This window comes from Bifidobacterium adolescentis ATCC 15703, assembly GCF_000010425.1.
Taxonomy (GTDB): domain Bacteria; phylum Actinomycetota; class Actinomycetes; order Actinomycetales; family Bifidobacteriaceae; genus Bifidobacterium; species Bifidobacterium adolescentis.
The window spans coordinates 634,388-692,058 of the sequence record NC_008618.1 but is presented as its reverse complement, the minus strand read 5'-3'; the positions used below and the strand labels follow the sequence as shown (position 1 = coordinate 692,058).

Below are 57,671 nucleotides of genomic sequence, written 5' to 3'. Positions count from 1 at the left end.
ACCGTCAAAGGTCATACGCTCAAATCGTTCGCCTATACCACCGATGCGGTGATTATCCGCAACACGAACGCGAACGCCATCCTCGCGGTGTACCCTTTCACCGGCGAACCGGTGATCACGCAGGCGCTGCTCACCGTGGCGCAGATGCCGCTGTTCGTCGGCGTGGGTGGAGGCACCACCACCGGTCCGCGTGTGGCAGAGCTGGCCATGGTGGCGGAGATGCAGGGCGCGGCCGGCGTGGTCATCAACGCTCCGGCACCGGCGGAAACCATCGAAACGACCATGTCGATGGTGGACATCCCTGTCATCGCCACGGTCACGGAGGATGATGAAATCACCGAATGCAAGATTCTTGCCGGTGCGGCCATCATCAATGTGGCAGCCGGTGCAAGAACCGCGCAAGTCGTGGCAAGCATCCGCGCGCATCATCCGGAAATCCCGATTCTGGCTTCGGGCGGAGGTCGTGAAGACCGTATTCTCGCCACCATTGATGCGGGCGCCGACGCGATCACATGGACGCCGCCAAGCGCGCAACAACTGCAGTCGCAGATGATGGCCAAATACCGTGGAGAAGTCTGAGCGGCAGTTACAATCCGACCAACCAATATCAAAAGCCTGCGGTGGAGACGAGTCTTCCATCGCAGGCTTTTGGCTACTGCAAAGCCTCTAGTATCGTGAGGAACCGGTCGGACGGTTGTGCGTCGAACGGATCAAGCAACGTCACGTCCATCCTGTTCGGCGAGGTCAGCGATAGTCGCGTCCAATCACAGGAATATTGCGCGTTGTGCGATCGTGCCGACTGGATGAACCGTCCACGCAGTGCGGCGCGGGTATCGTGGGGAGGAACATCGATGGCCTCATGTGCTTGTGACTCGTTGACCAACGTGCGCATGGCTCCGCGACGGCACAGCGAGGCGTACAGCGCGCCGTTGGCCACGTCATGGTAGTCCATGTCCAACTGTTCCAACTTGCTGACGGAGAGTCGTCCCCCCGCACGGTTGCGGAGCATGTCGAACAGCCGTCGTTTGGCAAGCCAATCGACCTTGTCGGCGAACGTTTCGCTAACCCCCGAGCGGAACGCCTCTATGACACGCCTCCATCGGCGAATCACCTCATGCACGTCCGTGCGCGGCAACGAGGAGCACACTTCGGGATGTTGTCCAACGAATCGTTCGACGATTTCAAGATAACGTTCCTGAATCGCTACGGCACCGCCTTCCATGACAGTGCCGTCTGCCATGTCGAAGGACGCTTCGACGCCCGTCAGGTCACGGCTTACCTTATGGTTGGCCGCACTGGCGTCAGCGAAGGAGAATCGGGCGAACCCGGAATCCTTGCCTTCGCGCCCGGCCTGTTCGATGACGCACAACACCAGATGCGTGGTGGCGAGCTTCATCATCGTGGCCCACTGGGACCGGTTCGAATCGCCGATGATCACATGCAGCCGTCTGAACGCGTCAGGATCGGCATGCGGTTCGTCGCGCGTGTTGACCATCGGACGCGAGCGCGTGGTGGCCGATGAGACCGCCTCATCGAGGAAGTCGGCACGCTGCGTGATCTGGAAGCCCTGCTCCCCCATACGTCCTGCGCCGGTGAACAGCTGCCGGGTGATCAGGAACGGCAGCAGCTCCTGTTCGATCGTCTTCAACGGCACGAACCGTCGCACCAGGTAATTCTCATGGCAGCCGAAGGAATGCCCGGCGGAATCCACATTGTTTTTGAACACATGGACCGTGGAGCCGGCTCCCTGGATGGAGCGCAGACGACGTTGGGCGTCCAGGGCAAGATCCCTCATCACCAATTCGCCGGCCGCATCCAATGCCAGCGCGTCCATCGGATCCCGGGCTTCCGCCGTGGCGTACTCGGGGTGCGAGCCGACATCAAGGTAGAGTCTTGAACCGTTTTCAATATATGTGTTGGTGGATCTCGCTTCGGCCACAATCGGCTGGAACATCATCATCGCCGTCTGTCCGGCGTCGCATGGGCGGTCCGAACCGGTCACGCTCACACCGTATTCGGTTTCGATGCCGAAAATACGGGCGAAGGATTGGATTTCGTCCTTGGTATGGGCGTCAAGCGGCGCTGTGGAATGGTTGCCGCTGTCACGCAGCTGCGGCATCACTCGCCGCCTTTTTGGACGAAGCTGCCCACATATTCCTCAGCGTTGGATTCGAGGACCGATTCGATGTCGTCCAGCACCGCGTCAAGCGCATCGACCGTGTCATCGATCTGGGTGCCAGCCTGCGCAATGGTCTCATCCTCGTCATGTTTTTGTTCGGCGGATTGCATCTGCTCAAATTTCTGGGGCATGGCCCTTCCTTTCTCCGAAAGCGTCCTTGCGGGTTCTCCTGCGAATAGCATACTGCCCCACACCTTACCCAGGTGTGGGGCAGTCAATCAGTCTTATGCCAAATACTGGCGCAGATCATCGGCAATCAGACCGTTGGTGGCGAGTACGTCGTTTTCCTGACGCCAGTGGACAAGATCGCCGTTCCACCGGCTCAGATGCCCCTGCGCTTCCCAGACCACGACGGCTCCGGCGGAAACCGCGGGAACGTCCCACTTGTGCAGATGCGCTTCGAAATACGCGTCATATGTACCGTCCGCCACCTTGCACAAATCCAAGGAGGCGGGGCCGACGCGCTTGATGTCGGCCGGACGGCCGGCGATACGCGACACCACTTCAAGCGCACGCTTGGATTCCTCCGGCACATGGGACATGCCGAAGCTCACCACCGCATAGTCAAGGGACGGGGTGGTGGACGGCATAATCTTCTCGCGTTTGTCTCCAAGCGGCGTCTTGCGGATGCGGATGGCTCCGGATCCGCGCACCGCCAGGTAGGTCAGACCAAGCGCCGGAGCATGCACCACCGAAAGGATCGGCTGCGCGGAACATTGGTCGTTAAACTCGAACAGTGAGACGGTGATGGTCCATTCCGGCATGCTGCGCACGAAATTGATCGCGCCGTCGATGCCGCCAACGCACCAATACCGTTCCCCCGGATGGCATTCTTCCGGACGGAACTGCCAGAAACCATCGAACACATCCACATACGTGATGCGGTTGCTGATGAATTGCGCCAACCGCTTATCGATGTCGGAGGTGAAGCTCAGATGATTGTCCGTCATTTCAAAACTTTTCAGATCACGCGGATTCATTTGATCGTTCAACGCGTGCTTGCCTGCATCTTGCAGGATACGGGCCACTTCGAGGGCCACTTGCCTCAATTCCATGTAGTATGCCTTTTCGTTTCCTCATAACCGGCCTGGACGCACCCTCTCCCTCAAGCGTCCTGCCGTGTGGTTCATCGAATATGGGTATGGCCTCTGCCATCACCTACGGCAATGGTACCCGCACAACATGAGATTCAACGCAGGGATTCCACGATTCCGCTCGCAGTGTGGACACGCTCGAACGCTTCGGAACACAAGGATTCCGTGAATTTCAACGGATTGGACATGTCCAACGAGACCATCGAATTCTCCACGTTTTCATCACCGGACGACTCGCCGCGCACCGTAAGGTGGGACCACGACGCCGCAATGACCTGTTCGGGGAAACGTCGTACGATCTCCGCGCGCAGCCATGCGCGTGTGTCGGCCGGCGCTTGGCCGACCGCCTCGGCAAGCTGCTTATCCGTCACCAGTCGTTCGGTCTGTCCGGCAAGCCGGGTGAAAATCGAATCGGCCGGATCGAGCGCGGCCCATTTCAGATCGACCGCGGCCAGGCGCCGATCGGTCCAATCCGAACCGGTCTTGCGGCGTAGCTTCTCCAGCAACTGCCATTTGAGCAGCCATTCGAGACGTGACGCCTGTTCCCGCATCGTCAGTCGTCCGTCATCGTCGGCATGGCGTACTGTGGCGACGTCGGCGAGAGCCTGCCCCCACATCGCCATGATGTTGCGGGTGGAGCGGTCGGGCCATGCCGGCTCTCCGGATGTGTCGGTGCCGTATACCGTTGCCGCGGCCGCATATACCAGTCCACGCAAAGTGACCTGCATCTGCCATGCGGTGGTGGTTCCACCTGTTTCCAATGGTAGTGGGGCGGCCAGGGTCAGGTCGTGCGATACCGTGTGCATGGCTTCCACCGGGTCGGCGAGCGTAAGCGGTCCCAGCGCCTCGTTCAAGTCGATTTCGGCCATGTCGGCGTGTTCGAGCAGCCACAGCAGCATGCTGGTGGTGCCGAGTTTCAAGGCCTGTGGCACGTCCATGCGGTTGGCGTCGCCGACGATCACGTGCAGTCTGCGGTATTCGTCGGTGCTGTGCGATTCGTCTCTGGTGTTGATGATCGGCCGGTCGAATGTGGTCTGCAAACCGACTTTCATATGGAAGTAGTCGGCACGTTGGCTTAGCTGGTAGCCGGCGTTTTCGCTATGTTCGCCGATGCCGACGCGGCCGGAGCCGATGAAGATCTGTCGGGAGACGAAGTGCGTGGTCATGAGGCGTGTCACCAGGTCGAACGGTACCGACCGCAGCATCATGTAGTTTTCGTGCGTGCCCCAGCTGGCTCCTTTGCCGTCGACGTTGTTGCGGTGCAGCACGATTTTCCGTCCCGTCGTCTCGCTTGCCTTGGCTGCGGCGGCGCGCATGATGAGATCGCCGGCACGGTCGTATCGCACCGCTTCGAAGGGGTCGGTTGTTTCCGGCGCGGAGTATTCGGGATGCGCGTGGTCGACGTAGATACGACCCCCGTTAGGGGCGATCACGTTGGTGATGTTGAGCTGTGGGGCGTCGGTGAGCAGGTCCGGGTGGGCCGCCGCACGTTCCAGTCTGGTGCCGCGCGCGTCGTTGACGGGGTCTTCCTGCCGGTAGTCCCAGCGGATATGGCTGCGTGACGCATCCGAGGCGGCGCCGACCACGTCGAATGAGAGCTGCACCGGATTGTAGCGGCCTTGTCCTGGCGCGGAGACCGCGTATTCCGTTTCCGTGCCCATGACCCTGCGAACGCTCATCGCGCCGTTCCTTTCCGTATTTAGATTGCGTTCCATACCATACCGTCCAGCATTCATACGCCGGCCGGCATTCATGCCACCGGTCTGATGCCGGTCACCCGTCCGGGTTCAAGCCCGTTGATGCGGCTCCACTGTTCCGGATCCGCATCCAGCAGCGCGTCCCGGGTCTCACCGTATTCTTCGTCCACGGCTTTGGCCAGCAGATTGATGCCGATCGCCGCAGCCTGTCCGGTGGTGATGGACAGTTTCACCGCATAGGTTTTGGCACGGTCCACGATGTTCTTGAGCACCGCGCCGGACACCACGTCGGCGAGGTACACCGGACGCCACTGGCCATGGTCGTCGCAGATGTCGCAAAGGTGCCGATGCTCGTCCTGCGCGTAGATGTCGTTGACCAGCACGCCGATCAACGCCTTCGCATCCACGTTCGGAGACAACGGCAGCTTGTCTGTCAGATAGTGGCGGACGATCTGGGTCGCCTGCTGGATGCCCGGACGGTCCACGCGGATCTTCACGTCGAGGCGTCCGGGACGCAACACCGCCGGATCGATCATGTCGATGCGGTTGGAGGCTCCGATCACCATGACGTTGTCCAGCGATTCCACACCGTCCAGCTCGGTCAGGAACTGCGGCACGATGGTGGTCTCCACGTCGGACGAAACGCCCGTGCCGCGGGTGCGCAGCAGCGAATCCATCTCGTCGATGAACACGATGACCGGTTTGCCGTCGGCCGCTCGTTCGCGGGCGCGTTTGAAGATCATGCGAATCAGACGTTCCGATTCGCCCACGAATTTGTTAAGCAGCTCCGGTCCTTTGACCGACAGGAACACGCCACTTCCCGCGTCGGTGCCTTCGGCGAGCGCGTTCGCCACGGCTTTGGCGATCAGTGTCTTGCCGTTGCCTGGAGGACCGTACAGCAGCACGCCTTTCGGCGGTTTCAGGTCGTAGCGTTCGAACAGTTCGCGATGCTGGAACGGCATCTGCACGGCGTCACGGATACGTTCTATCTGCTCGTCCAGTCCGCCGATGTCGGCGAAGGTGACGTCCGGCACTTCTTCCAGAACCAAATCGTCGTCGTTTTCGGGGGGAACCAACGAAAGCGCGAACCGCAGAGATGCGTCGACGTTCACGCGATCGCCCGCGCTGATGGCCTGTTTGGCAAGCGTTCCCGAGCATCGGACCAACGTCACGTTGCCGCCGCCATCCGCGACCAGCAGGCGGCCGTCATCGCACACCTGCCGTACCGAGCGCACCGCGCCCAGCGTGTCGGTGTCGAGCTGTGAGACCACCACCATGTTCTCGTTGAGCAGCACGGTACGTCCCGGTTCGAGCCTGGAAGCTTGCAGATTCGCCGCGATCGGCACGATCATGCGTCTCGCGCCGGCAGCCACTTCGGCGCTGGCATGCTGCACGCCCTGCCCGTCCGTTTTGGCTGAATGCACGCGGACCATGGTGGCGAAAGTCATGGGAGGCCCCGCCAGCTGGTTCAATTGGGCCTTGGTTTTCGTCATTTCCTGCGTGGCGCGGCTCAACGCCTTGACCAGCGCATGGTTCTTGGCCATGAGCTGGTCGTTGGCCTGCTGCAGCGACGCGAGCGTCTCTTCGTCATGATCGTTCATGTCGACCTCGCTTTCCAACACGTTCAACCCTCAAGAATACCCATTGTCCTAATGATTTCCGACAATCGGAACCATGCTTGAACAAGAAACGCCGAACATCGCATCCATGGCATCCCTGCCCACGCTGTCCACTCCCGGACTGCTGGTGATGGATGTGGATTCCACGTTGATCGACGAAGAGGTCATCGACGAGCTTGGCGTGGCCGCGGGAGTCGGCGAGCAGATAGCGTCCGTCACCGCTCGAGCCATGAACGGCGAGCTTGATTTCCGCGAGGCGCTGCGCGCACGCGTGGCGTTATTGAAGGGTCTGCCGACCACGATTTTCGATGAGGTCTACCATCGAGTGCATTTCACGCATGGCGCGCTTGAACTGATTGACACGCTTCACGCGCATGATTGGAAGGTCGGCGTGGTCTCCGGTGGTTTTCACGAGGTTGTGGACCGTCTCGCGGCCGATGCGCATCTCGATTATTGGATTGCGAACCGTTTGGAGGCTGCCGATGGCAGGCTGACGGGACACGTGCTGGGCGATATCGTCACGAAGGATACGAAGCTGGAATCGTTGCGCGCGTGGGCCGCGCGGATGGGCATCGATATGGCGCAGACCGTTGCGGTTGGCGACGGCGCGAACGATCTGCCGATGATTCATGCGGCCGGTCTTGGCGTGGCGTTCTGCGCCAAACCGAAAGTGCAGGAGGATGCTCCGCACCGGCTCAATGAACGTGATCTGGCGAAAATCCTCGATTATCTCAAATAACTTTTCCGCACCTACGAGCGACCGGTGGGCGGCATGCGTTGTAAGACCGTAAAGACTTGGCCTGAGCGGCCCGGAGCGTGTCGTCAATGCATGCCGCCCGCCGGTCGCGGACGCCGCAGCCACTCACATACTTACAGTAGAAACAAAAATCTTACTCACAGAAGGCGTTATCGAGGTGGGCGCCACGGGCCCAGTCGGCGGCGCGCATGGCTTTCTTGCCTTGCGCTTTAACTTCCAGCAGCTCGAGCGGCTCGGTGGAGGTGCCGACCCACACGTTCTTCTTGCCGGCCACGATATGGCCGGGTTCAAGCGATGCCGGTGCGTTCGGATTGGACATGTCGGCCGGCTGCGCGCGCAATACGTGCAGGGTCGCCGGTTCGGCGTCCGCATGGGCATGCAGTTCGCACCAGGCTCCCGGATTCGGCGTGCATGCGCGAATCTGGCGGTCGGCGGCGAATACCGGCACGTCGAAGCGGATATGCGCGTCCTCCACGGTGATCTTCTGCGCGACCTCATACGCTCCGGCAGGCTGTTCCACCGGTGCGATCTGATCATCGGCCAGCGCCTGCAACGAGGCTGCGAGCAGATGCGAGCCGTCTTCGGCCAAACGTCCCAGCAATTCTCCGGCGGTCTCGTGCGCGCCGATTTCCACGGTGGATTGCGCCAGAATCGGGCCGGCGTCCATGGCACGGACGATACGGAACACGGTGGCGCCCGTCACCTTCTCCCCCGCCCAGATGGAACGTTGCACCGGAGCGGCGCCACGCCATTGGGGCAGCAGGGAGAAATGCAGGTTGTACCAGCCCATCGGCAGCGCGTCGAGCACGTCCTGCTTCAGGATCTTGCCGTACGCCACCACAGCGGCGGCCTGTGCGCCGGTGGCCGCAAGCTCGGACACGAACGTTTCCTCGCTCGGATCGGATTCGATGACCGGCAGACCGAGTTCGAGCGCGGCCTGCTTGACTGGATTCGCCACCAGTTTGCGACCTCGTCCGGTTGGCGCGTCCGGCCTGGTGAGCACGGCCACCACTTCGAAATGCTCGGTATCCTGGGCCAATAGTTTCAACGACGGCACCGCCACATCCGGCGTACCTGCGAACAGCACTTTCAACATGAGACGAATCTCCTCACCTTTCATATCCATCAATGCATGCGACCGTATGCGTCGATCCCGCATAGCGACCGCAAGCACAACCGTCTGTCTAATCTGCGTATGTCGTTATTTTTCATGTACCGCGGGAATCGCCACGCCCGCGTCGATCAGCAGGGTGCGCAACGCGCGGGCATCCTTGAACCGTACGCCGCGAATGCCGGCTTCGTTCGCGCCGACGATGTTCATCGCCTTGTCATCCACGAACAGCGCGCCGGAAGCGTCGATGCCGAACTGTTTTAGAGCGTAATCGTAAATATCGCGGTGCGGTTTGCGCAGTCCCACGTAACCGGACACCACGCGGTCCTCAAGACTGCACAGAATGTCGTAATGGTCGAGCGCCACCGGGAACAGGTCCTTCTGCCAGTTGCTCAAGCCCCATACGTGGACGCCGGCTGCTTTCAGATCGTTGATGAGCACGCGCGCGCCTGGCACCACGCCGGTCAGCGAATCGACGAAATTGTCCAGATAGTACCGCATCATATCGGCCCACTGGTCTCCGTGGCGTTCACGCATCAGAGCCACGCCATCGTCATTGGACATGCCGGCGTCCAGTTCGTTGTTGATGTCGTAGAAGCCGGAGACGTCATTGTCGAGGAACTGTTCCACCAGTCCGTCCGAGTACCGTGGGGTCATCACCGCCGCCGGATCCCAATAGATAAGCACGTTGCCGAAATCGAAGATCACGTCGGTGATCTGCCGGCCGGCGTTCGCAGCGGCGTTGCCGTCGGCCATAAGCACGTCATATTCCATTTGCGGCTCTCCCGGCCAGCCTTTCATGCGTTTCTCCATTCCTAACGTCAACGTCATCAGTCGTTCCAGTGTTTCACGTTGAGGGGACGTCCGTCAGATGCGTTCCTTCGGATCCATCTGGAATCGCAGTTCCCCAGGTTCGCGTGAAGCCACGTGGCGGGCGCTTGCCGAACGCAGCCGCAACGCCAATTCGGCACGTCTGCCCTGTGGGACGCGCACGACTGCTTTGACCCTGTCCGCGGTGCCTTCCAATTCACGTGAATCGATGGTGCGTGGCTGCGGAATCGGCACCGGACCCAAGACGGACGGCATCGTACCGGCGATCGTGTCGATGGTGGCCATGTCGCCACCGGCCAACGCGCCGATTCGTTTCAACATCGTCCCAACCGCATCTCGTCGGCCCCACACGCAGGCCGCGGCGAATACCGGCGGCAGCGCGGTCTGGGCGCGGTCCTCCACTTCGACTTGGGCAAGCATCGGCGAATTCCACAGCATCAACGATCGTGCGAGCACGGGATCTGTTTCCCCGATCAGCAGCGCCTGTCCTCCACGGGTCCGCGGCGCGCACAGCGACACCGCGCGCATCCATCCGGTCAACGTGTCCACATCGGCGTCGATGCCGGACGCATACAAACTGGTCCACGCGTCGAGGATGGCCACGGCACGGTATTCGCATTGTGCCGGACTCTCCCCGCGCACACGCGGCTCCGCGCCGGGCGTGGCGATGACCAGTTGCGGAGCGAATCCGATATCGGACACGACGCCTCTTGGCTGGCTTGGCGTGGACAGCACCATCGGCACGCCACGGAACAGTCTGGCCAGTTCCATCGCGGTTCCGGCGGCGCCGACCCTGACCACGCGCATGCGCTCGTTATGGCATGTCGGGCATGACCATTGCACGGTGGCGGCGCCGCACCAGCGGCATCGAATCGTTCCGTCCGCCAACCGTTCCAATGGTCCCGTGCAACGCGCGCATCGCACTTGGCGGTGGCATTTCGAGCAGCTTAACGCTTCGGTGATGCCGTCCTGCGGTATGGACAGCAGCACCGGACCGGTTTCCAAAGCTTTGGACAGTATCCGGACCGCGGTGTGTGGCACGCGTGCGCCGATGGTCGGATCGGCGAGTCGTGCCAGCTCGTCGCGATTGAGCCAGCGAATCCATGGAGACGCTTCCTTGGTCACGGCCGGCAACGCGTGTATGGGCGTGCTGAAGCCGCTCACCTGCGTATCTCCGACGTGCGCCGCGTCGGTTTCCCATTGGCTTTGCGCGCTGCGCGCATTGGCCATCGCGACGAACACGCCGTTATGCGATTTCGCGCGGAGCCGAAGCACACCGCGCGCGTTGGCGTACGGCATCATGCCGTCGGCGTCCTGGTAGCACACGTCATCAAGGATGAGGAACAGCGCGTTGCCTTCCACCGGCGCGTACATGGCGGCGCGCGTGCCCAGCACGCAACGCACTTGTCCGCAGCTGATCGCGAGATATGCCCGGTAACGGTCGGCTGGCGCCATCTGCGCGTTGAGCACCGCGAAATCGCCGTCATAGACGCCGTTCGCGGCTCCGGTCGGAGCGAACGGTTTCAAGCCGACCGACCGTAGGGTCTCAGTCATGTCGGCGATCTCCCGCATGGTCGGCAGCACCAGCACCGCCGGCTTGTTCTGAGCGAGCGCCGCGGCCACCATCCATGCCGCGCAGCGCCGCCAATGGTCGGCACCGGGTAGCAGGTCGAAGACGAACGATTGGAAACGTCTGCCTTGCAGCGCGTCATGCAGCAGATTGATGTTGCCGTATTGACGTTGCAACTGGCCGTATATCTCCTGGTCGACGGCGGTGAGCCGTTGTTTGCCCGCCGCGGTTCCTGCGGCATCGCGATTGCCGACGCGCAGCTGGCTTTCGACTTTTGCCACGCGCGGCGGCACTGCCAGGCGGAGGATATTGGCGCGCGTGCCGCCGAACGCGTCCGCGATGCGCGTCATATCGTCGCGCATGGATTCGGGAACGAGCACACGGTCGGTGACCACACGTTCGATGTAACGTATCGATGATTCGGGTGTGGCGCTGGTATCGGCGCGTTTCCATATGATGCCGTTGACCCGCTGCCCGCCGAAGCGGACGCGCACCATCACGCCGGGTTGGGCGGCCGCAGAGTATTTTTCCTCGACGAAATAGTCGAAGGTCTGTCCCAGATGCGTGGCCTGGATGTCCAGCACCACTTGGGCTATGGGATGTTCGGCGGCTGGCGTTTTGACGGCGGGCGCGCGTTTGCGCCGCTTGCGCGGGGCAAGCCCGTCAAGCGCCAGCTGCTCGGCATCCTCATTGGTCATAATGCAAGGGTAACGCATGCGCCGACGCCTGTTTCATCGTAGGACGTCGGCCGCGTTTTCAAGCCTTGATGGCCTCCTTGAGTTCGTCGACCTTGTTGGTGGCTTCCCAAGTGAAGTCGGCATCCTCGCGACCGAAATGGCCGTAGGCCGCGGTCTTGGAGTAGATCGGACGCTTCAGGTCAAGCTCGTCGATGATGGCGGCGGGACGCAGGTCGAACACCTTGCGCACCGCCTGCTGGATCTGCTCGCGGGTCACACCGATCTCGGTGCCGTAGGTCTCCACGTTGATGGACACCGGATCGGCCACGCCGATGGCGTAGGCGACCTGCACCTCGACCTTGTGGGCAAGGCCGGCGGCCACGATGTTCTTGGCCACCCAGCGTGCCGCATAGGCCGCGGAACGATCCACCTTGCTCGGATCCTTGCCGGAGAACGCGCCGCCGCCATGGTGGGCAGCGCCGCCGTAGGTGTCGACGATGATCTTGCGGCCGGTCAGACCGGCGTCGGCTGCCGGACCGCCAAGGATGAACGAGCCGGTCGGATTCACCAGCACGCGGTATTCGTCGTGGGCCACACGGTCGGCGAGCACGTCATCCAGCACCGGACGGATCACATGTTCGGTGAGCTGTTCCTTAAGCCATGCCTGGTCCACTTCCGGGTCGTGCTGGGTGGAGACCAGCACGGTGTCGAGACGCACGGGATGGTCATCGTCGTCGTATTCGATGGTCACCTGCGTCTTGCCATCCGGACGAAGATGCGGCACCTCACCGCTCTTGCGCACTTCGGCGAGACGATACGCCAGACGGTGCGCCAGATGAATCGGCAACGGCATAAGCACGTCGGTCTCGTCGCACGCATAGCCGAACATCACGCCTTGGTCGCCCGCGCCTTGCGCCTCATACCGCTGTTCACGGGACGCCTTCGACTCCTCCTCGCCACTCAACCGGGCAACGCCCTGGTTGATTTCCGGACTTTGCTCGGTAAGCGACACCGTCACACCGCAGGAATCGGCGTCAAGTCCCACGCGGGAGCTGGTGTAGCCGATATTGCGCACCACGGAGCGCACGATGTTCTGGATGTCGGAATAGCCTTCGCTGGTCACCTCACCGAACACGAAGAACTGTCCGACCGTGGCGCAGGTCTCCACGGCGACATGGGAATGCGGATCCTGCGCGAGCATATCGTCGAGAATCGCATCGGAAATCTGGTCGCAGACCTTATCCGGATGGCCCTCCGTCACCGACTCGGCGGAAATCAACTTCAATTCAGCCATACGGCTGCTCCTTTCGCGAACACCCAACCGTTCGCATCCTGTGATCGCCCACGAAAAACGCCCCGTCCTTCACAGACGCAATCAATAGTTAATTGTTGACTATTCAAAGCGCACCGCTCAGGTATCGGGGCGAATGAAAAATGATGCCAGTCCCTCTATGGGAACCGTGTAGATCAGTTGCCTTCGGTCAGATCGTCCTCACCAAGGGTTTCCTCAAGCAGACCACTGTTGATCTCGCGGAACGCGATGGACAGCGGCTTCTCCTGATTCTGGTATTCCACCAGCGGGCCGACGTTCTGCAGCAGACCCTCATTGAGCTGGGTGAAATAGGAATTGATCTGGCGGGCACGCTTGGCCGCGAAAATGGCCAGAGCGTACTTGGAGTCCGCATGCTCCATCAAATCGTCGATCGGCGGATCCGCAAGACCGGTCGGGGTTGGCTCAGTGCCGAATGCCATAGTGATTATCTCCAAATCATCAGATAAGCCAAAAGCTTCTTTTCCAAAATCATTAGTATAGGCAATCCACTGGACCTCAACCTTGCCTCTCCCACAGGCCTTCTCCACCAGCGTAGTTATCCAACCTGTAAGGGAATCACACGGTTTTCCGAAAATTTCCACATAGTGACTCTTGACAAAACACGTGTCCCGTTTAGCCAGCACAATAGGAGGCATGGAAATGCGATCTGCAAAACTAATGAATGGACGAGTATTCGCGGGCGCTCGCGCCCTCTACCGCGCCGCCGGTGTGGATGGCAAGGATTTCGGCAAGCCGATCATCGCCATCGCCAATTCCTTCGACGAGTTCCTGCCGGGACATGTGCACCTGAACAAAGTGGGCCGTCTGATTTCCGATGCCATCAAGGAAGCCGGCGGCATTCCGCGCGAGTTCAACACGATGGCCGTTGATGACGGCATCGCCATGGGCCACACCGGCATGCTGTACTCCCTGCCGAGCCGCGACATCATCGCCGATACCGTGGAATATCAGGTGAACGCGCACTGCGCCGACGCGCTGATCTGCATCCCGAACTGCGACAAGGTCGTGCCGGGCATGCTGATGGCCGCGCTGCGACTCAACATTCCGACCGTGTTCGTTTCCGGCGGTCCGATGGAGGCCGGCACCACCGTGCTGCCCGACGGCACCGTGAAGAAGAACACCGATCTGATCGACGTGATGTACGCCTCCGCCGATGACAATCTGAACGAAGAGGATCTGCTCGCCTACGAGAAGACCGTCTGCCCGACCTGCGGTTCCTGCGCCGGCATGTTCACCGCCAACTCCATGAACTGCCTGACCGAGGCCATCGGTCTGGCTCTGCCGGGCAACGGCACCATTCTGGCCTCCCATTCCTACCGCAAGGACCTGTTCAAGCGCGCCGCCGAGCAGGTGGTGAAGATCGCCAAGCAGTATTACGACGATGACGACGATTCCGTGCTGCCGCGTTCCATTGCCACCAAGAAGGCTTTCGAGAACGCCATGACCATGGATGTGGCCATGGGCGGTTCCACCAACACCGTGCTGCATATCCTCGCCATGGCGCAGTCCGCCGACGTGGACTTCACACTGGATGACATCGAGCGTATCTCCCACACCGTGCCGTGCATCTGCAAGGCGTCGCCGTCCGGCGAATGGGAGATTTCCGACGTGCACCGCGCCGGCGGCATCACCGGCATCCTCGGCGAGCTTGACCGTGCCGGCAAGCTGCACCGCGACGTGCATTCCATTGATTACAAGTCGTTGGAAGACAAGCTTAACGACTGGGACATCATGCGCGACACCTGCACCGAGGAAGCCAAGCAGATGTATCTGGCCGCTCCGGGCCACATCGTCTCCCCTGAACCGTGGACGCACACCACGCTGTTCGATTCGCTCGATCGTGACCGTGTCAACGGCGCCATCCACGATATCGACCATCCGGCGGTCACCGAAGGCGGTCTGGCCGTGCTGCGCGGCAACCTCGCGCCTGACGGCTGCGTGGTGAAGACCGCAGGCGTGCCGAAGGAGATCTGGACGTTCCGCGGACCGGCGCTGGTCGTCGAATCCCAGGAGCAGGCCATCGAGGTCATCCTCAACGACACGTTGAAGCCGGGCATGGCTCTGGTCATCCGTTACGAAGGCCCGAAGGGCGGTCCGGGCATGCAGGAGATGCTGTACCCGACCTCCTTCGTGAAGGGCAAGGGCATCGGCAAGCAGGTGGCCATGCTCACCGACGGCCGCTATTCCGGAGGTTCTTCCGGTCTGGCGATCGGACACATCGCGCCTGAGGCCGCGAACAAGGGCCCGATCGCTCTGATCAAGAACGGCGACATCATCAACATCGACATTCCGAACCGTACGGTGAACGTCGAGCTTTCCGACGAGGAGCTGGCTCAGCGCCGCGCCGAGCTGGAGGCCGGCGATGGCTATGTCGCCCATCGTGATCGCAAGGTTTCTCAGGCTCTGAAGGCTTACGCCGCCTTCGCCCGCTCCGCTGACAAGGGAGCGACCCGTGATCCGGAGCTGATTGACAAGCTGTCCGGTCTCGCCTGATTCAAACATACGAAAAGGGCCTGCGCGAAATCGTGCAGGCCCTTTTCGTATGCCGGTTTTTATTGGCTGGATAGTCGGATTGACGGATTACAGGCCGAACTCTTCGGCGATGATATGCCAAAGCTCGTCTGCGGCCTCGTCGACCACGTTATTGACGATGCGTTTGTCGAATTCCGGCGCAGCGGCCAACTCGACCTTGGCGGTCTCAAGCCTTTTGGCCTGCTGCTGAGGGGTTTCGGTGCCACGGCCGATCAGACGACGTTTCAGTTCTTCGAAGGACGGCGGCTCAATGAACACGGTAAGCACTTCGAGGCCGAGTTCCTTCGCGCGCCGTTTGACCGTCCGGGCTCCCTGTAGGTCGATTTCCAAGACCACGGGGATATTGCGTTCCAGATGTTCCACGACTGGTTTCACGGGTGTGCCGTAGTGGGCGAGGCCGAACACGTCGGCGGTTTCGAGAAACTCCCCCGCCTTTTCTTTGGCCAGGAATTCAGGTTCGGTCATGAAGAAATAGTTCACGCCGTTCACTTCGCCCGGACGAGGCTGGCGTGTCGTGGCGGACACCGACAGCCAGATTTCGGGGTGCTGTTCGCGTACGCGCCCCAGAACAGTGCCTTTGCCCACTCCGGCGGGTCCGCAGAGCACAATCAAACGTCCATGTTGAGAATCAGCCATTCCATCCCCACTCTTGGTTATGTCTTGTTTTCCAAAAAGGAAGCTATTCAGAAAAAGAATTTATTCGACGTCTCCATCAGCCGCATCATCGGCGCTTTCGTTTTGAGCCTCGGTCAATGCCTGCCGAATATCCCTGGCGACCGACGCGGTGGCTTCGGTCAATTTTGCGATGTCGGGACCGTGCGTGGCGATGGAACGAGATACCGTGACCAGCACATTGCCCTTGGTGCCTTTGAACACGGTCTTCAGATCGCGTGTCTCCGCTCCCTGCCATCCGTAGCCTGGGGAAAGAATCGGTCCGGTGAACTTGGCCGGGTCGACGCCCGAATCGTTGATCCACTGCCCGATGGTGGCGCCGATGATAAGGCCGACGGAACCCATTCCATCATTGCCCTTATTGAATTTCTGAGCAGTGCTGGCGATGCCGTACGCCACTGTTTTGCCCTTGTATTCGCCTGCCTGACGAATCGCCGTCTGCAGGCTGGCGCCTTCCTGGTTGGACGTCAACGATGCGATGAACACGCCCCTGCCGTTGTTGAGCGCGTCATTGATGACGCCTCCCAATGACCGTGCGCCGTAATACGGCAGCAGGGTGATGGCGTCTGCCAGCAATGGCGCGCCCGGCTTGAAATAGGCGTCCGCGAACGCGGAAATCGTGGTCGGCAGGCCGCCATGCAGGCAGTCGACGATGGTGATGACACCCATCTGCCGTGCCGCATAGAGCACGCGTTCAAGCGCGGCGATGCCTTTGGAACCGTACCGCTCGAACATGGAGGACTGGAATTTGACAGCTGCGGCACGGCCATTGGCCGCCTGCAGCATGCGCATGGAATACAGCTCCGCCCCCAACGCGTCGACGTTATAGCCCCAGTCAGTGAGGAGCTGCCGATGCGGGTCGATGCCGACGCACAACGGGCCGTATTTGGCCATTGAATTGCTCAGTCGCAGACCGAAATCCGAACGCTGGGCATTCACTTCCTCACTGCTGGGGCTACTCATCATTAGTCACGGCTTTCCAATTCGAACAGCTGCGTGGAATGATCCTGAATACTCATGATCTGATAATCATTATTGCGCACCGCCTCGATAGCCATCAACACGGCGGAGAATTCCGTCATGGTGGTGAACTGCGGCAGGTCGGCTGCGATAGCCGCCGAACGGATGGCGTAGCCGTCGGAACGGGAACCGCGGGAGTTCGGCGTGTTGAGAATCAGGTCGATCGCGCCTTCCTCGATCAGCTGGACGACGTTCTTGCCGACGCTGCCCTCCGCATGGTAGGTGGTGATCGGGTCGTCTGGATCGGAGTCCATACGCACGCTGATCTTGTCGACGATCTTGGAATCGATGCCGTAGCGGCGCAGCACGGATGCCGTGCCTTCGGTGGCCCAGATGTTGAAGCCGAGCTCGACCAGTCGCGCGGCGAACAGCGGCAGCTGGCGCTTGTCGGTGTCGTTCACGGAGATGAACACGTTGCCGCTGGTCGGCAGGCCGCCTTCGTATGCGGCGAGCTGGCTCTTGGCGAACGCGTGCGGGAAGTCGCGGTCGAAGCCCATGACCTCGCCGGTGGAACGCATTTCCGGTCCGAGCAGCACGTCGACGGTCTTGCCGAGCGGAGTGCGGAATCGCTTGAACGGAAGCACGGATTCCTTGACGGCCACCTGCTGGCCGCGATGGATGTCGCCACCGTCGCCGTGGGGCAGGAGCAGGCCGTTGTCACGCTGCTGCTGGATGGTTTCGCCGACCATGATGCGGGCGGCGGCCTTGGCCAGTGCCACACCGGTGGCCTTGGAAGCGAACGGCACGGTACGGGAGGCACGCGGATTGGCCTCGATGACGTACAGAGTGTTGGCCATGAAGGCATACTGCACGTTGATCAGGCCCTGCACGCCACAGCCCTTGGCAATGGCGTAGGTGCCTTCACGCAGACGACGGATCTGGTCATCGGACAGCGTGCTCGGAGGCAGGGTGCAGGCGGCGTCACCGGAATGGACGCCAGCTTCCTCGACGTGCTCCATGATGCCGCCGATATACAGCTCCTCGCCGTCGAACAGCGCGTCGACGTCGATTTCCACGGCATCCTGCAGGAACTTGTCGATGAGCAGCGGCGAAGGCAGACGGCCGGACACGACGGTGTCGGCCTGGGCTTCCTTCAATGCGCGATCGACGTACTTGCGCAATTGGGCGTCGTCGTAGACGATTTCCATGCCACGGCCGCCGAGCACGTAGCTCGGACGGACCAGCACCGGGTATCCGATGGCGTGCGCGGCCTCGCGGGCCTCGTCCAGGCTCAGCGCGGTGCCGTAGCGCGGCGCGTTCATGTCGGCCTTCTTCAGCACCTCGCCGAAGAGCTCACGGTTTTCGGCCAGATCAATGGATTCAGGCGTGGTGCCGAGAATCGGAACGCCTGCGGCCTTCAGTCGGGCGGCCAGGGACAGCGGGGTCTGGCCGCCGAGCTGGACGATGACGCCCTTGATCGGACCCATCTTCTTTTCGGCCTCGTAGATCTCGAGCACGTCTTCGAAGGTGAGCGGCTCGAAATACAGGCGGTCGGACATGTCGTAATCGGTCGACACGGTCTCCGGGTTGCAGTTAACCATGATCGTGTCATAGTTCTTGCCCAGTTCCTGCACGGCGTGCACACAGGTGTAGTCGAACTCGATGCCCTGGCCGATGCGGTTCGGACCGGAGCCGAGGATGATCACGGCCTCGCGGTCGCGAGGACGCAGCTCGGTCTCATCCGCGTAGCAGGAGTAGTAGTACGGGGTTGCCGCGTCGAATTCGGCGGCGCAAGTGTCGACGGTCTTGAACACCGGGCGGAGGTCGTACGACCAACGCAGCTCACGGATGGTGTTCTCGCCCTCGTCTCCCAGACGGCGTAGGTGCGCGATCTGCAGGTCGGACAGGCCGGCGAGCTTCGCCTTCTTCAGCAGCTTCCTGGTGAGCTTCTCCGCGTTCTTGACTTCCAGCGCAGTCTCGTTGATGAGCGCGAACTGGCGGATGAACCACGGGTCGATCTTGGTGGCCGCGAAGATCTGCTCTTCGGTGGCGCCTCCCCACAGGGCACGCTGAATCTGCAGATAACGGTGCTCGGTCGGCACCTTGATGGCGTCGAGCAGCTGGGAAACCTCGTCCTCGGACGGCTTGTCACCATCCCAGTTGAAGCCCATGTGACGCTTGTCGATGGAGCGCATAGCCTTACCAAGCGACTCCTGGAAGTTGCCCGCGAGAGCCATGGCCTCGCCGACGGACTTCATGGAGGTGGTCAGCGTCGGATCGGCGCCCGGGAACTTCTCGAACGCGAAACGCGGCACCTTGGTGACCACGTAGTCGATGGTCGGCTCGAAGCTGGCCGGCGTGGACTGGGTGATGTCGTTCTGGATCTCGTCCAGCGTGTAGCCGAGGGCCAGCTTGGTGGCGATCTTGGCGATCGGGAAGCCGGTGGCCTTGGAAGCCAACGCGGAGGAACGGGACACGCGCGGGTTCATCTCGATGACGATGATACGGCCGGTGTCCGGGTTGACGGCGAACTGGATGTTGCAGCCGCCGGTGTCGACGCCCACGCCACGGATGATGGCAATGCCAATGTCACGCAGCTTCTGGTATTCGCGGTCGGTCAGGGTGAAGACCGGTGCCACGGTGATGGAGTCGCCGGTGTGCACGCCGACGGGGTCGACGTTTTGGATCGGGCAGACGACCAGGACATTGTCCTTCTTGTCGCGCATCAGCTCGAGTTCGTATTCCTTCCAGCCTTCGATGCTTTCTTCGATCAGCACGTGGTCGGTGGGGGAATAGTGGATGCCGGCGCCGGCGATGCGGTGCAGCTCGTCTTCGTCGTGCGCGATGCCGGAGCCGAGACCACCCATGGTGAAGCTCGGACGGACCACCAGCGGGTAGCCGAACTTCTCGGCGATCTTGTCGACTTCCTCAAGGGAATGCGCGATGTCGGAGCGGGCGGATTCGGCGCCAGCCTCCTCCACGACCTTCTTGAAGAGTTCGCGGTCCTCGCCACGATCGATGGCGTCAAGGGACGCGCCGATCAGCTCGACGTTGTACTTCTTGAGCACGCCCGCCTCGCCCAGCGCCATGGCCGCGTTCAGCGCGGTCTGTCCGCCCAGCGTCGGCAGCAACGCGTCAGGACGTTCCTTGGCGATGATCTGCTCGAGGATCGGGGTGGAGATCGGCTCGATGTAGGTGGCGTCGGCCATTTCCGGATCGGTCATGATGGTGGCCGGGTTGGAATTGACCAGAATGACCCTAATGCCCTCTTCGCGCAGCACGCGGCAGGCCTGGGTGCCCGAATAATCGAATTCCGCGGCCTGGCCGATCACGATCGGACCGGAGCCGATGACCATCACGGACTTGATGTCTGTGCGCTTAGGCATTGCGGGTTCCCTCCTTGACGGAACGCATGAGATCAACGAAACGATCGAACAGGTATGCGGCATCGTGCGGGCCGGCGGCGGCTTCCGGGTGATATTGCACGGAGAACGCCGGGATATCGACGCACTGCAGGCCTTCGACCACGTTATCGTTCAAATCGATATGGCTGACGAACACCTTGCCGTATTTGCCGTTCTCGAATGGCGCGTCGACGGTTTCGCCGATTGGCGCATCCACGGCGAAGCCATGGTTGTGCGCGGTGATTTCGATTTTGCCGGTGGTCATATCCTTGACCGGCTGGTTGATGCCGCGGTGGCCGAATTTGAGCTTGTACGTGCCGAAGCCGAGCGCGCGGCCCAGCAGCTGGTTGCCGAAGCAGATGCCGAAGAACGGATATCCGGCGTCGAGCACCTGACGCAGCAGATTCACTTCAGAATCGGCCTGTTCCGGGTCGCCCGGACCGTTGGAGAAAAAGACGCCGTCGGGATTAAGGGACTGGAGCTCGTCGAAGGTGATGGTGGACGGCACCACATGCACGCGGCAGCCGCGTTCGGCCATGCGATGCGGGGTCATGGACTTGATGCCCAGATCGACGGCCGCCACGGTAAACAGCGGTTCCTTGCCTTCGAATTCGCCGCAGGGTTCGATGGTATAGGCTTCCTTGGTGCTGACCTCGTCGTAGAGGCTCATGCCCTTCATCTGCGGAGTGGCCTTGACCTCGTCGAGCATGGAGTCGATGGTGCGCAGTTTGCCGTCACCGTCGAGCAGCGCGTCGCCTGAGAAGATGGCCGCGCGCATCACACCGGCGGAACGCAGGTGGCGTACCAGCTTGCGCGTGTCGATATGGCTGATGCCGACGATGTGGTTGGATTCGAGATCGTCGTCAAGGCTGCCGGTGGCGCGCCAGTTGCTCACATTCGGGCTGGGATCGCGCACCACATAGCCTGCGACCCAGATTCTGGAGGATTCCGGATCCTCCCCGTTGATTCCCGTGTCCCCGATGTGCGGGAACGTCTGTACCACGATCTGACGGTCGTAGCTGGGATCGGTAAGCGTTTCCTGGTAGCCGGTCATGCCGGTCGCGAAAACGATCTCCCCGCTGGTCGTGCCGATCGCGCCGTATGGCTCGCCCACATACACCTGTCCGTCTTCGAGAACAAGAACGGCATCCTGAGGGTCAAACATCACGGCTTCGGAATCATACTGGTTCACCAAAACCCCCTTATAGTCAAGGTATTCGTACCAAGGATAGCGGCCGGTTAGGACTCGCGACCCGGCCGAATCGCTTAACTTTCGGCTTTATTCAGCCGAAGGTTCGGTCGGTTGTTCGGCCACTTCAGTGGCTTCCGCATCGGCGCTCACCGCGCTGAGCAGACCATGGATGAACGCCGGCGAATCGTCGTCGCACAGCGTTTTGGCAAGGCTCAACGCCTCATCGATGGCCACCATGTTGGGAACATCATCGTTGAACATGATCTCCCATGCGGCGATGCGCAGGATATTGCGGTCGACGACGCCCATGCGCTTGACCTTCCAACCGGTGGAATGTTCGTCAAGCATGGCGTCGATGGCGGCGATATGCTCCGCCACGCCACGGACGATTTCGATGGCGTAGTCGGGCAGCGGGGTCTGAGCGCCGGGCTGCTCGATGCGCTCAGCAAGAAGGGACAGGATGTCCTGTCCCTTCTCATCCGCTTCATACAACGTGTTCAGAGCCCTCTTGCGAGCGGTGGAACGTGCCATGAAACTTCGCTGTCCTTACTCTCAGTTCTCGCGGCCGAGGTAGGAGCCGTCGGTGGTGTTCACCTTGACCTTCTCGCCTTCGCCGATGAACAGCGGCACCTGGATCTCGGCGCCGGTTTCGACGGTGGCCGGCTTGGTGCCGGCGTTGGAACGGTTGCCCTGCAGGCCCGGCTCGGTGTGGGTGACGGTCAGGACGACGGAAGCCGGCAGCTCGACGGACAGCGGGGTGCCGTCGTGGAAGGACACGACGCAGTCGGTGCCTTCGAGCAGGAACTTGGCCTGGTCGCCGACCAGGGTCTTCGGAATGAAGATCTGGTCGTAGGTGGTCATGTCCATGAAGACGAAGTTGTCGCCGTCTTCATAGGAGTACTGGAGGTTGCGGTTGTCGACGGTTTCGAATTCCATCTTCATGCCCGCGTTGAAGGTCTTGTCGACGATCTTGCCGGAAAGCACGTTCTTGATGGTGGTGCGCACGAAGGCGGGGCCCTTGCCCGGCTTGACGTGCTGGAACTTGATGACGGTCCACAGCTGGCCATCGAGGTTCAGAACAGAACCGTTCTTGATGTCATTGGTAGTCTGTGCCAAATTAACTCACCTATTTCTTCATCTGACGGAAAAGCTTACAAAAAGCCTTGCTCATTATGCCACGGCGTGCATACTTTGGAGCATTGCCCTTCCATATATAAAGAAACCTCCCTCGGATTCGCATCCTTGGGAGGTTTCTTTAAAACGCTAATTCAAGCGTGTCTTGATGTCGGGTAGAAACTACTCGATGATCTTGGTGACACGGCCCGAGCCGACGGTGTGGCCGCCTTCACGCACTGCGAAGGTCAGGCCCTCTTCCATAGCGATCGGCTGGATCAGCTCAACGCCGAAGGTAGCGTGATCGCCCGGCTGCACCATCTCAACGCCTTCCGGCAGGGTGATGACGCCGGTGACGTCGGTGGTACGGAAGTAGAACTGCGGACGGTAGTTGGAGAAGAACGGCGAGTGACGGCCGCCTTCGTCCTTGGTCAGCACGTAGACTTCGCCCTCGAACTTGGTGTGCGGGGTCACGGAGCCCGGAGCAGCCAGAACCTGGCCACGCTCGACCTGGTCACGGTTGATGCCGCGGAGCAGCAGACCGGTGTTGTCGCCAGCCTCGCACTCGTCCATCTGCTTGTGGAAGGTCTCGATGGAGGTGACGGTGGTGGTCTGGGTCGGACGGATGCCGACGATCTCGACGTTGGAGTTGACCGGGAGCTTACCACGCTCGACACGGCCGGTCACCACGGTGCCACGGCCGGAGATGGTGAAGACATCTTCGATCGGCATCAGGAACGGCTTGTCCAGATCGTGGACCGGGGTCGGGATGTAGTCATCGACGGCGTCCATGAGCTTCTTGATCTGCTCAACCCACTTCTCGTGGTCCGGAGCGTCATCGTGCAGTGCGCCGTAAGCGGACACGTGGATGACCGGGCAATCGCGATCGAAGCCATTTTCGTCGAGGAGGTCACGGACCTCTTCCTCAACGAGCTCGATGAGCTCGTCGTCGTCGACCATATCGCACTTGTTCAGAGCGACGAGGATCTTCGGGACGCCCACCTGACGAGCGAGCAGCACGTGCTCGCGGGTCTGAGCCATCGGGCCGTCGGTGGCGGCCACAACAAGGATGGCGCCATCCATCTGAGCGGCGCCGGTGATCATGTTCTTCACGAAGTCGGCGTGGCCCGGGCAGTCGACGTGAGCGTAGTGACGCTTCTCGGTCTGGTACTCGATGTGGGCGATGTTGATGGTGATACCGCGGGCGGCCTCTTCCGGAGCGGAATCGATCTGGTTGAAGTCGTACTCCGGGTTGACATCCGGGTACTCCTCGTGCAGCACCTTGGAGATGGCTGCAGTCAGGGTGGTCTTGCCGTGATCGACGTGGCCGATGGTACCAATGTTAACGTGCGGCTTAGTACGCTCGTACTTTTCCTTTGCCATGTGTTTGTCCTCCTGGACGTCTCGTAGTAAGCCTTGAACTCACTTCAAGGCACTCGCTACATTTTACTGGGTTTGACGGGTTTGTGCCACTTTGGAGCCCGAACCCAGTCAGCGCTACAAAATACTAGCGCTGACTGGAGACAGTTTCCACTTCAGTGGCAGCGCGTGTCACTCGCCGCGCTGGGCCTTGATGATCTCCTCGGAGACGTTCTTCGGAACCTCAGCGTAGGAGTCCATCTGCATGGTGAACATTGCGCGGCCCTGGGTCTTGGAGCGAAGATCGCCGATGTAGCCGAACATCTCGGACAGCGGGACCTTGGCATCGATGACCTTGACACCGGTGGAGTCGGTCATGGACTGGATGGAACCACGACGTGCGTTGATGTCGCCCATCACATCGCCCATGTACTCTTCCGGAGTACGCACTTCCACGGCCATGATCGGCTCGAGGATGACCGGCTTGGCCTTCGGGGCAGCTTCCTTGAAGCACATGGAACCTGCGATCTTGAAGGCCATTTCGGAGGAATCGACGTCGTGGACCTGGCCGTCGGTGACGGTAGCCTTGACGCCAACCACCGGGAAGCCGGCGAGGATGCCGGATTCCATGGCTTCCTGCACGCCAGCATCGATGGAAGGAATGAATTCCTTGGTGATGTGGCCGCCGGTGACTTCGTTGACGAACTCGTAGGTCTCGCCGTTCTCGGTGTCGAGCGGCTCGAAGTTCATCAGGACCTTTGCGAACTGGCCGGAACCACCGGTCTGCTTCTTGTGCGTGTATTCCTGGTTCATGACGGCCTTGCGGATCGTCTCGCGGTATGCAACCTGCGGGTTACCGACGTTGCACTCCACCTTGAATTCACGACGCATACGGTCGACGATGATGTCGAGCTGCAGCTCGCCCATGCCGGAGATCAGGGTCTGGCCGGACTCTTCGTCGGTCTTCACCTGGAAGGTCGGATCCTCGTCGGACAGCTTCGCCAGAGCGATGCTCATCTTCTCCTGGTCGGCCTTGGTCTTCGGCTCCACGGCCACCTCGATCACAGGATCCGGGAAGGTCATGGATTCGAGGGAAATCGGGGACTTCTCGTCGCACAGGGTATCACCGGTGGTGACGTTCTTCAGACCCACGAAGGTGTAGATGTTGCCGGCTTCGGCGGCATCCACCGGGTTCTCCTTGTCGGCGTGCATCTGGAAGATCTTGCCGACGCGTTCCTTCTTCTCCTTGGTGGAGTCGAGGACGGTGTCGCCCGGCTTGACGGAACCGGAGTACACGCGCACGAACACGAGCTTGCCGTAGAACGGGTGGGTGGAGATCTTGAAGACCAGTGCGGAGAACGGATCATCGGTGGTCGGCTTGCGGTCGATCTCGATGGACTCGTCCTGCGGGTCGAAGCCGACGATGGACGGAACGTCCTCCGGGCTCGGCAGGTAGTCGACGACGGCGTCCAGCATCGGCTGCACACCCTTGTCCTTGAAGGCGGAGCCGCAGAGCACCGGGTAGGCCTCACGGTTGATGGTGAGCTTGCGGATGCCGGCGCGGATCTCGTCCTCGGTCAGTTCGCCGGACTCGAGGTACTTCTCGAGCAGCTCCTCGTCGGACTCGGCGACCTGGTCGAGCAGCTCGGAACGATACTGCTCAGCCTTGTCCTGCAGGTCGGCCGGGATGTCGGTGGTGTCGTAGTGGGCACCCAGATCGCCGGAAACGTCGTTCCAGACGTAGGCCTTCATGCGGATCAGGTCGACGACGCCGGCGAAGTCGTTCTCAGCGCCGATCGGCAGCTGGACGACCAGCGGGGTCGCGCCCAGCTTGGTCTTGATGGTGTCGACGGAGTAGTAGAAGTCAGCGCCGAGCTTATCCATCTTGTTGATGAAGCAGATACGCGGAACGCCGTACTTGTCAGCCTGACGCCACACGGTCTCGGACTGCGGCTCCACGCCTTCCTTGCCATCGAACACGGCGACAGCACCATCGAGCACACGCAGGGAGCGCTCCACCTCGGCCGTGAAGTCCACGTGGCCAGGGGTATCGATGATGTTGATCTGGAACTTCTGCTTCTCGTCATGGGTCTGACGGTTCCAGAAGCAGGTGGTAGCAGCGGACTGAATGGTGATGCCGCGCTCCTGCTCCTGAGCCATGAAGTCCATCGTCGAGGCGCCATCGTGGGTCTCGCCGATCTTGTAGTTCTTACCGGTGTAGAACAGAATACGCTCGGTGGTAGTGGTCTTACCGGCATCGATGTGAGCCATGATGCCGATGTTACGGATCTGGTTGAGATCATTGAGCACGTCTAGTGCCATGATTGTTCCTTAACTCTCGTTCTCGACTAATTACCAGCGGTAATGAGCGAAGGCCTTGTTGGCCTCTGCCATCTTATGAGTATCCTCGCGGCGCTTGACAGAAGCACCGAGGCCGTTGGAGGCATCGAGGATTTCGTTGGCCAGACGCTCAGCCATGGTCTTCTCGCGACGGGCGCGGGAGAAGTCGGTGAGCCAGCGCAGGGACAGCGTGTTGGCGCGGCCCGGCTTCACTTCGACCGGGACCTGGTAGGTAGCGCCACCGACACGGCGGGAGCGAACCTCGAGGGACGGACGGATGTTGTCCAGAGCGCGCTTGAGAACGGCGACCGGCTCCTGGTCGGTCTTCTCCTTGACCATGTCGAGAGCGCTGTAGACGATGTCCTCGGCGATCGACTTCTTGCCGTCAAGCAGAATCTTGTTGATGAGCTGTGCCACAACGGTGGAACCGTAGATCGGATCCGGCAGCAGCTGATGCTTCTTGGAAGGTCCTTTACGTGACATATCTCTTACTTCGCCTTCTTTGCTCCGTACAGGGAACGACCCTGCTTGCGATCCTTCACACCCTGGGTATCGAGGGCGCCACGAACGATGTGGTAACGAACACCCGGCAGATCCTTGACACGGCCGCCGCGAACGAGCACGATGGAGTGCTCCTGCAGGTTGTGGCCTTCGCCCGGGATGTATGCGGTGACTTCCACACCGGAGCTCAGGCGCACACGGGCGACCTTACGCAGTGCCGAGTTCGGCTTCTTCGGGGTGGTGGTGTAAACACGGGTGCACACGCCACGACGCAGCGGGCTTCCCTTCAGTGCCAAAGTCTTGGACTTCTTCGGCTTTGCCTGACGTCCCTTACGGACGAGCTGTTCAATAGTAGGCAACTTGAATTCTCCGATTCAGTGGTTTCTCTTGGTTTCGCGTGACCGCCGCACTGCACCCACACTCCACGACACTGAAGTCGTAAAGATAGCCACAGTCCACCGGCCCGATGGCCCGTCCCTCTCTCACCGCCGCATTGCTGCGCGTGATGCAATCGAGTTCCGGGATATCCCAACCCGCACGCCTGTTACATAAGGCATGCCGTTGGCACACACGAATTACCAGTATACAGGTCTGCCGGACAATGCTGGATAATCGTGTCGCGACAGCAACGGCCGTTATACGAAGAGTGGCTCCGACGCCATCCTGGCATCGGAGCCACTCTCCCACGCGCCACCTTGCGCGCATCGCTTCAAACCTCTGAGTCTTTTCATAACCCCATGCGGCCCGGCGTCCTCGCCGTACTGCCTATGCCGCCATCTCGAATCGCTATATTCGGTTGTTCTTCAGTTATATCTTGAAGGCGTTGCGCATGGGCCTCACGGCCATCGGCGCTTCATTGCGACCTGACGAATTCTCGACCGATCCGCAACTCCGGCCTTCACCTTTAGTATACCGCAAACGAACATATGACACGGGGCAAAACACCCCTAAATCCCAATATTTTCAATACTTAACCGAACTTCAGCGCAAAGCAACACAATCTAACATCGCCATGGAAAAACAGGTCAAAACAGAACAGCCTCTGAACCGTTCTGTACGGTTCAGAGGCTGCCTGGCCGATGCCACGAATCACATTCAGGCGTTGACCGTTTCCTCGGACTCATCCTTGACGGCGTCCCCGGCTTCCGAAGCCTTGGCCGCGGAACCCTTCTCGCCATTGTCGGAATCCGGGTGGATCTGATGCTTGTCATCGTGCTCGCGCCACCAGCTGGACAGCACCGAACCGGAGATGTTGTGCCATACGCTGAAGAAGGTGGACGGCACGGCGGCAAGCGGGTTGGACGCGAAGGAGCTCAAGGCCAACGTGGCGCCCAAAGCGGAATCCTGCATTCCGACCTCGAAGGTGATGGCCTTCTGCTGCGCGTAGCGGAAGCCCTTCGGATACACCTTGTACATGAGCTTGGAGAAACCGAAGCCCAGCGCGTAACCGCACAGGTTGTGCAGGATGACCACCGGGATGGCAAGCAGCGAGGATGCCACGAACAGCTTCGGACCATTGGCTGCGACCACGACGCCGATGATGAGCAGGATGGCGACCTGGGACACGATCGGCAGCGCCACCGTGACCTTCTCGATCTTCTCCTTGAAGATGGCGTGGCAGATCACACCGAGCGCGATCGGGAACAGCACCACCTTGACCGCGTTGAGGAACAGGGACTCGACCGGCACGGTCACATACTGGGAGGCGAGCCACTGCATCAGCAGAGGAATCATGAACGGCGCGCACAGCGTGGACAGGATGCCGATGGACACGTCGAGCGCCACGTCGCCACGGCTCAGATAGCTCATCACGTTGGATGAGGTGCCGGACGGGCAGCAGCCGACCAGAATCACACCCACGGCAAGCGGGCCGTCGAGACGGAAGATCCAGCACAGCAGCACGGCCACCAACGGCATGATCACGAAGTGGGCCACCGTGCCGACGACGACCATCAGCGGCTGGGTGAGGATACGTTTGAAATCGTCGAGCGTCAGCGTCAGGCCCATGCCGAACAGCACGATGCCCAGGAAGTATCCGGTGTAGGACTTGCCCCACAGGCTGGTTTGCGGCACGAAGTAGTTGAACACGGCCCATACGATCACGATCACGGTGAACCATTTGGTGAGCCAATCACCAAACGCCTTGATCTTCTGCATTATCGTTTCCTCTTTTCTCAATCACGTTTCCATGGAAGTCATTTCCGAGGAAAACAAAACGGGACCGGCTTTCTGCCGACCCCGTCGTGACATCTTCCGTTGGAATTGCCTACAAATTAGGCACCCATCCATCAAGTGCGTAACATTCCGTTCACATAATGCACATCACATGGCAGCCGAAAGCGCAACACGCCGACGCGCGCGCATCCAAAAAATCGTGTATAGTATCCATTCGTTGCGCTTCCGCATGGAAGTGAGAACATGGTGGCTATAGCTCAGTTGGTAGAGCATCTGATTGTGGTTCAGAAGGTCGCGCGTTCGAGCCGCGTTAGCCACCCCGGTGAAACCTCGGAAGAAATTCCGAGGTTTTTTGCTATCCGCGGAGGCCGAACGCGCGGAACCAGACTTTCCCGATCGCAAGCAACCCACAACAAAAGGAACGACCATGCTGTCTTTCGAAAACGACTACTCCTGCGCCGCGACGCCGGAAATCATCGCCCGTCTCGCCGAAACCGCGCCCAACCAGTATCCCGGCTACGGCACCGACGACGTCTGCGAAAGCGCCAAAGCCAAAATCCGCGAGGCCTGCGCATGCCCGGACGCCGAAATCTTCTTCCTCGTCGGCGGCACTCAGACCAACCAGGTCGTCATCGACGCCATCACCCCGCCGTATGCGGGCGTGGTGGCGGCCACCACCGGACATGTGAACGTGCATGAGGCGGGCGCTATCGAATTCACCGGCCACAAGGTGCTCACGCTCCCCCACCATGACGGCAAAATCAACGCGGATGAACTCGACGAATACTGCGCCACGTTCTACGCGGACGGCAACTACACGCATATGGTGTTCCCCGGCTGCGTGTACATTTCGCAGGCCACCGAATACGGCACGCTGTACACGCTGGCCGAACTCGAGGCGATCCGCAAGGTCTGCACGAAGTACGACATGCCGTTGTTCATCGACGGCGCGCGTCTCGGCTACGCGCTGACCGCCACCGGCAACGACGTGACGATCGAGGACATCGCGCGTCTCGCCGACGTGTTCTATATCGGCGGCACCAAGGTGGGCGCGATGTTCGGCGAGGCCGTGGTGTTCACGCACGGCAACATGCCAAAGCATTTCGTGACGATCGTCAAGCAGCATGGCGCGCTACTGGCCAAGGGATGGCTGCTGGGACTGCAGTTCGACACGTTGTTCACCGACGGCCTGTACCTGCGCATCGCCCGCCACGCCAACGATGCCGCGGACCGTATCCGCAAGGTGCTGGTGGAACGTGGCTACACGCTGACTTTCGATGCGCCGACCAACCAGATCTTCGTCACGCTCGACAACGAGACCTCCGAACGTCTGCAACGCGACGTCCGTCTCGGCTTCACGGAAAAGGCGGACGACGCGCATACCGTGATGCGCATCTGCACCAGCTGGGCCACGACCGACGAGCAGGTGGACGAGCTGGTCGCACTGCTGTAAAAGACAGTCCGCAAAACAAGGAAAGCCGGGAAATCGCTCCCGGCTTTCCGCTTATGTATAACGATTGTATTGCGATTGCGGCAGGCGCCATTCAGCGACGGTTATCGGCGATCGCCTCACGTTCCATCGCGACGAACTTACGTACGGACGATTCCACCGAATAATTGGTTTTCGTATGTTCGGCGTAGGTGCCGCCCCACTTGGCGAGCTGCGCCGGATGGTCGATCCACCAGTCGATACGACGGGCCAGCGCGTCCACATCGTCCACGGGGAACAACGATTCGTCCAGCAGCGCGAACTGGCCGGCCGCGCTCAGCGACGACGAGGCGATCACCGGCACCAGACCGGCGGCCATGCCTTCGATGACACTCACCGATTCGAGATCGGCGATCGACGGATGCACCAGCAGATCGCCGGAACGCAGCAACGCCGGCATGTCGGCATTCCGGTGGAATCCGATCGAAGCCGGACGAGACAACAGCCGTCCGGCCATACGCTGCAACCTCTTCTTAAGCGGCCCGGTGCCGGCGATCACCAATTCGATGTCCTGCGCGTGACGGCAGCGGGCGATCGCCCGGATCAACGCGACATGGTTCTTCTCATTGGTCAGTCGTCCCGACGCGACGATACGGAACGGCACCGGCGACGGCTCGTCCGCCTTGCGCTGCCGCTTCGGCGTGAACCGCGATTCGTAGCCGTTGGAGATGACATGCAGCTTCGACTTGTATCCATGCGAGCGCAGCAGGCTCGCACCCAATTCGGTCGGCACATGCACATGGTCGATCTTGCGGTACAGCCATATGTCGAACAGCCAGTAGATGAACGAGTCGATGCCGGGCACATATTTCAAAGGCCCCGCGGAATACGTGACGTTCTCCGGCTGCACGTGGTAGCCGGCCGTAACGGCGATGCCCATCTGTTTGGCGACCTTGCAGGCATGCTGGCCGAAACGGAACGGCGTGTAGATATGCACCACGTCCACACCATCGAACGCCTTGCGAAACAGCGTGTCGCTCGGCTCGGCGAACTGCATCTGCTGCTTCTTCGCCACCCAGCTGACCAACGGCACATGATTGACGCGCGCGGGATATTCGGGCGCGCCGATGCCCACCAAACGGACATGATGCCCCTGGCGCTCCAGCTCCTGCGCCCACTGCAACGCCGAATTCGAGGTGCCATTGCCCCGATTCCCCGACGTGTCGACCACCATGGCAATGGTCAGGGGGCGCTGCGTTTCATTCTTTTCATTCTCGGACATGCGTTCCATCCTACGCCGATGGCACAATAGAAGTCATGACTGAAGAGAATCGTGCCCTCGGCACTCCGCTTGGCAAGCATCCGACCCGTGTTCTGTTCCTTGGCTCCGGCGAGCTGGGCAAGGAAGTCACCATCGAACTGATGAGACTCGGCGCATGGGTGTGCGCGGCCGATTCCTACGCCGGCGCGCCGGCACAACAGGTGGCGCACGAATACCGCGTGCTCGACATGGCCAACGCGGACCAGCTGCGCGCGCTGTTCGACGAAATCCAGCCGGACATCATCGTGCCGGAAGTCGAGGCGATCGCCACCTCCGAACTCGCGGCCGCCGCAGCACGTGGCGCGCAGGTGGTGCCAAGCGCCGAAATCGCGGCGATCTGCATGGATCGCGAGCGCCTGCGCGTGCTCGCACACGAGGAACTGGGACTGCCGACCACCCCGTACCGTTTCGCCGGCTCTCTGGAAGAACTACGTGAGGGCGCGCAAATCGTCGGCTATCCATGCGTGGTCAAGCCGATCATGAGCTCCTCCGGCCACGGACAGTCCGTGGTACGTTCCGCGGATGCGATCGACGCCGCATGGACGGAAGCGCAGGAAGGCCGCCGCGCACACGACGAAGGCGACGTGTCACGCGTGATCGTGGAGGCGCTCGCCCCGCTCGACTACGAGCTGACCGTACTGACCGTCAGCTCCAGCGCCGGCATCGTGACCTGCGCTCCGATCGGACAGCGTCAGGAAAGCGGCGACTACCGCGAATCCTGGCAGCCGGCCACCTTCACGCCGGACGTGCTCGAACAGGCGCAGCACATCGCACGAACCGCCGTGGAAGGTCTGGTGGCGAAGGCCCAGGCTTCCGGCGAAAAAGGCTGGGGCGTGTTCGGCGTCGAACTGTTCGTGCTGACCGACGGAAACGTGCTGTTCAACGAGGTCTCCCCTCGTCCGCACGATACCGGCATGGTCACCATGGCTTCCCAGCGGTTGAGCGAATTCGCATTGCACGCGCGCGCGATCCTCGGCCTGCCGATCACACAGGAACATGTCGCCCTGTCGATTCCGGAAGGCACCGTCGCGGCAAGCCATGCGATCGTCGTCCAAGGCGATGGCGAAGCGGAATTCCGCAACGTCGCCGCCGCGCTCGCCGAACCGGGTACCGACCTGCGTGTCTTCGCGAAGCCGGAAGTGCATGGGCACCGACGCATGGCGGTCGCGCTGGCCGTCGGCGGCGACGAGGCGGACGCGCGCGCCAAAGCCGGGAACGTGGCCGAATCGCTCGACATCGCAATCGTTTGACGGCTATCGCCGGATGCTGAGACGAGGCTGCCGGAACGCGCCCAAAAGTCGCGCGATTGTAGCCTCCCGTTGGTATCTTGTTAACTGTCAAGTTCACCAAACTATCTACCTCCCAAACACCAGGAAAGGCGAGTAATGGAGAAGTTGGAAAAGCTCTACGAGGGCAAGGCCAAGCAACTGTACGCAACTGACGATCCGGAGGTCCTCTGGGTCGAATACAAGAACTCCGCTACCGCAGGTGACGGCGAAAAGAAGGAAGACTTCGCCGGCAAGGGCAGGCTGAACAACCTCATCACCACGCTGATCTTCGATCTGCTCAAGAAGCGCGGCATCGACAGCCACCTGGTGGCACGCGTGGGCGAGACCTCCCAGCTGGTCAAGAAGGTCACGATGTTCCCGCTCGAGATCGTGCTGCGTAACACCGCGGCCGGCCACTTCTGCTCCCGCCTGGGCGTCGAAGAGGGCATCGAGCTCAAGGAACCGGTGCTGGAGTACTTCCTGAAGAACGACGAACTGCACGACCCGTTCGTGAACGACGACGATCTGGTGGCGCTCGATGTGTGCACCCGCGAGGATCTGGCCGAAATCGCGCCGCTCGCCCGTCGCATCAACGAAGCCCTGATCGAAATCTTCGCCAAGATCGACGTCAAGCTGGTCGATTTCAAGATCGAGATGGGCCGCACCTCCGACGGCACGCTGCTGCTCGCCGACGAGATCACCCCGGATTCCTGCCGCCTGTGGGATCAGCGCGACCACTCCGGCAAGGTGGAGCATCTTGATAAGGACCTGTTCCGCCGCGACCTGGGCGACATCATCCCGGCATACGAGGAGATCGAAAGCCGCTTGGCCGAGCTCGCCAAGTCCGAGGGCATCGAAGTCGCAGAGTAATGCGTTTGCAAGCCCGCATCTGAAGCGAAAGCCGGATGCGGGCTTCCTTGTTATATCGCAATCCTTCATTCTTTTGTCAATCCAAATCCAATAACCCCTCTTTTTCAAGGAGTTGACCATGGTTTTTCGCGTGTACGTGGAAAAGAAGCCGGGCTTTGACGTCGCGGCCCAGCAGCTCGCCAACGAGTTGCACACCATTCTCGGCATCGGAGCTTTGAAGAACGTCCGTCTCGTCAACCGGTACGACGTGGAAGGCATCAGCGAGGAGCTGTTCGCCCAGGCCACGCCGACCGTGTTCAGCGAGCCGCAGGTGGACAACGTCTACGCCGACCTGCCTGATTTCGGTTCCGACACCGTGTTCGCGGTGGAGTATCTGCCCGGCCAGTTCGACCAGCGCGCGGATTCCGCCAGCGAGTGCATCCAGCTGATCTCCCAAGGCGAGCGTCCGACGGTTCGTTCCGCCAAGGTGTATGCGCTGGAAGGCGAGCTTTCCGAAGCCGACGTCGAGGCCATCAAGCATTACGTGATCAATCCGGTGGAAGCCCGTGAAGCCTCTCTGGATGTCAAGACCACGCTGAAGGCCCAGGTGCCGGTGCCAGGCAAGGTGGAGGTCATCAACGGCTTCCGTTCTATGAGCGACGCCGAGCTTGAGCAGTTCATCGAAGACCGTGGTCTCGCCATGGATCTGGCCGACCTGCAGTTCTGCCGCGAGCATTTCACCGAGGAGCAGCGCGACCCGACGATCACCGAGATCAAGGTGATCGACACGTATTGGTCCGACCATTGCCGTCACACCACGTTCGGCACGCAGCTCGACGAGGTTTCGATCGACGATGCCACCGTCAAGGCCGCGTTCGACAAGTATCTTGAGATGCGTCACGAGCTGGGCCGCGACGCCAAGCCGGTATGCCTGATGGATATGGGCACGATCGGCGCGAAGTGGCTCAAGAAGAACGGCATTCTGAAGAACCTCGACGAATCCGAGGAAATCAACGCCTGCACCGTCAAGGTGAAGGTGGATGTGAACGGCCACGACGAGGATTGGCTGTTCCTGTTCAAGAACGAGACGCACAACCACCCGACCGAGATCGAACCGTTCGGTGGCGCGGCCACCTGCATCGGTGGCTGCATCCGCGACCCCCTGTCGGGCCGTTCCTACGTGTATCAGGCGATGCGTGTGACCGGTGCCGCCGATCCGACCGTGCCGGTTTCCGAAACGCTTGAGGGCAAGCTCCCCCAGCGTAAGCTCGTCACCACCGCCGCGGCTGGCTACTCCTCCTACGGCAACCAGATCGGTCTGGCCACCGGCCAGGTGGATGAGATCTACCATCCGGGCTATGTGGCCAAGCGCATGGAGGTCGGCGCGGTCGTGGCCGCGACTCCGGCCGATCATGTGCGCCGCGAGACCCCGGCTCCGGGAGACAAGGTCATCCTGCTCGGCGGCCGTACCGGTCGTGACGGCATCGGTGGCGCCACCGGCGCTTCCAAGGCGCATAACGTCGAATCGCTGGAGCTTGACGGTGCCGAAGTGCAGAAAGGCAACGCGCCGGTCGAGCGCAAGCTGCAGCGTCTGTTCCGCCGTGGTGACGCGTGCCGTCTGATCAAGCGTTGCAACGATTTCGGCGCGGGCGGCGTGTCCGTGGCGGTCGGCGAGCTTGCCGACGGCCTGTATGTGGACCTCAACAAGGTGTCCAAGAAGTACGAGGGTCTTGACGGCACCGAACTGGCGATCTCCGAATCGCAGGAACGCATGGCCGTGGACGTGGCCGCCGAAGATGTGGACGAGTTCCTGGGCTACGCCAAGGAGGAGAACCTCGAGGCCGAGGTCATCGCGACCGTGACCGAAGAGCCGCGCATGACGATGGTGTGGAACGGCGACACGATCGTGGATCTGTCCCGCGAGTTCCTCGCCTCCAATGGCGCTCCGAAGCATCAGGTGGTGCATGTCGAGGCGCAGCACGGCTACGCCACCCCGTGGAAGACCGGCACGCTCGCCGAACGCATGCACACCATGCTCACCGATCTGAACGTGGCCTCCAACAAGGGACTTTCCGAACGCTTCGACTCCACCATCGGCGCAGGCACCGTGCTCATGCCGTTCGGCGGGCGTAAGCAGCTGACCCCGAACATGGCCATGGTGGCCAAGCTGCCGGTGTTTGGCGAGACCACCACCGCCTCCGCGATGGCTTGGGGCTTCAACCCGTACATCATGGAGCAGAACCAGTTCACGGGCGCCTACCTGTCCGTGGTCGAGTCGCTCTCGAAGCTGGTCGCTGCCGGTTTTGAGCATGAGAAGGCATACCTGAGCTTCCAGGAGTACTTCGAGAAGCTGCGCGACGAGCCGGAACGCTGGGGCAAGCCGATGGCCGCCGTGCTGGGTGCTTTGATGGCCCAGGTGGATCTGGGCGCTGGCGCAATCGGCGGCAAGGATTCCATGTCCGGCACCTTCGAACAGCTTGACGTTCCGCCGACCCTGATCTCCTTCGCTGTAGCCGTGGGCAATATGAAGCGCGCCACATCCCCGGAGTTCAAGGGTGCCGGTCACCGTGTGGTCCGCATCGCCCCGCGCTATAACGCCGATGGTCTCACGCCGGATAAGGACGCGCTGCTGGAGGTGTTCTCCGCGGTCGAGGAGCTCACCGATTTCGGCGATGCGCTGGCCGTGTCCACGCCTGGCTACGGTGCCACCGCCGAGGCTATCTTCAAGATGACGGTCGGCAACCAGATCGGCGTGAAGCTGGCCGATGGCATCAGCGTGGACGACCTGTTCGCCCCGGCCTATGGTTCCTTCATCATCGAACTTGCCGACAACGCGAAGGTTCCGGCCGTATCCAACCTGGTTGAGGTCAGTGAGGTCGGCGAGACCACCGAGGCCTACCAGTTCGCGGCAGCCGGTGAGACGCTGGATCTGGCCGAACTGCAGGACGCGTGGGAGGGCGGCATCGAATCCGTGTTCCCGTACCGTTCCAATGGCGACGAGAAGGGCAAGACCGTTGAAACCGTGTCCTTCGACGCTCCGAAGAAGACCGTGTACACCGGCACCGGTGTGGCCAAGCCGCACGTGATCATCCCTGTGTTCCCAGGCAACAATTGTGAATACGATTCCGCAGCCGCCTTCGAACGCGCGGGCGCCGACGTGAGCACGCTTATCGTGAACAACCTCACTCCGGCTGCCGTGGCCGAGTCCACCGCCGCTTTGGTCGAGGAGATCAAGAAGAGCCAGATCATCATGATTCCTGGCGGCTTCTCCGGCGGCGACGAACCGGACGGCTCCGCCAAGTTCATCACCGCGTTCTTCCGCGCTCCGGCCGTGACCGAGGCCGTGCGCGACCTGCTGAACAACCGTGATGGCCTGATGCTCGGCATCTGCAACGGTTTCCAGGCGCTTATCAAGCTTGGCCTGGTGCCGTACGGCGACATCGTGCCGATGACCGCCGAATGCCCGACGCTGACGTTCAACACCATCGGCCGCCACCAGAGCCGTCTGGTGCGCACCCGCGTGGCATCGAACCTCTCCCCGTGGCTTGCGAAGACCGAGGTGGGCGACATGCACACCATCGCCATCTCCCATGGCGAAGGCCGTTTCGTGGCTTCCGACGACGTGCTCGCCCAGCTCAAGGCCAATGGCCAGATCGCCACGCAGTACGTGGACGAGAACGGTGTGCCGGGCATGGATCTGGACGTGAACCCGAACGGTTCGCTGCTGGCCATCGAAGGCATCACCAGCCCGGACGGCCGCGTGTTCGGCAAGATGGGCCACTCCGAGCGCTACAGCAACGGCACGTTCGTGAACGTGCCCGGCGAGAAGGATCAGCCGCTGTTCGCAGCCGGCGTGGAGTACTTCACCGCCTGAGCATCAAGACTCTTTTCACGCTCACATAATCAAGGGTGGGTTCGAAATCTCATGATTCCGAACCCACCCTTTCATATACAGCAATCCGCGACATTCGTCATAGCAGCCGCTTCAGGCGGAAAGGTAACCCTCGGCGAGATCGACGGGCCTGTTGGCGCGTTCCACCGCATCATCGCTGGATTGCGCGGTTTGTCTGATGATGTCGTCGTAACCGGTCAGGGCGGCGAAAGGCATGAATTGGGCGGCACGGTTATGCATGCTCATATGGGCATGCGTCTGCGATTGGTGATGCGGCAGATCGATGATGTCGTCGTAGCGATGGGTTTCCGTAAGGCTCATGCCGCATGACCTCCTATCTGCTTGTTGCGCTGCTGGCCTGTGGCGTCATCGAACATATCCATGGCCTTGATGATGGAATTTCTGCCGAATTTGCGTTTGATGTCCAGAAGCGTTTGCTGCATATGCAGTTCGGCGTCCCCTTGCGGCGAATCCTTGGAACCACCATCGGCGGCGGAACGCATAGCCTCGCATTCGGCCGCATCAGCGGAAGCGGAATCCACCGGCGCTTCCATCGTGGCGAACAAATCAGGCTGCGTATATTCGGACGCGGCCGCCTGCCGCCGTTCCTCAAGTTGCTCGTCGGTCAGTACATCGGCGGCGACCACATTCACCCGACGGACCAGCAAACGCCTGTCGACAATCGAAAGGAAAAGCTTATCGACCGCGTCGCAAATACGCGACGTAGCCGACGTCGGCTCCGGCAATGCGATCGACCCGGTGGCCGGCTTGGGTACGCGGCGGCCATACCTGTCGATCGAAACAGGGCCGTCGTATGTTGCCGCGGCATGTTCGGCAATCGCCTTCAAATCAGCGGAAACATCCTTGCCAAGCCGTTTCGGATCAAGACTTGCCGTGTCGTAGCCGACCATCAATCCCACTCTGCCGGCTTTCACGCCCTTCGCCACCAAATCCAGAGACAGCGTATCCGCCATTTCACGCACGATAAGCCGGGCGGCATCAAAACCCACCGGTCCCGTCAGCACTTGTCCGGAACTCAAGCTGTGCCCCGCCGGCTTGTACGCTTTGATGTCCGCGATGGTGCACGGTTCCCAACCCCACGCATGGTCGATGAGCAGTTCGGCGTTCACACCGAACATCTTGTACAGTAGATCTTCGTTGTAGTATTCGTCGGCACGCCCGATGGAGCAGCGCGCGATATCCCCCATGGTCGCCAGTCCGTGCGCTTCGAGCTTCCTTGCATACCCACGCCCCACACGCCAGAAATCGGTAAGCGGCCGGTGATTCCACAACAATTTCCGGTACGACATCTCGTCAAGCCGGGCGATGCGAATGCCGTCCTCCCCCGCCTGGATGTGTTTGGCCACGATATCCATAGCCACTTTGGCCAGATACATGTTCGTGCCGATGCCCGCGGTGGCGGTGATGCCGGTCTGGGTGTGGATATCACGGATGATGTCACGGGTCATCTCCTCCACCCCTTTGCCATAGGCGCGCAGATAGCCGGTGACGTCCATGAACACCTCGTCCACCGAATAGACGTGGATATCCTCAGCCGAAACGTATTTCAGATAAATACCGTAGATTTTCGCACTCATCGCCAAGTAATGAGACATGCGCGGTTTGGCGATGAACACGTCAGCGGCCAGATTCGGATTGGCCGCGAGCGCCTTCGCATCATACGATTTCCCCGTCAGCACACCGCCTGGAGCCGCGGCGCGACGGACCGCGTTGATTTCCTTCAGTTTCGCTTTGACTTCGAATAGGCGGGCGCGTCCGGGCAGACCGTATGCCTTCAACGACGGCGAGATCGCAAGGCAGATGGTTTTGTCGGTCCTCTCCTGGTCCGCCACCACCAAGTGTGTGGATAGCGGAGGGAATCCATGTTCCACGCATTCCGAGGACGCATAGAAGGATTTGAGGTCGATTGCCACGTATATCCGTCCGGCCATGATGCTCCTTCCATGCAATGGCTCATACGGGGGACTTCCCGCACCCCGACGACCGTGATTCGCGTTTTCAACGTCTTCCATCATAACAGCTTTTTCGAACGGCTGTTCGATTGCATGTCCGGTTCCATATACCGTCTGAGAACTGGACAAAACCCGACTCTTGTAGCCGCCCATTGATACTGTTGGACGGTAGCGAACCCCTTGTCTCCATGGTTTTGGAAGGAGCTTTGGCTTGTCAGCTGAACTCGAAGACATCCACGAGGAATGCGGTATTTTCGGCGTTTGGGGCCACTCGGACGCCGCCCGACTCACTTACTTCGGTCTGCACGCGCTGCAGCATCGTGGTCAGGAGGGTGCCGGCATTGTCTCCAACGATAACGGTCATCTCATCGGTCATCGCGGAACGGGTCTGCTGACCCAGGTATTCAGCGACGAGCGTGAAATCAAACGACTCAAAGGCGACAGGGCGATCGGCCATGTGCGCTATGCCACTGCCGGCTCCGGCGGCACCGACAACATCCAGCCGTTCATCTTCCGTTTCCATGACGGCGATATGGCGCTGTGTCATAACGGCAATCTCACGAATTGCCTGTCCCTGCGCCGCAAGCTGGAAGATGAGGGTGCGATCTTCCATTCCAATTCCGACACTGAAGTGCTGATGCACCTCATCCGCCGCTCCACGCAACGCACGTTTATGGACAAGCTCAAGGAAGCGCTGAACATCGTGCATGGCGGTTTCGCCTATCTGATTATGACCGAGAACGCCATGATCGGCGCACTCGATCCGAACGGTTTCCGTCCGCTCTCCCTTGGCAAGATGAAGAACGGCGCGTATGTGCTCGCTTCCGAAACCTGCGCGCTCGACGTCGTCGGCGCTGAATTGGTACGTAACATCCGTCCGGGTGAGATCGTGGTGGTGGACGACCACGGCTATAAGATCGTGCAGTACACGAATCAGACGCAGCTGGCCATCTGCTCGATGGAATTCATCTACTTCGCCCGCCCGGATTCCGATATCTACGGCGTGAACGTGCATTCCGCCCGCAAGCGTATGGGCGCACGTCTGGCGCAGGAGTCGCCGGTCGACGCCGATATGGTGATCGGCGTGCCGAATTCCTCATTGTCCGCAGCCTCCGGCTATGCGGAAGAGGCCGGCCTGCCCAACGAAATGGGTCTGATCAAGAACCAGTATGTGGCGCGAACCTTCATCCAGCCGACGCAGGAACTGCGCGAGCAGGGCGTGCGCATGAAGCTGTCCGCCGTTCGTGGCGTGGTCAAGGGCAAGCGTGTGATCGTCATCGACGATTCCATCGTGCGTGGCACCACGTCCAAGCGCATCGTGCAGCTGCTCAAGGAGGCCGGCGCGGCCGAAGTGCATATGCGTATCAGCTCGCCGCCGCTGAAATACCCGTGCTTCTACGGCATCGATATCTCCACCACCAAAGAGCTCATCGCCGCGAAGAAGTCCGTTGAGGAGATCCGCGAATACATCGGCGCCGATTCCCTGGCGTTCCTTTCCCTCGACGGTTTGGTCGAATCCATCGGTCTGGGTGCGGACGCACCGTATGGCGGCCTGTGCGTGGCCTACTTCAATGGCGATTACCCGACCGCGTTGGACGATTACGAAGCCGACTTCCTGAAGTCGCTCACTCCGGAGGATCGTGTCCGACTACCCGAATTCGCCCTGTACAAGAGCAAGTACGAAGGCAACGAGTACACCACCACTTCACCCCAAGAAGAACACTGAGACCCAAGAAAGGTTTGATATGCCAAAAGCATATGAAGAAGCCGGCGTAAGCGTCGAAGCCGGTTACGAAGTCGTCAAGCGCATCAAGTCGCATGTGGCGCGCACCAATCGTCCGGGCGTGGTCGGCGGCATCGGCGGATTCGGCGGCCTGTTCGATCTCGCCTCCCTGGGTTACAAGGAGCCGGTGCTGATTTCCGGCACCGACGGCGTGGGCACCAAGCTGGTCGTCGCCAAGATGGCGGGCAAACACAGCACCATCGGCATCGACTGCGTGGCCATGTGCGTCAACGATATCGCGGCCCAGGGCGCGGAACCGCTGTTCTTCCTGGATTACATCGCCTGCGGCAAGAACGATCCTGCCCTGCTTGAGCAGGTCGTATCCGGTGTGGCCGACGGCTGCGTGCAGGCCGATTGCGGCCTGATCGGCGGCGAGACCGCCGAGATGCCGGGCATGTACGACGAGGACGAGTACGATTTGGCCGGTTTCGCCGTGGGCGTGGCCGAGAAGTCCGCCATAGTCGATGGTTCCTCGATTGTCGAAGGCGACGTGCTGATCGGCCTTCCCTCCACCGGCGTGCATTCCAATGGCTTCTCCCTGGTGCGCAAGGCCCTGTTCGAACAGGCCGGATACACCGTCGACACCCAGCTGGATGAGCTCGGCGGTGAGAAGCTCGGCGACGTGCTGCTCACCCCCACCAAGATCTATGTCAAGACGCTGTCCCCGCTGTTCAAGGCCGGCGTGGTCAAGGGCGTCGCGCACATCACCGGCGGTGGCTTCATCGAGAACATCCCGCGTATGATCCCCGATGGTCTCGCGGCGCATATCAACCTCGGCTCTTGGCCGGTTCTGCCGATCTTCGACGTGCTGGAGAAGGCCGGCGAAATCGACCATATGGAAATGTTCAACATCTTCAACATGGGTATCGGCATGGTGCTGGCGGTCAGCGCCGAAGATGCCGATAAGACCATGGAACTGCTGAAGTCCAATGGCGAGGCCGGCTATGTGCTGGGCAATATCGTCAAGAAGACCGGCGAGGACGTCGAACTGCAGTAAACGAACATACGGGGGTAGCCGAACAGGCACCCCCGATATTATTTCTTGAGATTGGCACTCTTCCCCATAAGGGATACAACAGGAGGAAATATGAAGGTTCTGGTCATTGGTTCCGGTGCGCGTGAACACGCCATCGCCCACGCGCTCATGCGTGGCGACAGCGTCAGCGAGGTCACTGTGGCTCCAGGCAATCCGGGCATGGAACTTGACGGCATCCGCACCACGCAGCTCAACCCGTCCAATCATGCGGCGCTCATCGATTTCGTGAAGAACAATGGTTACGATTGGGTGTTCGTCGGACCGGAAGTGCCGCTTATCGAAGGCATCGTCGACGATTTCGCGGCCGCCGGCATCAAGGCGTTCGGCCCGAACAAGGCCGCCGCGCAGATCGAGGGTTCCAAGGACTTCGCCAAGCAGCTTATGGAACGTCACGACATTCCGACCGCGAAGTACCAGACGTTCGACGATTTGGAGCGTTCCACCGCTTATGTGCGCGAGCATGGCGCGCCGATCGTCATCAAGGCCGATGGCCTGGCCGCAGGCAAGGGCGTGACCGTGGCGATGGATGAGGAGACCGCCATCGCCGCTTTGGAGGACATTTTCGTGGACCACCGCTTCGGCAACGCCGGCGCGAAGGTGGTTATCGAGGATTTCCTTGAGGGTCAGGAATTCTCTCTGATGAGCTTTGTGAACGGCACCGATTTCTGGCCGATGCCGATTTCGCAGGATCATAAGCGTGCCTACGATGGCGACAAGGGGCCGAACACCGGCGGCATGGGCGCTTACAGCCCGGTTCCGCAGATCGGTCAGGATGTGATCGACACCGCCATCGAAACCATCGTCAAGCCGACCGTTCAGGCCATGGCCGACGAGGGCACGCCGTTCACCGGCATTCTGTACGCCGGCCTCATCGCCACCGCCGACGGACCGAAGGTCATTGAATTCAACGCGCGTTTCGGCGATCCAGAGACCGAAGTGGTGCTGCCGAAGCTCACGTCCGATCTCGGTGCCGGCATCAACGCCATTCTGAACGATGAGACCCCGGAATTCACTTGGGATGAGGACAATGCCACTCTCGGCGTGGTGCTCGCTTCCGACGGCTATCCGACCAATGTGGTCAAGGGTGCCGCGATTCCTGAGATCAAGGTCGACGACGATTCCCACGTCTACTATGCCGGCGTGACGCGTGGCGAGCATGGCCTGGTGGCGAATTCCGGCCGCGTGCTTTTCGTGGAGACCTCCGCGGCCGATATCAAAACCGCGCAGGACAAGGTCTACGGCATCATCGACAAGCTTGACACGACGGGAATGTTCTACCGTCACGACATCGGTTTCAAGGCGTTGAACGCATGATGTGACGTCATGCTGACGCCGTGAAACGTTTTAAGGGGCTTGTTCCATAATTGGAACAAGCCCCTTAGCGTATTCTCAGACGCGCGCGAATTCCACGCGGCACGACACGAAGGCGTACAAAGGTACGTCGAGTGTAGTGCCGTGCGGAAGGCGCGCCGTCCTCGTTACGGCAGGGTCATGAACGAGGTGTTTTTCAGATAATTCTTCCCCGTGGTGATGTCGTATTGGATGAGCCGGTAATCGGCCAGCAGCTGTCTGGTTTCGGCGTCGAAATCGTCTTCGGCCATGGGCTCGCCCTTGGAGTCCAGATAGATGTTCTGTCCTTCGGGGATGCGGTCCCAGCCTTGGATGTTGTTCACGACCGGCGGTTCCATGGCGGAGATCTTGGAATGCATTTCGGTGAGGAACGCCAGGTATGGGGAAACTTTGGCATCCATGTGCTCGGCCGCCTGGGCCACGAAGAAGTTCGGCGACGAGTATTCGGCGTTGTCGATCTTGTTGCCTTGCGTGCCGGAGGCTTTGTTGGACCAGATGAAGTAGTCCGTCTGATGTAACGCCAGCGAGTTGCCGTCATCAGCGGAAGCCGACGAGTAGATGCCCGGCAGATGGTCGCCGTAGAAGACCACGGTGACCGGCTTGTCGAGCTTGTCGAGTTCGCTGAGGAATCCGGCGGTCGCCCCATCCGTCAGGGACGCGCCCTTTTGGTAGGTTTCGATGGATTCCTTCTCGTCGTCCTTCAACGGCTTTCCCGTGGTGGAGGAGGCTTTGAAGTCGTTGTGCTTGTACCAGTCATGGTAGGGCATGTGGTTCTGCATGGTGATGACCTGCAGGAACTGGTTCGACTTGGTTTTCCTGACTTCCTCCAGCGTGCTTTGGTAGGTGGCCTCGTCGGAGACGTACGGCGAATCGTCGATCTTGTCCTGATGCGAGATGACGTCCGGCCCGGTCAGCGTGTAGAAATGCGAGAAGCCGAACTTCTTGTAGTTGGTGGCGCGCGAATACATGGACGACTCGTACGGGTGCAGTCCGATGGAGTTCTTGGACGCGCCCCACATCTGGTTGATGGTCGGCGTCCAATGCTCGCTCGGCACCAGCTGCTGGTATGGGCTGGTCAGGGAGGAATCGAAATTCGCCATGCTCAGGCCGGACAGTCCCATGTATTCCAGATTGGCGGTGCCGCCGCCGTATCCGGAGGACAGCATCAGGCCGGACGTGGTATTCTGCTTAATCTTGCGGATGTTCGGTATGGAATCCTTGTTGACTTTGAGTCCCGGCACGCGGGACGGGTCGGAGAAGGATTCGGACAGCACGTAGATGACGGTGCTGTCGGTCATGTTCGCGGAACGTTTCGCGTTGATCTTCTTCGCGGCCTTCTCATAGCGGGCCGCGACCTGCTTCATGGTCTCTTCGGAATAGTCGTCCGGCTTGACCATGACTTTCGGGTTGAGCTGACGGGTGAACGCCACCAGCGGCCCGTTGCGCTGGGCGTCGTATACGGAGTCCCACATGGAGGGCTTGTCCCCCATGACGGTGGCGAAGCCTTTGGCCCACGAGCCGACGGTGCTCACCTGCATCGAATACAGCGTGAAGAACAGGCCTGGAAGCAGGATCAGCAGCAGTCTTGCGATCGCGTTCACGGAGCGGGATCGCTTATCGGAGCCGCGAAACAGTCTGCCGTGACGCGCGTCGAGGCGGTTCAGGAAGACGAACAGCGCCACGAACGCGGCAAACGCCGCCACCGCGATCAGAATGGTCCATTGCGCGCCGGACGGCATGAAACTCATCAGATTGCCGGCGTCGGCCTTCAGAAAGTTCAAATCACTTGGCAGAATCGCCTCGTATCGTATTGAAACCTTGAAATGCTCAATCACGGCGATGATGAACGTGACTGCCAGAAAAACCGGCGTGGCCACCCAGAAACGATTGGTGAGCATCAGCAGAATGACATACAGGACGCCCCATAGGATGAGGTTCAGCACCGCCACGAAATTGGCGCTGGTGAACATCTTGCCGACGAATCCCCAACCGGTGAGCCACATGTTGTTCGATAGTTGGACTCGAGTGGCGGATTCGCTGACACCGATCTGCAGGGCGGCAACGCCCACCGCATCGAACAGCACGAATAGCACGCCGTAGAGCCAGCCGGGGAACTCCTTGCCCGCTTTCTTGGCCATCGGGTCCACGGTAGCGATGTCGAGCTCCTCAATCGGCTCGTTTTTCGATGTTGCTTTGGTCACGCATAACCCCACTTAGTTCGTTTGCAATGCCCTATTGTCATATATGCGTCTGAAAAAGACAACGTCCAACGTTTTTTCTTTACGATTTTTACGATTGGATTGCGCCGATGGCGATACGATTCCAACGGAAATACGGCAGACAGCCGCTACTTGTCCGCCTTCCGGCAGTCCTCGCACAGGCCGAACACCTCCAGCGTGTGCCGTTCGATGGTGAAGCCGTACTTGTCGGAGATGCCTTTCAGCCAGCTTTCGGAAGGCGATTCAATTTCCACGGTTTTGCCGCAGTTCGTACAGACGAGGTGATGATGGTGCCCGTCATCGCCGCACAGGCGGAACAGCTGCTGCCCGTCGAGACGGACCGTGTCGGCGCGGCCGGCTTCAGCCAGGGCGTTGAGCTGCCGGTAGACCGTGGCGAGTCCGATATGTTCGCCACGGTCTTCCAGCTTGCGGTGCAGCTCCTGCGCGGAGATGAATTCGTCGCAGCCGTTCAGCGCGTCGCGGATGGCGTCTTTCTGGCGGGTCTGCCGCACGATATGTTCACTCATTACCTATGATGTCAGGCTTTCTTCAAGTCGTCCCAGCAGCCGGTGGCCTCAAGGTCGGCCACGGTTTTGGCGGTGTCGTCGGTCAGCACGGTGATGTGCCCCATCTTACGGTCGTGGCGCACTTCCGCCTTGCAGTAGTCGTGCACGTTCCATTCGGGATGGTCGGCGATGAGCGCACGGGTCGGCGCCACATGCTGGCCGAGCACGTTGACCATGACGGCGGGCTTGAGCAGCTGCGGCTGTTCGAGCGGCCAGCCGGCGATGCCGCGAATGTGCGCGTCGAACTGATCGAACGAGCAGGCCTCGATGGTGTAGTGGCCGGAATTGTGCGGACGTGGGGCCAGTTCGTTGACGATGACCTTGTTGTCTTTGGTGATGAACAGTTCGATGGCCAGAATACCGGCGAGTTCGAAGCCTTTGGCCAGTCGCAACGCCAGCTCGTGCGCCTCCTTGGCCACGGTTTCGTCCACTTCGGCCGGCGCGATGGTCATGTGCAGGATGTTGTTGCGATGCTCGTTGCGCACGATCGGGAAGGTCACGTAATTCTTGCCGTTGCCGGCGACGAGGATGCTCGCTTCGAACGCGAAATCGACGAAGCCTTCCAGAATGCTTGGCGGGAAGCTGCCGTCATGGTCGGCGCGGGCGCGCACCTGCTCCAAGTCGGCTTCGGACTTGAGCACGGTCTGGCCGTGGCCGTCGTAACCGCCGGAACGGGTTTTGAGCACAGCCGGATAGTGGATCTCATCAAGTGCCGCTTCAAGTTCCTCGACGCTGTTGACGGCCTTCCACGGCGCGGTGGGCGTGCCATGGTCGTTGATGAACCGCTTCTCGTTGACACGGTCCTGCGTGACGCGCAGCAGATCGGTGCCTTGCGGGGCCGCCGCGAGGGAACGCACTTGGTCGATGGCGTCGGCGTCCACGTTCTCAAACTCGTAGGTGAGCACGTCGGACTTTTCAGCCAGTTCGCGGATGGCGGCGATGTCGTCGTATTCGGCGGTCACTTGGAAATCCGCGACCTGAGCGGCCGGACAGTCGGATGTCGGGTCGAGCACGCCGATGCGGAAGCCCATGTAGCGTGCGGACAGCGCCATCATGCGGCCGAGCTGGCCGCCACCGATGATGCCGATGGTCGCGCCGGGCATCAGTCGTTCGATACGGCCGTTGGTTTCCTCAGACAAGCTGGGCATTGGATTCAGCCACCTTTTCCTTCAGGGAGTCACGATAGTCCTGCAGCGCCTTGGCCAGTCGCTCGTCGGTGGCGCTCAGAATGCTCACCGCGAGCAGGCCGGCGTTGGTTGCGCCGGAGTTGCCGACGGCGGTGGTGGCCACCGGAATGCCGCCCGGCATCTGCACGATGGACAGCAGCGAATCCCAGCCGGACAGCGCGTGGGAGCGTACCGGTACGCCGATGACCGGCAGTGTGGTCTGCGCCGCGACCATGCCCGGCAGGTGGGCCGCGCCGCCCGCGCCGGCGATGATGACCTTCAGCCCGTTGGCACGGGCGTTGTGCGCGAACTCACCCATCAGTTCCGGGGTGCGGTGCGCGGAAATCACCTGCTTCATGTACGGCACCTCGAACTGGTCGAGCATCTCGCATGCGTGCTTCATGGTCTCCCAATCGCTTGCCGATCCCATGATCACCGCGACTTCAGGCTTGTTGTCTGCCATCAAAACCTCCGAAGGATTTACGTAGACTTATGTGTTCCAGAACACCGCCTACTTTACTTACTCGGCTCGATGTGCAGCACGACCTTTCCGAAAACGTCGCCGTCGACCACTTTGCGGAACGCCGCGGGCGCGTCGGCAAGCGCGTAGGTGGAGTCGATGACGGGGTGCAGGTCGGCGTGTTCCACGAATTTGAGCAGTCGTGCGAAGTCGTCACGCGAACCCATGGTGTTGCCTTGCACGCGAATGTCCTGGAAGAAGATGCGGGTCAGTTCGGCTCCAGGCTGGTCTCCTGTGGTGGCTCCGCAGATGGCGATGGTGCCGCCGGGGCGTACGGATTTGACGGAATGGCTCCAGGTGGCCGCGCCGACCGATTCGATGACGGCGTCGACCTTATGCGGCAGTCGCGCGCCGGTTTCGAAGGCGGCGTCGGCTCCGATGGCGATCGCGCGGTCTCGTTTCTCTTCGCTGCGTGACGTGACGAACACTTCCAGTCCTGCCGCATGGGCGAGTTGGATGGCCGCTGTGGACACGCCGCCGCCCGCGCCTTGGACGAGCACGGTGTCTCCCGGTTTCACGTTGGCCGATGTGAACAGCAGTGAGTAGGCGGTCAGCCAGCTGGTGCCGAGCGCAGCAGCCTCATCGAGGGTCAGGTTGGCGGGTTTGGCGAACACGTTGGCGCTGGGCACTTGGGTGGTTTCGGCCATGGTGCCCGCGTATTTTTCGGATAGGATGGTGCGCCGCTCCCCCGGCATGACGCCGGCGCCGTCGGTGCCGACGAAGGTGTAGAGCACCACTTCGGCTCCGGCTTTCAGCCCTTTGCGAACAGGAATGTCCTCGTCGAGCACGCCTGACGCGTCGGTGCCGAGAATCATCGGCGTCTGTTCGGCGGAGAGTCCCACGCCCTGCAGGCTCCAGATGTCGTGGTGGTTCACGCTGGCTGCGGCCACGTGGATGGTACTCCAGAACGGCTTGGTTTCGGGCGTGTCCAGCTCCCCCACCTTGAGTTGCGACAGCGGATTGTCATAATCGGTTCCTGCTACGTATACGGCTTTCATGGTCAGCGCTCCTTCGCGGTTTTTCGGTGGTTCGATTCATTTCATCGTTTCCATTGTGCCGCAGTTGAGAAGACTTTGCAGGTATTTCACAACCGACACCCCGGCAGAGGCATACAGTGGGATAGGATTTTCCGCGGTAAAGAAGACAGGTTCAGGGAAGGACAGTTGCGCATAATGACCGCTGGCATACTGGGTTCGATTCATTCTCCGGCGGATGTGCATGCCCTTTCTTCGCAACAGTTGCGTGATCTGTGTCTGGAGATTCGTTCCACGCTGTTGGATTACGGCCGGAAGCATGGTGGCCACATCGGTTCGAATCTTGGCGTGGTGGAGCTTACCGTGGCGTTGCACCGCGTGTTCGGTTCTCCACGTGACCGTTTCGTTTTCGATGTCTCCCACCAGAGCTACGTGCACAAGATGCTTACCGGGCGCGCCGAGGCGTATCTGGACGAGTCGCGGTTCGGCGAGGTGACGGGTTTCACCAATCCGTTGGAAAGCGAGCATGATTCCTTCGTGCTGGGCCATACCGGCACGTCCATCTCCCTTGCCTGCGGTCTTGCCAAAACACGTGATATGCAACATACCGCTGCGGGAGCAAGCGAAATCGGCAACGTCATCGCCATCATCGGCGACGGTTCGTTGAGCTCGGCGATCGCTTTCGAAGGACTGAACAACGCTGCCGAACAGGGCGGTAATCTCATCATCGTCGTCAACGACAATGAGATGTCGATCGCCGAGGATTTCGGTGGCATGTACGGCAATCTTGCCCGTCTGCGCGCGTCGAACGGAACCGCGGAGCTGAATCTGTTCAAGGCGTTCGGACTTGACTACCGTTATGTGGAGCAGGGCAACGATGTGGACACGCTGGTCGCGGCGCTTGAAGACTTGAAGGATATCGACCATCCCGTCGTGCTGCATATCCACACCACCAAGGGCTTGGGTTTCAGCGATGAGACCGAGGCGCAGGATGGTTCCGACGGATGCAACCAGACCAATCCGCAGCCGCATGCCGGCCAATGCGAGGCGAATCATTGGCAGGATCCGGACAGCGCGCTCGGCAAGCCGCTTGACGCGCGCAAATACTACGGTCAGATGGCCATGGCTTCGTTGGAGTCCCGTTTCGAAAACGAGCCGGGACTGGTGGTCATCTCCCCCGCCACCCCTGGTTCGAATGGCATCACCCGTGATTTCCGTGAACGTGCCGGATCGCATTATGTGGACACCGGCATTACCGAGGAGCATGCGGCCGCGTTCGCCGCAGGCATCGCGAAGGCTGGAGGCCGGCCGGTTCTGGCGACTTCCGCCACGTTCTTCCAGCGTATTTACGACCAGTTGCAGCAGGAGCTGGCGTTGAATCATGTTCCGGCGACGCTGCTGATTTTCGGAGCGGGCATTTCCGGCGCGGACAATACACATTCCGGCACGTTCGATATGACGATGTTCGCCAACACGCCTGATGTGACCTGTCTGGCACCGACCAGCGGAGAGCAGATGCTGGACATGCTTGCATGGGCCACGGGGCCGTCTGATCATGGTGTGACGGCTATCCGCATGCCCGGCGAGCAGATTCTTGCCATGGAGCGTTCCGCCGATATGGCGTTCGACCCGGCCGAACGTGCCGACACGCACGAGACGACGATCGATATTACCGGCGATTGCCCTTTCACGCGGTACCAGATTGTGCGTCCGGGACGTGAAGTGGCGATTCTCGGCTTGGGCAATACACTGCCGTTGGCGGCCGAGGTGGCGGCAACGCTCGAAAACGACGACGATATCAATGCGACGCTTATCGACGCGCAGCAGTATTCCGCGATGGATGGCGAGCTGCTGGACGTGCTTGCCGACGGCCATCGTGTGGTCGTCACCTTGGAGGATGGCCAGCTGGAAGGCGGCTGGGGTGAGAAAGTGACCGCGTTCTACGCGAATTCCACTAATCCGAAAGCAGCCACTGTGCATGCGCTCAATTTCGGCGCATCGAAAGAATTCACCGATCGTGTGCCCCTTGCCGAGCTTGACGAACGTTACGGGCTGACTGTGGAAGCGGTGGCTGATCGCATTCGCCGCGTCTTGGCCCGTTAATCACGCAACTAGCCGGCACCGTCAAAAATCGACAGGGAACGTTGAACAATCGCGAAATGCCGGCCCACGCTGAACAGCACATGGCCGACCATAAGCATTATTGTCAATCGCAATCGCTATTGCTCGTTCTTGATGGCGTCCAACGCAGGAATCTTCACAGCCTTATTAGCTGGCCCAAAACCGGCGAGTATGCCCACCAGAATCGAAAACAACACGGCCACGACAAACAGCCACCATGGAATCACGGAGATTCGGTTCACGTCGTCACCGCCCATAATCGCTTTGCCTACGTTTTCCATACTGAATCCACCAAACGACAGCAGATTGATGCTCAGCGACCCCAAGGCGGAAATCAGACAGGCGATAAGTCCACCGACCAGACCGATGGCACCTGCTTCACATAGGAACATCGTGCGAATATCATTCACATAGCAGCCGAGCGCCTTCATAATGCCGATTTCCCGAGTGCGTTCCGACACGGACATAATCATGGTGTTGGCGATGCCGATGGCCGCCACCAGGAATGACACCGCGCCAATGCCTCCCAATGCGAGCTGGATGCCACGACTCTGCTTTTCAATCTCCTTGCGGGTCTGTTCGAAGGACGTGGTTTGGTAGCCAGACATTTTGATCTGCGCTTCGATACCCGGCACATCCTTGATATTTTGAGCGTGCACCACCACTTGGTCGTAGTTTGTTTTGGTCCGGCTGGTGGTATTGGTTTTGCCGTCGATTTTGGCCTGCAATGTGTCCATATCCTCCAGCGACATGACTACACCGGAGCTGAATGCATCGTAATTATTGGTTGCAGCGTCCAACACACCGACCACGGTGAGAGGCATGGAAACCACAGGATTCTGCGAACTGGCAATACCATCGCCGTCGCCTGAATCGGTGGAACTCATCGAAGTGCTGCCTATTTTGCGGTAATCGTCAGGGCTTTGATAATCGGCTCCGGTAATCAAATTGAGTTTCGTGGTCAGTACGTCGAAGAACGGCTTCTCCCCCTCGCTCTCCTTGCAACCGTTCTCATCGCACTCATAATCACCGGGAGCGATACGCCTGGAGTCATCATCGGAACGATACTTATCCATAAACTGGTATGCCGCGTATTTGCCGAGCAATACTTCTCCGGCACGCCTCGGCATACGCCCTTGAACGAGCTTGTATCCCGATGCTTCAAGCTGGGTCATATCCGTACCCATCACAGAAGCATATTGAGCCACGTATCGGGATCCGGCTCCCGCAGTGAGATCCACGGTGCTCTGCGCCGACCGCTGTGGCATCACGGCTGCGACGCCTGAAATGCCACGGAACGTCTGTACCGCAGCATCGTCAAGCTTGGCCTGCTGATCCGATGATGTCATGTCCGACGAAGACAAACTCGACATACCGACGCCAGAGCTGTCGTACGCGCCCGAGCCGCCGGCAGCTGTGACGGTAATGTCGTTGAGATTGCCCATGCTCTTGAGCATCTGCTCATTCTGCTCGCTGATGCCTTGTCCAATCGAAATCATCAGGACGATGGAGCAGCAGCCGACGATCACGCCGAGCACCGTCAAAATCGTACGCGATTTGCGCCGCAGCAAATTCTGCGCGCAAGTATGTGCGATATCCGAAAATCGCATGCCTACTCCTTGACGGATGGAGTGGAAGATGACGTTGCGGATACGGAGGCGGCCGATGTGCCACCTGCCGTGGCGATTACCTGCGTCGGCGCATCGGCAGCCATGGCAGTAGATTTACCCTGCTTATCGGCTCCAAGATCGGCAGTCTCCCAATCCCAATCGTCATCATCGGCCACCTGCTTTGCCTTCTTACGGCGGCGACGGACCACCAATACGACCGTCAATACAATCACGACGAGTGCAACGGCCGCCGCCACTATCCACACCCAGACCGGCATGCTCTGATCCTGGACGTCAACATCCGTATCGGAATCATCCGGAACAGGAGCTTCAACGGCATTGATTTTCACCGGAAATTCCTTGGTCTGCGGCTGTCCATCGGAATTCTCATACGTCACCGTCAGTTTCGCCTCGGTTTCGCCGGGCTTGTCCGCAGTGAATGCGAATCCAATGGAGCCGGACGCGCCGGACGCCACATTGCCGACGTACTGCTTGGCCTGCGTGGCGGTGATACCGTCGCCTTCAACGCTCGCCTCGACATTGGAAACGTCGCCCTTGCCCTTGTTCACGTAATCCATGGTGATAGTAGTTTCCTCACCTGCGTTGACGATATTGGGCACCACTGGATCGTTCAATTCAAAACGATCAGGCTGCGAAACGGGTACGGAAATTTTGATGTCGGAAGTGTTGGAGCTGCGTGCGGCACCGTCCACGTACTCGTATTTGAAGCTGATGTCGATGCCCTGCGCGCCGTTTTTCGCACTGGCCAGTGTCTGCATCGGCACGGTCTGCGTCAACGCAGCTCCCGCATTCAGCGCATCGTAGTAGAACGTGTTCGTACCGCCGGAGATGGCAAAATTCTCACCGCCGTCCACGGTGACCACCATGTTGCTCACCGCCACTTTGCCCATGTTTTGGAAGGTGAAACCGAGGTTGAAGGTGCTGCCGACCGCCACCGACCCGTCGCCATAGGTGAAATTGGTGATAATGATGTTCGGCACCGGCCCAGCAATCTGCTCAACACTGTTGTCCGCTCCCGCACCCGGAGCATCGGAAGTATTGGCGCCATCTTCGGCGAACGCCGTCGGCACGATGCATACCAACGTGATGGCGACCACCGCCAATAGTGAGATTGCCCCGTTGAGCAGTGTTGCGATTCTTGTGTTGTTGCCCATGGAAGGCCCTTCTGTTGTCGTCATAGTTGTCGATATGCGTTGTCGTGAATGTTACGTAAGCCGGTCGCCGATGATGCGGCCGTCAAGAAGTGTGACGATGCGATCGGCGTATTGCGCCATATTGTCGTCATGTGTGACGAGCACGATGGTCTGGTTGAAATCGCGTGCGAACGAGCAAATCATATCCATCACTTCGGTTTTGGTTTTGGAATCGAGATTGCCGGTCGGCTCGTCGGCGAATACCACTTGCGGACGTGCCGCGAAAGCGCGGGCGATGCCGACGCGCTGCTGCTGACCGCCAGACATCTGGGCCGGATAATGGTTCATGCGTTTGCCAAGGCCGACCCGCTTGAGCATGGCACGCGCGATCATCTCGCGTTTACGCTTCGGCACGCCTCGGAACATCAGTGGCATGGCCACATTCTCGATGGCATTGAGATTGGGCAGCAGATTGTACGACTGGAACACGAAGCCAAGGTGCTTCTGCCTGAATTCGGCCAGCTGCCGTTCGTCAAGCCTGCTGATGGGCACACCTGCAATACGTACACCACCTTTAGTTGGTTTTTCCATGCCGGCAAGCTGATTGAGCAGGGTGGATTTACCGGATCCGGACTCACCATAGATACAGCAAATCTGCCCTTGCGGAATGGCGAGATTGACACGTTCCAGCGCTACGACGGTCTCATCGAGCACTGGATATTCCTTGCGTAGGTTTTTAACCTCGATAATGGGACCGCGACCGGTTTTCCCAACGTTGGATGTGATACCTACCGGCACATTCACCTCCTCGTTTTCTGGGAATATGTTGATAATTGCTCCTAAGTCTAAAGTGTTTCACCGCGCTTCGCCACCCTTAAGGGAACACCCTGAAGCCACGGTCCGCGCGTGCCTGAAACTCGAAAACCGTTCAAGAAACCCCGCCTGAACGATATGGAACATGTTGTTTCGTGCCAGAAACCCTTGTTTCGTGCCAAATGACCTTTTCGACCAAAATGTCAAAAATAAAATGAAACCATCAGCAATAATCTTCAGATTGTGGAATGTCAAACGGTTTCACACCAAAGGGGAACAATATGAAACGTCATTTCACCCAGGCGGAAGTCTACTATCTCAACACCTTGCCCGCGGTAGAAAGGGCATCAATGGACCGTATCACCTATTCAAGGGAATTCCAAGTGCGTTGCATGGCGCAATACTTACGGGGCAACGGGCCGACCAGCATCTTCGCCAGCGCAGGTCTTAACCCGAAAATCGTTGGCAGTAAACGTATCGAACGCGCCATCGCACGGTGGAAAGCAGATCCGCAAATCATGACCGAAGCACAATCGTTTGCCAACGAAGCCGCAGCTGACCAGCGCGACCTGCTCGTCATCTCCCAATCCATGACCATCGCATGGTTGGAAAAGAAAGTCATGGATCTGCAAGACCAGCTCCGTTCCATGGAAGCGCATGCTGCTGAATGTCTCAACGCACCTTCTCCCGGGAAGCTTGTCACTCTGGCCTGACGTCCGAGCGAAGCCTTCCGTATAACAGACGTGTGTCGTGGTACGACGGCGCACTTGCAACACGAATCCCTTCTTTCATCGTTTCCGCACTCTCCGTCACATCTACGTGGCTCCCCGACGAAAGAAGGGATTCTTTTTTTCGTTTTCGCTTTCCTGCGATTCACATGCCTGCGGCCAATCAACGTATGCCCGACGACTGCAGGCATCACCAAACATGTGTCAGATACGCGGCGTCGTCGGAGCGACGTGCGGCGGTGTCGGCACAGTCGAGTGCTGGCCGACGGTTTCGTTGGCTGTCACCATGGCCTGCGTGATCTGGCTGTACATGTCCTGGTAGCCGCCAGGGGTGGATGCGGGCAGCACGACGGTCTTGGCGTTGTTGGATTCGCTCAAGGAGCGCAGCACGTCGAGGTACTGGTTAAACAGCACCACATTGTTCACATCGCCGATGTTCATGCCGACAGCCTGCAAGCTCTTGATCTGGTCGACGATACCGTTGGCGATCTCGCGACGGTAGTTGGCCTGGCCCTCGCCTTGAAGACGGGTCTTCTCCGCCTCGGCAGCGGCCTGGGTCTCGATCTGGATGCGCTGGGCTTCGGCGCGGTTGCGGGTGGCTTCCTTCTCACGCTGGGCGGCGTTGATGGAGTCCATGGCGTTCTTGACCTGCGGGCTCGGGTCGATGGCGGTGATCAGCGTTTTGACAACGGTGAAACCGAAACGGGACATTTCGTTGCCGACGGTCTTCTGCACGTCGAAGGCCACGTCGTCCTTGCGGGCGAAGGCGTCATCGAGGCTCAACGCCGGAATGGCGGAACGCAGGGCATCCTCCATGTAGGAGCGCAGCTGCCCGGCCGGGTCGCGCAGCTCGTAGTAGGCGGTGGCCACGTTTTCCGGGTTCACACGGAACTGGGTGGAGGCGACGACCGTGACGAACACGTTGTCGAGGGTTTTGGTTTCCAGCTGCACGTTGAGCTGGTTGACGCGCATGTTGGTTTTCATGGCGATACGGTCCACGAACGGGATACGGATGTGGATGCCCGCGAACTGGACCTTGTTGAACTTGCCGAAACGTTCGATGATGTATGCCTGCTGCTGCGGCACGATGAACAACGTGGACAGGAACAGGAACGCGATGATCAGCGCAATGACAAGGAGCGCTACAAGGAACGGCATGGCATTACTCCCTTCTTTGGTTTCTCTTTAAAGGTCTTGTCGCATGACCTTTCGTAGGTTCTGCAACCATTGCCGAACCCGAGTAAAAATTTACCAAAGAATGCAATCGTATGCAGACAATGTCCGCGAGCTGGGCAAGGGCCGTCCACGAACCAACCATCGCCTGTCCAGGAGCTGACCCACATACGCCCACGAGCCGGACAGAGGGGCGCTTTCCCCTGTCCGGTTCGTGAGATAGCGTGCCAGTTAATATTCAAATCCCTACCGATAGCAAAACTTTCAGGCATATACGTGTTGCGCGAAGGTGAACAGACTCTCGCCGGCGTGACGCTTGAGATAGTTCTCGTACGCGATGTCGAAGGCTTGGCCGAGATCCTCAATGAGGTCCTGCTTGTCTTCGATGCCGACTGCGAGACGCACCAGTTCGTCGGTGATGCCGACCTTCAGACGCTCCTCGCGCGGCAGTTCGAAATGCGTCATGCGGCACGGCAGTTCGGCAAGCGATTCCACCGCGCCGAGCGAAACCGCCAGACGGAAGATATGCAGGTTGTCGAGCACGTCCGCAGGGTCGACGCCCGGCACCACTTCGAAGCTCAGTACGGCACCACCGCCCTTGAGACCGTTG

General features: G+C 60.2%; 46 protein-coding genes and 1 tRNA gene (2 of these 47 running past the window's edge). 13 read left to right on the top strand and 34 right to left on the bottom strand.

Annotated features, from left to right (window positions below; genetic code table 11):
- Nucleotides 1–579, top strand: partial view of a dioxygenase gene (locus BAD_RS02935; RefSeq protein WP_003808645.1) — the 3' portion only. Its footprint begins 222 nt before the window's first position; 579 of the gene's 801 nt are visible here — the last part of the coding sequence; its start codon lies beyond the left edge, outside the window; its stop codon occupies nt 577–579.
- 73 nt (nt 580–652) lie between these two features.
- Here the strand turns inward: BAD_RS02935 and pafA are convergent, their stop codons facing one another.
- The 5 genes from pafA to arc all read right to left on the bottom strand — a co-directional run bounded on the left by pafA (nt 653) and on the right by arc (nt 6,571).
- The gene (gene pafA, locus BAD_RS02930; RefSeq protein ID WP_011742991.1) at nt 653–2,119 is read right to left on the bottom strand and encodes a Pup--protein ligase; all 1,467 of its coding nucleotides are present in this window, start codon (nt 2,117–2,119) and stop codon (nt 653–655) included.
- Nucleotides 2,119–2,310, bottom strand: coding sequence for a ubiquitin-like protein Pup (locus tag BAD_RS02925; protein ID WP_021913941.1), 192 nt, complete (start codon nt 2,308–2,310; stop codon nt 2,119–2,121). Before BAD_RS02925 ends, pafA begins: the two co-directional genes overlap by 1 nt.
- Nucleotides 2,311–2,403: 93 nt before the next feature.
- Nucleotides 2,404–3,234 carry an inositol monophosphatase family protein gene (locus BAD_RS02920; RefSeq protein WP_011742990.1) on the bottom strand — a complete coding sequence of 277 codons (831 nt, stop codon included), beginning with the start codon at nt 3,232–3,234 and terminating at the stop codon, nt 2,404–2,406.
- A 134-nt stretch (nt 3,235–3,368) separates the two neighbouring features.
- The gene (dop, locus tag BAD_RS02915; protein WP_011742989.1) at nt 3,369–4,952 is read right to left on the bottom strand and encodes a depupylase/deamidase Dop; all 1,584 of its coding nucleotides are present in this window, start codon (nt 4,950–4,952) and stop codon (nt 3,369–3,371) included.
- 71 nt (nt 4,953–5,023) lie between these two features.
- Entirely contained in the window at nt 5,024–6,571 is a 1,548-nt protein-coding gene (gene arc / locus BAD_RS02910) for a proteasome ATPase (protein WP_011742988.1), read from the bottom strand.
- Nucleotides 6,572–6,644: 73 nt separating this feature from the next.
- Here arc and serB point away from each other — a divergent pair, with 73 nt between their 5' ends.
- Entirely contained in the window at nt 6,645–7,328 is a 684-nt protein-coding gene (serB, locus tag BAD_RS02905) for a phosphoserine phosphatase SerB (protein WP_011742987.1), read from the top strand.
- A 151-nt stretch (nt 7,329–7,479) separates the two neighbouring features.
- Here serB and fmt read toward each other — a convergent pair whose 3' ends face one another.
- The 5 genes from fmt to rpoZ all read right to left on the bottom strand — a co-directional run bounded on the left by fmt (nt 7,480) and on the right by rpoZ (nt 13,287).
- Nucleotides 7,480–8,442 carry a methionyl-tRNA formyltransferase gene (fmt, locus tag BAD_RS02900; protein ID WP_011742986.1) on the bottom strand — a complete coding sequence of 321 codons (963 nt, stop codon included), beginning with the start codon at nt 8,440–8,442 and terminating at the stop codon, nt 7,480–7,482.
- 105 nt (nt 8,443–8,547) lie between these two features.
- Nucleotides 8,548–9,258 carry an HAD family hydrolase gene (locus tag BAD_RS02895; protein WP_011742985.1) on the bottom strand — a complete coding sequence of 237 codons (711 nt, stop codon included), beginning with the start codon at nt 9,256–9,258 and terminating at the stop codon, nt 8,548–8,550.
- 66 nt (nt 9,259–9,324) lie between these two features.
- Nucleotides 9,325–11,556, bottom strand: a complete 2,232-nt coding sequence (locus BAD_RS02890) for a primosomal protein N' (protein ID WP_011742984.1) — start codon at nt 11,554–11,556, stop codon at nt 9,325–9,327.
- Nucleotides 11,557–11,614: 58 nt separating this feature from the next.
- Entirely contained in the window at nt 11,615–12,829 is a 1,215-nt protein-coding gene (gene metK / locus BAD_RS02885; RefSeq protein ID WP_011742983.1) for a methionine adenosyltransferase, read from the bottom strand.
- A 173-nt stretch (nt 12,830–13,002) separates the two neighbouring features.
- Nucleotides 13,003–13,287, bottom strand: coding sequence for a DNA-directed RNA polymerase subunit omega (rpoZ, locus tag BAD_RS02880; RefSeq protein WP_011742982.1), 285 nt, complete (start codon nt 13,285–13,287; stop codon nt 13,003–13,005).
- Between the two features lie 214 nt (nt 13,288–13,501).
- Here rpoZ and ilvD point away from each other — a divergent pair, with 214 nt between their 5' ends.
- Nucleotides 13,502–15,361 (top strand): dihydroxy-acid dehydratase, encoded by a 1,860-nt coding sequence (ilvD, locus tag BAD_RS02875; RefSeq protein ID WP_003808620.1) that lies wholly within the window; start codon nt 13,502–13,504, stop codon nt 15,359–15,361.
- A gap of 87 nt (nt 15,362–15,448) precedes the next feature.
- Here ilvD and gmk read toward each other — a convergent pair whose 3' ends face one another.
- From gmk to BAD_RS02820, 11 genes are all read right to left on the bottom strand, one after another.
- A complete protein-coding gene (gene gmk, locus BAD_RS02870; RefSeq protein WP_011742981.1) occupies nt 15,449–16,036 on the bottom strand; it encodes a guanylate kinase in 588 nt (195 codons plus the stop codon).
- 60 nt (nt 16,037–16,096) lie between these two features.
- Nucleotides 16,097–17,035: an orotidine-5'-phosphate decarboxylase gene (pyrF, locus tag BAD_RS02865; protein WP_113736325.1), complete on the bottom strand. Its 939-nt coding sequence runs from the start codon at nt 17,033–17,035 to the stop codon at nt 16,097–16,099.
- Between the two features lie 2 nt (nt 17,036–17,037).
- Nucleotides 17,038–20,418, bottom strand: coding sequence for a carbamoyl-phosphate synthase large subunit (gene carB / locus BAD_RS02860; RefSeq protein ID WP_011742980.1), 3,381 nt, complete (start codon nt 20,416–20,418; stop codon nt 17,038–17,040).
- Nucleotides 20,411–21,601, bottom strand: coding sequence for a glutamine-hydrolyzing carbamoyl-phosphate synthase small subunit (gene carA, locus BAD_RS02855; protein ID WP_011742979.1), 1,191 nt, complete (start codon nt 21,599–21,601; stop codon nt 20,411–20,413). The genes carB and carA overlap by 8 nt, the downstream gene beginning before the upstream one ends.
- A gap of 114 nt (nt 21,602–21,715) precedes the next feature.
- The gene (gene nusB, locus BAD_RS02850; protein ID WP_003808612.1) at nt 21,716–22,159 is read right to left on the bottom strand and encodes a transcription antitermination factor NusB; all 444 of its coding nucleotides are present in this window, start codon (nt 22,157–22,159) and stop codon (nt 21,716–21,718) included.
- Nucleotides 22,160–22,180: 21 nt separating this feature from the next.
- On the bottom strand, nt 22,181–22,744 hold the full coding sequence (gene efp, locus BAD_RS02845) for an elongation factor P (protein ID WP_003808611.1): 564 nt from the start codon (nt 22,742–22,744) through the stop codon (nt 22,181–22,183).
- A gap of 180 nt (nt 22,745–22,924) precedes the next feature.
- Nucleotides 22,925–24,124, bottom strand: coding sequence for an elongation factor Tu (gene tuf, locus BAD_RS02840; protein ID WP_003808607.1), 1,200 nt, complete (start codon nt 24,122–24,124; stop codon nt 22,925–22,927).
- A 168-nt stretch (nt 24,125–24,292) separates the two neighbouring features.
- Complete coding sequence (gene fusA, locus BAD_RS02835; RefSeq protein ID WP_003808605.1) at nt 24,293–26,422, bottom strand: elongation factor G; 2,130 nt, start codon at nt 26,420–26,422, stop codon at nt 24,293–24,295.
- A 30-nt stretch (nt 26,423–26,452) separates the two neighbouring features.
- Entirely contained in the window at nt 26,453–26,923 is a 471-nt protein-coding gene (gene rpsG, locus BAD_RS02830) for a 30S ribosomal protein S7 (protein WP_003808603.1), read from the bottom strand.
- A gap of 5 nt (nt 26,924–26,928) precedes the next feature.
- Complete coding sequence (gene rpsL / locus BAD_RS02825) at nt 26,929–27,300, bottom strand: 30S ribosomal protein S12 (RefSeq protein ID WP_003808601.1); 372 nt, start codon at nt 27,298–27,300, stop codon at nt 26,929–26,931.
- A 736-nt stretch (nt 27,301–28,036) separates the two neighbouring features.
- A complete protein-coding gene (locus BAD_RS02820) occupies nt 28,037–29,098 on the bottom strand; it encodes a bile acid:sodium symporter family protein (protein ID WP_011742976.1) in 1,062 nt (353 codons plus the stop codon).
- Between the two features lie 264 nt (nt 29,099–29,362).
- Between BAD_RS02820 and BAD_RS02815 the strand changes: the two genes are divergently transcribed.
- A tRNA-His gene (locus BAD_RS02815) sits at nt 29,363–29,435 on the top strand.
- A 108-nt stretch (nt 29,436–29,543) separates the two neighbouring features.
- The gene (locus BAD_RS02810; RefSeq protein ID WP_011742975.1) at nt 29,544–30,569 is read left to right on the top strand and encodes a threonine aldolase family protein; all 1,026 of its coding nucleotides are present in this window, start codon (nt 29,544–29,546) and stop codon (nt 30,567–30,569) included.
- A 91-nt stretch (nt 30,570–30,660) separates the two neighbouring features.
- Here BAD_RS02810 and BAD_RS02805 read toward each other — a convergent pair whose 3' ends face one another.
- Nucleotides 30,661–31,836 carry a glycosyltransferase gene (locus tag BAD_RS02805; protein WP_041777271.1) on the bottom strand — a complete coding sequence of 392 codons (1,176 nt, stop codon included), beginning with the start codon at nt 31,834–31,836 and terminating at the stop codon, nt 30,661–30,663.
- Between the two features lie 26 nt (nt 31,837–31,862).
- Between BAD_RS02805 and purT the strand changes: the two genes are divergently transcribed.
- The 3 genes from purT to BAD_RS02790 all read left to right on the top strand — a co-directional run bounded on the left by purT (nt 31,863) and on the right by BAD_RS02790 (nt 37,857).
- Nucleotides 31,863–33,116: a formate-dependent phosphoribosylglycinamide formyltransferase gene (purT, locus tag BAD_RS02800; RefSeq protein WP_011742973.1), complete on the top strand. Its 1,254-nt coding sequence runs from the start codon at nt 31,863–31,865 to the stop codon at nt 33,114–33,116.
- Between the two features lie 135 nt (nt 33,117–33,251).
- Nucleotides 33,252–34,004 (top strand): phosphoribosylaminoimidazolesuccinocarboxamide synthase, encoded by a 753-nt coding sequence (gene purC, locus BAD_RS02795; RefSeq protein ID WP_011742972.1) that lies wholly within the window; start codon nt 33,252–33,254, stop codon nt 34,002–34,004.
- Nucleotides 34,005–34,122: 118 nt separating this feature from the next.
- Nucleotides 34,123–37,857 (top strand): phosphoribosylformylglycinamidine synthase, encoded by a 3,735-nt coding sequence (locus BAD_RS02790; protein WP_011742971.1) that lies wholly within the window; start codon nt 34,123–34,125, stop codon nt 37,855–37,857.
- A gap of 111 nt (nt 37,858–37,968) precedes the next feature.
- Here the strand turns inward: BAD_RS02790 and BAD_RS02785 are convergent, their stop codons facing one another.
- Nucleotides 37,969–38,196 carry a hypothetical protein gene (locus BAD_RS02785; protein ID WP_003808583.1) on the bottom strand — a complete coding sequence of 76 codons (228 nt, stop codon included), beginning with the start codon at nt 38,194–38,196 and terminating at the stop codon, nt 37,969–37,971.
- Entirely contained in the window at nt 38,193–39,827 is a 1,635-nt protein-coding gene (locus BAD_RS02780; protein WP_011742970.1) for a DNA methylase, read from the bottom strand. The genes BAD_RS02785 and BAD_RS02780 overlap by 4 nt, the downstream gene beginning before the upstream one ends.
- A 232-nt stretch (nt 39,828–40,059) precedes the next feature.
- On the opposite strand from BAD_RS02780, the gene purF reads away from it, so the two are divergent.
- From purF to purD, 3 genes are all read left to right on the top strand, one after another.
- On the top strand, nt 40,060–41,574 hold the full coding sequence (purF, locus tag BAD_RS02775) for an amidophosphoribosyltransferase (RefSeq protein ID WP_011742969.1): 1,515 nt from the start codon (nt 40,060–40,062) through the stop codon (nt 41,572–41,574).
- 19 nt (nt 41,575–41,593) lie between these two features.
- The gene (gene purM, locus BAD_RS02770) at nt 41,594–42,628 is read left to right on the top strand and encodes a phosphoribosylformylglycinamidine cyclo-ligase (protein ID WP_011742968.1); all 1,035 of its coding nucleotides are present in this window, start codon (nt 41,594–41,596) and stop codon (nt 42,626–42,628) included.
- Nucleotides 42,629–42,718: 90 nt separating this feature from the next.
- The gene (purD, locus tag BAD_RS02765) at nt 42,719–43,981 is read left to right on the top strand and encodes a phosphoribosylamine--glycine ligase (protein ID WP_003808576.1); all 1,263 of its coding nucleotides are present in this window, start codon (nt 42,719–42,721) and stop codon (nt 43,979–43,981) included.
- A 164-nt stretch (nt 43,982–44,145) separates the two neighbouring features.
- Here the strand turns inward: purD and BAD_RS02760 are convergent, their stop codons facing one another.
- From BAD_RS02760 to BAD_RS02740, 5 genes are all read right to left on the bottom strand, one after another.
- Complete coding sequence (locus tag BAD_RS02760; RefSeq protein WP_011742967.1) at nt 44,146–46,155, bottom strand: LTA synthase family protein; 2,010 nt, start codon at nt 46,153–46,155, stop codon at nt 44,146–44,148.
- Nucleotides 46,156–46,364: 209 nt separating this feature from the next.
- The gene (locus BAD_RS02755) at nt 46,365–46,763 is read right to left on the bottom strand and encodes a Fur family transcriptional regulator (protein WP_011742966.1); all 399 of its coding nucleotides are present in this window, start codon (nt 46,761–46,763) and stop codon (nt 46,365–46,367) included.
- An 11-nt stretch (nt 46,764–46,774) separates the two neighbouring features.
- Complete coding sequence (gene purK, locus BAD_RS02750; RefSeq protein ID WP_041777269.1) at nt 46,775–47,950, bottom strand: 5-(carboxyamino)imidazole ribonucleotide synthase; 1,176 nt, start codon at nt 47,948–47,950, stop codon at nt 46,775–46,777.
- Entirely contained in the window at nt 47,934–48,431 is a 498-nt protein-coding gene (gene purE, locus BAD_RS02745; RefSeq protein ID WP_011742964.1) for a 5-(carboxyamino)imidazole ribonucleotide mutase, read from the bottom strand. The genes purK and purE overlap by 17 nt, the downstream gene beginning before the upstream one ends.
- 53 nt (nt 48,432–48,484) lie before the next feature.
- Entirely contained in the window at nt 48,485–49,486 is a 1,002-nt protein-coding gene (locus BAD_RS02740) for a zinc-binding dehydrogenase (RefSeq protein ID WP_011742963.1), read from the bottom strand.
- A 174-nt stretch (nt 49,487–49,660) separates the two neighbouring features.
- Here BAD_RS02740 and BAD_RS02735 point away from each other — a divergent pair, with 174 nt between their 5' ends.
- On the top strand, nt 49,661–51,565 hold the full coding sequence (locus BAD_RS02735) for a 1-deoxy-D-xylulose-5-phosphate synthase (RefSeq protein WP_011742962.1): 1,905 nt from the start codon (nt 49,661–49,663) through the stop codon (nt 51,563–51,565).
- Between the two features lie 116 nt (nt 51,566–51,681).
- Here BAD_RS02735 and BAD_RS02730 read toward each other — a convergent pair whose 3' ends face one another.
- From BAD_RS02730 to BAD_RS02720, 3 genes are read right to left on the bottom strand one after another with little or no spacing between them, the layout of a single operon-like run.
- Nucleotides 51,682–53,193, bottom strand: coding sequence for an ABC transporter permease (locus tag BAD_RS02730; RefSeq protein WP_011742961.1), 1,512 nt, complete (start codon nt 53,191–53,193; stop codon nt 51,682–51,684).
- A 2-nt stretch (nt 53,194–53,195) separates the two neighbouring features.
- Nucleotides 53,196–54,368, bottom strand: coding sequence for a COG1361 S-layer family protein (locus BAD_RS02725; protein WP_035009902.1), 1,173 nt, complete (start codon nt 54,366–54,368; stop codon nt 53,196–53,198).
- A 51-nt stretch (nt 54,369–54,419) separates the two neighbouring features.
- The gene (locus tag BAD_RS02720) at nt 54,420–55,097 is read right to left on the bottom strand and encodes an ABC transporter ATP-binding protein (RefSeq protein WP_034984323.1); all 678 of its coding nucleotides are present in this window, start codon (nt 55,095–55,097) and stop codon (nt 54,420–54,422) included.
- A 344-nt stretch (nt 55,098–55,441) separates the two neighbouring features.
- On the opposite strand from BAD_RS02720, the gene BAD_RS02715 reads away from it, so the two are divergent.
- Complete coding sequence (locus tag BAD_RS02715; protein ID WP_035009905.1) at nt 55,442–55,873, top strand: hypothetical protein; 432 nt, start codon at nt 55,442–55,444, stop codon at nt 55,871–55,873.
- Nucleotides 55,874–56,092: 219 nt separating this feature from the next.
- Here the strand turns inward: BAD_RS02715 and BAD_RS02710 are convergent, their stop codons facing one another.
- Nucleotides 56,093–57,046: an SPFH domain-containing protein gene (locus tag BAD_RS02710; RefSeq protein ID WP_011742957.1), complete on the bottom strand. Its 954-nt coding sequence runs from the start codon at nt 57,044–57,046 to the stop codon at nt 56,093–56,095.
- Between the two features lie 279 nt (nt 57,047–57,325).
- On the bottom strand, nt 57,326–57,671 hold the final stretch of the coding sequence (locus tag BAD_RS02705) for a trans-sulfuration enzyme family protein (protein ID WP_011742956.1). The gene runs 890 nt beyond the window's last position; 346 of the gene's 1,236 nt are visible here — the last part of the coding sequence; the start codon falls outside the window, past its right edge; its stop codon occupies nt 57,326–57,328.

Excerpts from the sequence above, each read along its gene's own strand:
- purT (WP_011742973.1), top strand. The coding sequence starts at position 31,863 with ATGACTGAAGAGAATCGTGCCCTCGGCACTCCGCTTGGCAAGCATCCG.
- ilvD (WP_003808620.1), top strand. The coding sequence starts at position 13,502 with ATGGAAATGCGATCTGCAAAACTAATGAATGGACGAGTATTCGCGGGC.
- purK (WP_041777269.1), bottom strand. The coding sequence starts at position 47,950 with ATGCCCAGCTTGTCTGAGGAAACCAACGGCCGTATCGAACGACTGATG.
- pyrF (WP_113736325.1), bottom strand. The coding sequence starts at position 17,035 with ATGAGTAGCCCCAGCAGTGAGGAAGTGAATGCCCAGCGTTCGGATTTC.
- BAD_RS02730 (WP_011742961.1), bottom strand. The coding sequence starts at position 53,193 with ATGCGATTTTCGGATATCGCACATACTTGCGCGCAGAATTTGCTGCGG.
- BAD_RS02895 (WP_011742985.1), bottom strand. The coding sequence starts at position 9,258 with ATGAAAGGCTGGCCGGGAGAGCCGCAAATGGAATATGACGTGCTTATG.
- fmt (WP_011742986.1), bottom strand. The coding sequence starts at position 8,442 with ATGTTGAAAGTGCTGTTCGCAGGTACGCCGGATGTGGCGGTGCCGTCG.
- carA (WP_011742979.1), bottom strand. The coding sequence starts at position 21,601 with ATGTTTGACCCTCAGGATGCCGTTCTTGTTCTCGAAGACGGACAGGTG.
- BAD_RS02810 (WP_011742975.1), top strand. The coding sequence starts at position 29,544 with ATGCTGTCTTTCGAAAACGACTACTCCTGCGCCGCGACGCCGGAAATC.
- BAD_RS02785 (WP_003808583.1), bottom strand. The coding sequence starts at position 38,196 with ATGAGCCTTACGGAAACCCATCGCTACGACGACATCATCGATCTGCCG.
- carB (WP_011742980.1), bottom strand. The coding sequence starts at position 20,418 with ATGCCTAAGCGCACAGACATCAAGTCCGTGATGGTCATCGGCTCCGGT.
- BAD_RS02735 (WP_011742962.1), top strand. The coding sequence starts at position 49,661 with ATGACCGCTGGCATACTGGGTTCGATTCATTCTCCGGCGGATGTGCAT.
- BAD_RS02725 (WP_035009902.1), bottom strand. The coding sequence starts at position 54,368 with ATGGGCAACAACACAAGAATCGCAACACTGCTCAACGGGGCAATCTCA.
- nusB (WP_003808612.1), bottom strand. The coding sequence starts at position 22,159 with ATGGCACGTTCCACCGCTCGCAAGAGGGCTCTGAACACGTTGTATGAA.
- BAD_RS02780 (WP_011742970.1), bottom strand. The coding sequence starts at position 39,827 with ATGGCCGGACGGATATACGTGGCAATCGACCTCAAATCCTTCTATGCG.
- dop (WP_011742989.1), bottom strand. The coding sequence starts at position 4,952 with ATGAGCGTTCGCAGGGTCATGGGCACGGAAACGGAATACGCGGTCTCC.
- arc (WP_011742988.1), bottom strand. The coding sequence starts at position 6,571 with ATGAACGATCATGACGAAGAGACGCTCGCGTCGCTGCAGCAGGCCAAC.
- BAD_RS02715 (WP_035009905.1), top strand. The coding sequence starts at position 55,442 with ATGAAACGTCATTTCACCCAGGCGGAAGTCTACTATCTCAACACCTTG.
- BAD_RS02890 (WP_011742984.1), bottom strand. The coding sequence starts at position 11,556 with ATGACCAATGAGGATGCCGAGCAGCTGGCGCTTGACGGGCTTGCCCCG.
- gmk (WP_011742981.1), bottom strand. The coding sequence starts at position 16,036 with ATGGCTGATTCTCAACATGGACGTTTGATTGTGCTCTGCGGACCCGCC.
- BAD_RS02755 (WP_011742966.1), bottom strand. The coding sequence starts at position 46,763 with ATGAGTGAACATATCGTGCGGCAGACCCGCCAGAAAGACGCCATCCGC.
- pafA (WP_011742991.1), bottom strand. The coding sequence starts at position 2,119 with ATGCCGCAGCTGCGTGACAGCGGCAACCATTCCACAGCGCCGCTTGAC.
- purC (WP_011742972.1), top strand. The coding sequence starts at position 33,252 with ATGGAGAAGTTGGAAAAGCTCTACGAGGGCAAGGCCAAGCAACTGTAC.
- BAD_RS02920 (WP_011742990.1), bottom strand. The coding sequence starts at position 3,234 with ATGGAATTGAGGCAAGTGGCCCTCGAAGTGGCCCGTATCCTGCAAGAT.
- rpoZ (WP_011742982.1), bottom strand. The coding sequence starts at position 13,287 with ATGGCATTCGGCACTGAGCCAACCCCGACCGGTCTTGCGGATCCGCCG.
- BAD_RS02820 (WP_011742976.1), bottom strand. The coding sequence starts at position 29,098 with ATGCAGAAGATCAAGGCGTTTGGTGATTGGCTCACCAAATGGTTCACC.
- serB (WP_011742987.1), top strand. The coding sequence starts at position 6,645 with ATGCTTGAACAAGAAACGCCGAACATCGCATCCATGGCATCCCTGCCC.
- fusA (WP_003808605.1), bottom strand. The coding sequence starts at position 26,422 with ATGGCACTAGACGTGCTCAATGATCTCAACCAGATCCGTAACATCGGC.
- rpsG (WP_003808603.1), bottom strand. The coding sequence starts at position 26,923 with ATGTCACGTAAAGGACCTTCCAAGAAGCATCAGCTGCTGCCGGATCCG.
- BAD_RS02710 (WP_011742957.1), bottom strand. The coding sequence starts at position 57,046 with ATGCCGTTCCTTGTAGCGCTCCTTGTCATTGCGCTGATCATCGCGTTC.
- tuf (WP_003808607.1), bottom strand. The coding sequence starts at position 24,124 with ATGGCAAAGGAAAAGTACGAGCGTACTAAGCCGCACGTTAACATTGGT.
- metK (WP_011742983.1), bottom strand. The coding sequence starts at position 12,829 with ATGGCTGAATTGAAGTTGATTTCCGCCGAGTCGGTGACGGAGGGCCAT.
- BAD_RS02925 (WP_021913941.1), bottom strand. The coding sequence starts at position 2,310 with ATGCCCCAGAAATTTGAGCAGATGCAATCCGCCGAACAAAAACATGAC.
- BAD_RS02790 (WP_011742971.1), top strand. The coding sequence starts at position 34,123 with ATGGTTTTTCGCGTGTACGTGGAAAAGAAGCCGGGCTTTGACGTCGCG.
- purM (WP_011742968.1), top strand. The coding sequence starts at position 41,594 with ATGCCAAAAGCATATGAAGAAGCCGGCGTAAGCGTCGAAGCCGGTTAC.
- purD (WP_003808576.1), top strand. The coding sequence starts at position 42,719 with ATGAAGGTTCTGGTCATTGGTTCCGGTGCGCGTGAACACGCCATCGCC.
- BAD_RS02740 (WP_011742963.1), bottom strand. The coding sequence starts at position 49,486 with ATGAAAGCCGTATACGTAGCAGGAACCGATTATGACAATCCGCTGTCG.
- BAD_RS02805 (WP_041777271.1), bottom strand. The coding sequence starts at position 31,836 with ATGGAACGCATGTCCGAGAATGAAAAGAATGAAACGCAGCGCCCCCTG.
- purE (WP_011742964.1), bottom strand. The coding sequence starts at position 48,431 with ATGGCAGACAACAAGCCTGAAGTCGCGGTGATCATGGGATCGGCAAGC.
- BAD_RS02760 (WP_011742967.1), bottom strand. The coding sequence starts at position 46,155 with ATGGCCAAGAAAGCGGGCAAGGAGTTCCCCGGCTGGCTCTACGGCGTG.